At 37.5% G+C, this 41,893-nt stretch carries 35 protein-coding genes, 1 tRNA gene and 1 pseudogene; 18 read left to right on the top strand and 19 right to left on the bottom strand.

From position 1 onward, the window contains the following. Window positions 1-42 precede the first annotated feature (42 nt). Complete coding sequence (gene focA, locus PVK70_RS15940) at window positions 43-1,512, bottom strand: formate transporter FocA (RefSeq protein WP_130048998.1); 1,470 nt, start codon at window positions 1,510-1,512, stop codon at window positions 43-45. Window positions 1,513-1,706: 194 nt separating this feature from the next. Here focA and PVK70_RS15935 point away from each other — a divergent pair, with 194 nt between their 5' ends. The 3 genes from PVK70_RS15935 to PVK70_RS15925 all read left to right on the top strand — a co-directional run bounded on the left by PVK70_RS15935 (window position 1,707) and on the right by PVK70_RS15925 (window position 5,446). Beyond that, on the top strand, window positions 1,707-2,612 hold the full coding sequence (locus tag PVK70_RS15935; protein WP_130048999.1) for a LysR substrate-binding domain-containing protein: 906 nt from the start codon (window positions 1,707-1,709) through the stop codon (window positions 2,610-2,612). 92 nt (window positions 2,613-2,704) lie between these two features. Further along, window positions 2,705-3,385, top strand: a complete 681-nt coding sequence (locus PVK70_RS15930; protein ID WP_130049000.1) for a hypothetical protein — start codon at window positions 2,705-2,707, stop codon at window positions 3,383-3,385. A gap of 195 nt (window positions 3,386-3,580) precedes the next feature. After that, the gene (locus PVK70_RS15925) at window positions 3,581-5,446 is read left to right on the top strand and encodes a methyl-accepting chemotaxis protein (protein WP_130049001.1); all 1,866 of its coding nucleotides are present in this window, start codon (window positions 3,581-3,583) and stop codon (window positions 5,444-5,446) included. A 90-nt stretch (window positions 5,447-5,536) separates the two neighbouring features. Here PVK70_RS15925 and PVK70_RS15920 read toward each other — a convergent pair whose 3' ends face one another. The 4 genes from PVK70_RS15920 to PVK70_RS15905 are packed head-to-tail and all read right to left on the bottom strand — an operon-like array spanning window position 5,537 to window position 8,782. Beyond that, window positions 5,537-6,409, bottom strand: coding sequence for an amino acid ABC transporter permease (locus tag PVK70_RS15920; protein WP_130049002.1), 873 nt, complete (start codon window positions 6,407-6,409; stop codon window positions 5,537-5,539). A gap of 5 nt (window positions 6,410-6,414) precedes the next feature. Continuing rightward, a complete protein-coding gene (locus tag PVK70_RS15915) occupies window positions 6,415-7,224 on the bottom strand; it encodes a transporter substrate-binding domain-containing protein (RefSeq protein WP_130049003.1) in 810 nt (269 codons plus the stop codon). A gap of 15 nt (window positions 7,225-7,239) precedes the next feature. Then, window positions 7,240-8,034 (bottom strand): amino acid ABC transporter permease, encoded by a 795-nt coding sequence (locus PVK70_RS15910; protein WP_130049004.1) that lies wholly within the window; start codon window positions 8,032-8,034, stop codon window positions 7,240-7,242. A gap of 1 nt (window position 8,035) precedes the next feature. Further along, window positions 8,036-8,782 (bottom strand): amino acid ABC transporter ATP-binding protein, encoded by a 747-nt coding sequence (locus PVK70_RS15905; protein WP_130049005.1) that lies wholly within the window; start codon window positions 8,780-8,782, stop codon window positions 8,036-8,038. 252 nt (window positions 8,783-9,034) lie between these two features. Here PVK70_RS15905 and aroG point away from each other — a divergent pair, with 252 nt between their 5' ends. Continuing rightward, window positions 9,035-10,087 (top strand): 3-deoxy-7-phosphoheptulonate synthase AroG, encoded by a 1,053-nt coding sequence (gene aroG, locus PVK70_RS15900; RefSeq protein WP_130049006.1) that lies wholly within the window; start codon window positions 9,035-9,037, stop codon window positions 10,085-10,087. A gap of 65 nt (window positions 10,088-10,152) precedes the next feature. Here the strand turns inward: aroG and PVK70_RS15895 are convergent. Further along, a pseudogene (locus tag PVK70_RS15895) lies at window positions 10,153-11,786 on the bottom strand (ATP-dependent endonuclease). Window positions 11,787-11,991: 205 nt separating this feature from the next. Here PVK70_RS15895 and PVK70_RS15890 point away from each other — a divergent pair. Next, a complete protein-coding gene (locus PVK70_RS15890) occupies window positions 11,992-13,731 on the top strand; it encodes a bifunctional metallophosphatase/5'-nucleotidase (RefSeq protein ID WP_130060014.1) in 1,740 nt (579 codons plus the stop codon). A gap of 658 nt (window positions 13,732-14,389) precedes the next feature. Further along, window positions 14,390-14,581, top strand: coding sequence for a hypothetical protein (locus tag PVK70_RS15885; RefSeq protein ID WP_130046353.1), 192 nt, complete (start codon window positions 14,390-14,392; stop codon window positions 14,579-14,581). Between the two features lie 64 nt (window positions 14,582-14,645). On the opposite strand, the gene PVK70_RS15880 is transcribed toward PVK70_RS15885, so the two are convergent. The 5 genes from PVK70_RS15880 to deoD form a co-directional block, all read right to left on the bottom strand. Further along, on the bottom strand, window positions 14,646-16,229 hold the full coding sequence (locus PVK70_RS15880) for a GGDEF domain-containing protein (protein WP_130049008.1): 1,584 nt from the start codon (window positions 16,227-16,229) through the stop codon (window positions 14,646-14,648). Then, complete coding sequence (locus PVK70_RS15875; protein ID WP_130049009.1) at window positions 16,229-17,692, bottom strand: ATP-dependent transcriptional regulator; 1,464 nt, start codon at window positions 17,690-17,692, stop codon at window positions 16,229-16,231. The genes PVK70_RS15880 and PVK70_RS15875 overlap by 1 nt, the downstream gene beginning before the upstream one ends. Before the next feature lie 109 nt (window positions 17,693-17,801). After that, a complete protein-coding gene (locus PVK70_RS15870; protein WP_130046356.1) occupies window positions 17,802-18,779 on the bottom strand; it encodes a sugar-binding transcriptional regulator in 978 nt (325 codons plus the stop codon). A gap of 10 nt (window positions 18,780-18,789) precedes the next feature. After that, the gene (locus PVK70_RS15865; protein ID WP_130049010.1) at window positions 18,790-20,259 is read right to left on the bottom strand and encodes an IS1 family transposase; all 1,470 of its coding nucleotides are present in this window, start codon (window positions 20,257-20,259) and stop codon (window positions 18,790-18,792) included. Between the two features lie 51 nt (window positions 20,260-20,310). Beyond that, complete coding sequence (gene deoD, locus PVK70_RS15860) at window positions 20,311-21,021, bottom strand: purine-nucleoside phosphorylase (RefSeq protein WP_130049011.1); 711 nt, start codon at window positions 21,019-21,021, stop codon at window positions 20,311-20,313. A 335-nt stretch (window positions 21,022-21,356) separates the two neighbouring features. Between deoD and PVK70_RS15855 the strand changes: the two genes are divergently transcribed. Continuing rightward, window positions 21,357-22,019, top strand: coding sequence for a potassium channel family protein (locus PVK70_RS15855; protein ID WP_130046359.1), 663 nt, complete (start codon window positions 21,357-21,359; stop codon window positions 22,017-22,019). Then, entirely contained in the window at window positions 22,016-23,380 is a 1,365-nt protein-coding gene (locus PVK70_RS15850; RefSeq protein WP_130049012.1) for a TrkH family potassium uptake protein, read from the top strand. Before PVK70_RS15855 ends, PVK70_RS15850 begins: the two co-directional genes overlap by 4 nt. A 143-nt stretch (window positions 23,381-23,523) precedes the next feature. Here the strand turns inward: PVK70_RS15850 and PVK70_RS15845 are convergent, their stop codons facing one another. Genes PVK70_RS15845 through PVK70_RS15835 form a run of 3 tightly spaced genes read right to left on the bottom strand, consistent with a single transcriptional unit; the run spans window position 23,524 to window position 25,751 of the window. Then, window positions 23,524-24,600: a mechanosensitive ion channel family protein gene (locus tag PVK70_RS15845; RefSeq protein WP_130049013.1), complete on the bottom strand. Its 1,077-nt coding sequence runs from the start codon at window positions 24,598-24,600 to the stop codon at window positions 23,524-23,526. A gap of 17 nt (window positions 24,601-24,617) precedes the next feature. Further along, the gene (locus PVK70_RS15840) at window positions 24,618-25,268 is read right to left on the bottom strand and encodes a cytochrome b/b6 domain-containing protein (protein ID WP_130049014.1); all 651 of its coding nucleotides are present in this window, start codon (window positions 25,266-25,268) and stop codon (window positions 24,618-24,620) included. Window positions 25,269-25,295: 27 nt separating this feature from the next. Next, a complete protein-coding gene (locus PVK70_RS15835) occupies window positions 25,296-25,751 on the bottom strand; it encodes a c-type cytochrome (RefSeq protein WP_130049015.1) in 456 nt (151 codons plus the stop codon). 208 nt (window positions 25,752-25,959) lie between these two features. Between PVK70_RS15835 and PVK70_RS15830 the strand changes: the two genes are divergently transcribed. Both PVK70_RS15830 and PVK70_RS15825 read left to right on the top strand, forming a co-directional pair. Beyond that, complete coding sequence (locus tag PVK70_RS15830) at window positions 25,960-26,487, top strand: NUDIX hydrolase (RefSeq protein WP_130049016.1); 528 nt, start codon at window positions 25,960-25,962, stop codon at window positions 26,485-26,487. Then, window positions 26,477-26,695: a DUF3820 family protein gene (locus PVK70_RS15825; protein WP_130049017.1), complete on the top strand. Its 219-nt coding sequence runs from the start codon at window positions 26,477-26,479 to the stop codon at window positions 26,693-26,695. The genes PVK70_RS15830 and PVK70_RS15825 overlap by 11 nt, the downstream gene beginning before the upstream one ends. Before the next feature lie 55 nt (window positions 26,696-26,750). On the opposite strand, the gene PVK70_RS15820 is transcribed toward PVK70_RS15825, so the two are convergent. Continuing rightward, a complete protein-coding gene (locus PVK70_RS15820) occupies window positions 26,751-27,074 on the bottom strand; it encodes a hypothetical protein (RefSeq protein ID WP_130049018.1) in 324 nt (107 codons plus the stop codon). A gap of 248 nt (window positions 27,075-27,322) precedes the next feature. Here PVK70_RS15820 and PVK70_RS15815 point away from each other — a divergent pair, with 248 nt between their 5' ends. After that, window positions 27,323-28,231, top strand: coding sequence for an aldo/keto reductase (locus tag PVK70_RS15815; protein WP_130049019.1), 909 nt, complete (start codon window positions 27,323-27,325; stop codon window positions 28,229-28,231). An 80-nt stretch (window positions 28,232-28,311) separates the two neighbouring features. Here PVK70_RS15815 and pyrC read toward each other — a convergent pair whose 3' ends face one another. Then, window positions 28,312-29,340: a dihydroorotase gene (gene pyrC, locus PVK70_RS15810; RefSeq protein WP_130049020.1), complete on the bottom strand. Its 1,029-nt coding sequence runs from the start codon at window positions 29,338-29,340 to the stop codon at window positions 28,312-28,314. A 194-nt stretch (window positions 29,341-29,534) separates the two neighbouring features. Here pyrC and PVK70_RS15805 point away from each other — a divergent pair, with 194 nt between their 5' ends. The 5 genes from PVK70_RS15805 to PVK70_RS15785 all read left to right on the top strand — a co-directional run bounded on the left by PVK70_RS15805 (window position 29,535) and on the right by PVK70_RS15785 (window position 37,375). Next, on the top strand, window positions 29,535-29,735 hold the full coding sequence (locus PVK70_RS15805; RefSeq protein WP_130049021.1) for a ribosome alternative rescue factor ArfA: 201 nt from the start codon (window positions 29,535-29,537) through the stop codon (window positions 29,733-29,735). A gap of 140 nt (window positions 29,736-29,875) precedes the next feature. Continuing rightward, window positions 29,876-29,950, top strand: a tRNA-Gly gene (locus PVK70_RS15800). A 243-nt stretch (window positions 29,951-30,193) separates the two neighbouring features. After that, the gene (locus tag PVK70_RS15795; protein ID WP_130049022.1) at window positions 30,194-32,527 is read left to right on the top strand and encodes a Lon protease family protein; all 2,334 of its coding nucleotides are present in this window, start codon (window positions 30,194-30,196) and stop codon (window positions 32,525-32,527) included. Between the two features lie 186 nt (window positions 32,528-32,713). After that, window positions 32,714-33,943, top strand: a complete 1,230-nt coding sequence (locus tag PVK70_RS15790) for a hypothetical protein (protein WP_130049023.1) — start codon at window positions 32,714-32,716, stop codon at window positions 33,941-33,943. Window positions 33,944-34,384: 441 nt separating this feature from the next. Next, window positions 34,385-37,375 (top strand): YncE family protein, encoded by a 2,991-nt coding sequence (locus PVK70_RS15785; protein WP_274441650.1) that lies wholly within the window; start codon window positions 34,385-34,387, stop codon window positions 37,373-37,375. 75 nt (window positions 37,376-37,450) lie between these two features. Here the strand turns inward: PVK70_RS15785 and PVK70_RS15780 are convergent, their stop codons facing one another. From PVK70_RS15780 to PVK70_RS15770, 3 genes are all read right to left on the bottom strand, one after another. Beyond that, window positions 37,451-37,792 (bottom strand): DOPA 4,5-dioxygenase family protein, encoded by a 342-nt coding sequence (locus tag PVK70_RS15780; RefSeq protein ID WP_130049025.1) that lies wholly within the window; start codon window positions 37,790-37,792, stop codon window positions 37,451-37,453. 82 nt (window positions 37,793-37,874) lie between these two features. After that, window positions 37,875-38,906, bottom strand: a complete 1,032-nt coding sequence (tdh, locus tag PVK70_RS15775; protein WP_130046474.1) for an L-threonine 3-dehydrogenase — start codon at window positions 38,904-38,906, stop codon at window positions 37,875-37,877. Then, window positions 38,906-40,102 (bottom strand): glycine C-acetyltransferase, encoded by a 1,197-nt coding sequence (locus tag PVK70_RS15770; protein ID WP_130049026.1) that lies wholly within the window; start codon window positions 40,100-40,102, stop codon window positions 38,906-38,908. The genes tdh and PVK70_RS15770 overlap by 1 nt, the downstream gene beginning before the upstream one ends. Window positions 40,103-40,192: 90 nt before the next feature. Here PVK70_RS15770 and PVK70_RS15765 point away from each other — a divergent pair, with 90 nt between their 5' ends. Together PVK70_RS15765 and PVK70_RS15760 are read left to right on the top strand one after the other, a co-directional pair. Then, window positions 40,193-41,116 carry a LysR family transcriptional regulator gene (locus PVK70_RS15765; protein ID WP_130049027.1) on the top strand — a complete coding sequence of 308 codons (924 nt, stop codon included), beginning with the start codon at window positions 40,193-40,195 and terminating at the stop codon, window positions 41,114-41,116. Beyond that, window positions 41,116-41,493 carry an ATP-binding protein gene (locus PVK70_RS15760; protein ID WP_130049028.1) on the top strand — a complete coding sequence of 126 codons (378 nt, stop codon included), beginning with the start codon at window positions 41,116-41,118 and terminating at the stop codon, window positions 41,491-41,493. The genes PVK70_RS15765 and PVK70_RS15760 overlap by 1 nt, the downstream gene beginning before the upstream one ends. Window positions 41,494-41,893: the final 400 nt, after the last annotated feature.

Genomic DNA, 41,893 nt, shown 5'->3' with positions numbered 1-41,893 from the left:
TTTTTTTAGCCATAAAGCGTTGTTATATTTTTTATTGTGCTTCTAAGCAACAACGGCTTCAATTTCTTCTTCATGAGATTTTACTACTTCCATTCGTTCACCGTAGATTGAACGTAATTGAGCAATAACATGACCACGAGTGACAATACCAACGAATTTATTATCGTCAATAACAGGCAAGATACGAGGTTTAGCGATGCGCATATCACGAGCACGGTCATTAACTGATAAAGTGCTGTAGCTTGTTACATATCCCATATCTGTTGTTGGGTATAATGTTGCTTTATCAATTGCGTAAAATTCAGCTAATTGAAGTAGAGTATCTTTAGGTGAAATACTAGTGATATCCGTCTTCATTAAATCAGCAACAGTGCGCCCTTGTTCTGGTAAGTAATCTTCACACCATAATTCTACTAATACATCGTGTTCAGAAAAGAAACCAACAACTTCATTATGACTGTTAATAACGATTGCACCAGAAAGATGACGATCTAATAGGTTGTCTAATGCAATTTCAACAGGCATTTCAGGGCGAAGTACGTAAGCGTTAATATCCATAAATTGATTTACTGTTTTGTTCGCGTTCATATTAGTGATTTCCTTTGTGTCTGAATCGGTAAAAAGTGGAGTAATTTGTGAATCAGGTACAGCATTAAGTTGTGGACGACTAAAAATGGCCCAATAACCTAGGCCAACTAAGCCAGCACCGCCGACAATATTTCCAAGAGTTACCGGAATTAAATTGGCAGTAATAAAGTTAATAATATTTAAATCAGCGTATTGCTCAGGTGACGCACCAACGGACAACCAAAACTCAGGTGGAGCTAATTGTTGAATCGCAATACCTAATGGAACCATGAACATATTGGCAACACAGTGCTCAAAACCACTACTAACAAACATCGCAACAGGCAAAATAACCATGACAGCTTTAGTTAACATGTTCGTTGAGCAAAACGTCATCCAAACGGCTAAACAGACCAACAAATTACATAAAATACCTAAAGCAAAAGCTTCTAATGGTTGGTGATGTAACTTATGTTGAGCAATGTTTAGGGCGTTTAATCCCCATTGACCACCATCGTTTTGATACATTCCCGCAGAAACAACTAAAGCAAGCAGTAAGGTTGCACCGATAAAATTACCGATGTAAACCTTTCCCCATATTCCTAACATTTTTCCAAAGCTAATTTGTTTGTTTGCAACCGCAATGGCTGAAAGTACAGAGCTGGTAAAAAGCTCTCCGCCACCAATGACAACCAGTATTAATCCCAAGCTAAATGCTAAACCGCCAGCAAATCGACTAATTCCCCAGCCCGTTTGTGAGTTCCCTGTTGTGACTGTGATATAGAAAATGAAAGCAATACCGATAAATACACCAGCCATAATTGCTAAGCCAATCACCATGCTGGTTGGCTTCTTTGATTTAGCAAGGGCGTAATAAGCCGCTTGGTCCATCATTTCACTGGGATTAAATTGTCCAGAAGTATTTGGACTGAGGTTAGTGCTCATTTGTCCTCCTTAAGTTATTGTGATTATTAATAAGCTCAAACGTTGTGTTCGTTCCTGTTCTGCTTGAGCCCATTTAGATTATGAGTAAATGCACGGAAGGTAAAATTGATTGTTTTTAAGTTCTATATCAGTTTTCTTGATGGGGATGAAGTGGTATGATTGTTTTAAAATAAATTCTTATAAAAGAGATAGTTATGCGTTACTCATTAAAGCAGTTGGCCGTTTTTGATGCGGTAGCAACAACAGGAAGTGTTAGCCAGGCTGCTGAAATGTTGTCGTTAACTCAATCGGCAACCAGTATGTCCTTGTCGCAATTAGAAAAAATGCTAGGTCGCTCGTTATTTGAACGTAACGGTAAGCGAATGGCGTTAACCCATTGGGGTGTATGGCTTCGACCTAAAGCGAAAAAACTGATCCATGACGCACAACAGATAGAATTAGGCTTTTATGATCAGCATTTAATCAGTGGTGAACTGTCTCTAGGGGCGAGTCAAACGGCAGCGGAACATTTGGTTCCAAACCTTATCAGTAATATTGATAATGATTTCCCAGAAATACGTATCTCTTTAGGGGTAAAAAATACCTCAGGGATCATTAATGGCGTGTTAGATTACAAATATGAACTGGGTATTATAGAAGGTCGCTGTGATGATAATCGAATTCATCAGGAAGTATTCTGTAAAGACCATTTGATTATTGTTGCTGCGGCACATCATCCTTTTGCAAAGCACGAAACCGTGAGTCTAGCCCAGTTAGAGCAAGCGAAATGGGTATTACGTGAGCATGGTGCAGGGACACGAACTATTTTTGATAGTGCCATCCACGATAAAATTCCTGACTTAGATGTTTGGCGTGAGTATGAACATGTACCTGTATTGCGAACATTAGTTGCAAATGGTCAATATTTGAGCTGTTTACCTTATTTAGATGTTATTAAGTATATTGAGCGTGGTGAGTTGGTAGCCTTGAATGTACCTGAATTAAACATGGAGCGTACACTCTCATTTATTTGGCGTGCTAGTATGGATCAGAACCCTATTAGTAGCTGTATTCGCCGTGAAGGGATCCGAATGATTAAAGACCACCATATAATTCGATAGGTATCTAATAAATCAACTTCTTACTTTGTCTGTTATTTGCTATTCTCATGTAGATAACCATGATTTATACACACATTTAGGGATAAAAAGAGATGCCAGCTTTATCAGTTTTATTGATGGACAGCTTCAATTACTTCAAAAAGCATTTTATTGCTTTCTGTATTCTTGTTCTACCATTTGCACTCATTACAAATGGGATCGCATTGAGTTTTAACGAAGAAGATGGTTCAGGCCAATTTTTACTTTATATGCTGTTTATTCTGACGATCTATCCTTTCTATAAAGGGGCGATACTTTACTATATCGCTTACTCTTTTGATGGTCGTCGTGTCCCATTTAGTCAGTTGTATCAGATCCCTGCCAAAACGTGGTTTTCGTTTGTATTGATGAATATCATTTTAGGGCTTGCTATTTTAACTGGTTTTATTGCGCTTATTTTACCTGGTCTTTACTTAATGGCTCGTTTCTCGTTTACAGAAATTTATTGTGTGCTGTATAAAGAGAAAACAATGGATGCGATTAAACTAGGTTGGCATGATACAAAAGACAATTATTGGATCCTCTTTAAAGGCTTGGTAATTATTTTTGGTTTTACAACGGGTTTAATGTGGACGCTAGAATATGGCTTAGGCCTATTAGGTTTACAGTCACCAGTGCTGTCGTTCGTGTTTTCGATAGCAGAAGTTGTGTTGTCTATGATGAATACTATCTTCATTTTTAGAGTATTCACGGTAAATACAAACAGATTGGAAGAGATTCAACAAATTAATTAGAAGTGCATTCTAATTTTTATAACTCATTGAATTTAATTAATAAGCAGCCACTAGATAAAGTGGCTGCTTTTTTTTGTCTTTTTATAAATGAGACAGCTGTTGCAAAAATGTTATTGTTGGGTTTGTTAATAAGTTTAAACCATTAGATTATGTGAACTATAAAAAGCGTGGATTGTTAGAGATAGGGAAGTATCTATGAAGTTTCGACACAAAATTATTCTGGCCTTTTCAGTTATTATGACTGTCACGTTGGCTTTATTAAGTACAGTGCAATACCTTAATATGAAAAAAGAGGTTGAGTATGAAGTTCAATCCAGTATTCATGAAATTGTTGATGGGGTTCGAACTACCGTTAACTCTGAATTAGCTGGGAAAACATTACTGGCAGAATATGTAACAGCAATCGCTGAAAGTAACTTAAACTCAAATGTGCTTGAGATGGTACTGAGTCAGCCTCAAGTTAAGAGTGCTTTTGTTCTGGCCGGAATTGGCTTTGAAGATGGGCATAATTTTATTAGTAATGATCCAACGTGGGACCCTCAGGACTATGATGCAAGGACTCGTGGGTGGTATAAATCTGCAAAACAAAATAATGGAACAATAATCACTGAACCCTATGAAGATGCACTTACCGGTGAGATTTTAATTTCAATTGGTACGGCTGTGAAAGAAAATGGTCAGTTTATTGGTTCAATATTTTTTGATTTAAGCTTGAGTAGTCTTGCAGAATTAGTAAACCAAGTCGAGCTGTTCGATGCTGGTTATTTGTTTATTGTAGACAATGCGGGGACGGTAATTGCTCATCCGGATAGCCAATTCAACGGTAAATCAATGACCTCATTTTTACCAAATATTCAATTAAATTCAAAGTTACAAACGACAGAGATTAACGGGGTCGCTCACGATATATCATTTAGCCCTATTAATGGCCATCCTTGGTCGATTGGTGTGGTTTTAAATGAAGAGAAAGTATTTCAGCAGATTAATGAATTAAAGAATGACTCACTAATTTATTCTGTAATCGCTGTTATTGTCGCGATTACATTAATGCTTATCTTTATTACTCGTCTTATACGTCCAGTTCAAACATTAAATCATGCCATTCACAATGTTGCTTCTGGTGAAGCAGATTTAAGCCAACGTTTAGATACTAATATAGATCCTGAATTTTCACCATTGGCAGAAGGGTTTAACCAATTTATTTCTAATCTACAGGCTCAAGTGACTGAAACAAAAGAATTAAGTCATAAACTCACTGAAGGTACACAACGAATTTCCTCTGGTGCAACTGAATCAGTAAATGCAATGAATACCCAAATGATGGAACTTGAACAACTTGCAACTGCAATGAATGAAATGGCAGCGACATCGGTTGATGTTGCAGGTAATGTCCAAAATGCCGCTGAATATGCTAAACAAGCTGATGATGCGACTGAGCATGGAATGATGGTGTTGAATCAAACATCAGAAGAAATAACAGATTTATCAGAAAATATTAATCAAGCGGTAAGCGAGGTTGAGAAGTTAGAGCAAGCAACGGACAGTATTGGCTCTATTCTAAGAGTCATTAATGATATTGCAGAGCAAACTAATCTATTAGCCTTGAATGCGGCAATAGAATCAGCACGAGCAGGTGAAGCTGGTCGCGGTTTTGCCGTTGTTGCTGATGAAGTGAGAACGTTAGCACAGCGTACTCAGCAATCCACGACTGAAATTGCAACCATGATTGATCAACTTCAATCTGGGGCATCAAAAGTATCGGCTTCAATGTCGAGTAGCCAACAAAGAGCAGAATTAACCGTAGAGAAAGCGAAACAAACAGCGGATGCATTAGCTCAGATCAGAGAAACTATTCAACAAATTAACGACATGAACATTCATATTGCCTCAGCTGCAGAGGAGCAAAGCCATGTAGCGGAAGAAATTAATGGCAAAACAGTAAATATTAAAGACTTGTCGATATTGGTTCATGAAGCGGCGCAAGGTGCAGGCGTAGCAATAGCTGATCAAGTGGCATTAGTTGAAAGCCAAGAAAAAATCATGAATAGATTTACGGTATAAAAATTTATATAGTTTATTACTATTATCAGAAAAATTGATACCAAAGCTCAGGGATGACTCTGAGCTTTTTTATTTGTCTGTTGGTTTCTACTAAACAGCTGTGTTATCGCGTTCCCAATAAGCAAATAGACGTGATAATGTAAAACAAAGAATAAAGTAGCAAAAAGCGACCACTATCCATATTTCAAAAATCATACCGCTTGAATTCGCAATTTCAGTTCCAACAAACGTTAACTCTTGAATTGATATTAATGAAATGATCGATGAATCTTTCACTAACGAAATGCATTGACCAGCAAGAGGAGGGGTGATCACTTTAAATACTTGAGGTGCAATAATATAGCGGTAGCGATGCCAAGTGGATAAGCCTAAACTTTTGGCTGCTTCATGTTGACCGCGTGGGATTGTATCTAAACCAGAGCGCACAACTTCACCAATATAAGCGGCAGAAATCATTCCGATACAAAGTACGCCTGAAGCTAAATTTTCCCATAAATTGGCAGAGCCAAATAGAAACGATTGAAGCGCGTTAATGTTCCCATTGTGATCCCTAAGCAAAGATTCTAATCCAAGTAATGGCACTAATTGATTTGCAATAAAGAAATAGAAAATGAAAATGAATACTAATGGCGGAATATTACGAATTAGCTGAATGTAACTGTTTGATAAAGATCTAATGATAGCAAGGGATGATCGGCGTCCTAAACCCAGTAGGACACCAAATAGTAAAGCAAAGAGCATTCCCCAAAATGTGAGGCGTAGTGTTGAGAATACACCATCGAAGAAATAGGGCAATGAGCCATCAGGCTTACGCGTAAACAGCAAATCAAAAGTGCGAGACCACTGCCAATGATAAGCGAGTGTGCCGCTTTCTTTTGTAAATAACCAAAATACAACGCTAGCAATAATGGCCAGTAATATCCAATCTAAACGATTTAGTTTTAAAGAAATGCTTTGCTGCATGGTAATCAGTTCGCTGTTTGTGTTTGCCAATCTAGACTGGTAAACCAGTAATCGTAACGCTCTTGTAGCCAACCATCAGCTGTTCGTGCTTCAATCCACGCATCAAAATAGGCTTTTTTATCCTCTTCACCAAGACGAACAGCAAACGCTTCATTACCTTGCGATAAACGTTCTTTAAAAGGTAAATATAAGATATCAGCGTATTTGATAGAATCAAATTCAGGCTTTGGTGTGGAAGCCGCTACCGCATGAGCATTGCCATTTAATACTTCTTGGAAAGCTTGTGCTTCATCATCAAATTGAAGCACTTTTGCTTTAGGGAAGTTTTCTTTAATTGCCGCAACCGTAATTGAGCCACGACGTGCTGCAAATTTAACACGACGAGAATTAAACTGTTCACGCGTAAAGCCGTCAGTTAGCTGTTTGTTCGCTGCAACTTGAACGCCAGAGTGCGAGTAAGGAACAGTAAATAAAACACTTTTTGAACGCTCGTCAGTAATGGTTAAGCCACCAATGATGACATCGAATTTCCCTGAAATAAGAGAGGGGATGATCCCATCCCAAGCGGTTGGAATAAATTCAATTTTTAAGCCTGAGTCTTTTGCTAAACGTTTTGCAACATCGACTTCAAAGCCAATAAGTTCGCCCTGTTTATTTCGCATAGCCCAAGGCACAAAAGTACTTAAACCAACTTTAAGAGTTCCTCTTTCTTGAATTTTATCAAGATTAGGTGTGCTGTCTGATGACGATGCTGAAAATACTGAGCTACTAAATAATAAGCTTAGGCTGAGTAATAATGTGAATAGTTGCTTCATGCGAGTGGTTCTCCATTAATATGCATTGTGCATGCGGTGTTCTAACCAAGCAGATAGCCCAGAAAGTGTTAATGTAATAATGAGATAGATAGCGGCGACAGTAAACCAAATTTCAAAAGGCATTGCCGTATCGGAGACGATATTTCGTCCTTCAGTTGTTAAGTCAAAAATAGCCATCACACTGACTATAGAAGAGTTTTTGACTAAAGAAACTAATTCATTCGTTAATGAAGGCAATGTTTTTCTTACTACTTGGGGTAATATGACATGGCGATAGCTATTGAATGAAGATAGCCCTAACGTTTTACAGGCTTCAAATTGTCCTTTTGGTAAATTGATTAACCCTGAACGTAAAATCTCAGCAGTATAGGCTCCTTGGAATAGAGCCAAAGCAAGTACAGCGGTTGTGAATCTATCTAAATCTAGAAATGGCCCAAAAACAAAATAGAGTAGGTAGATTTGCACAAGTAAAGGCGTATTACGTATTAGTTCGATATATAAGGTGGCGATACTTCGACCTACGATTGAATTCGAAAGGCGTAATAAAGCGGTTATTAATGCGATGACTAAAGTGGCAATGGCGCTAATGGCTGAAATGTGCAAAGTGACGAGTAGGCCTTCAATAAGCTCTGCTGGGAACCATTCGCCATCTTCATAAAAAAACAGAAAATCAGGTACGCGATCCCATTGCCATTGGTAGTTCATGGCTTGAGCACCGCTATTTAAAATCCAGTAAAGTGCGGCAGCTAATAAACTGATTTGCAATAAAGCAGAGAGCACTGGTGAAAAAATGTTTTTTAAACGAAGCATATTAGTAACTTAAGATTTGGTTTAAAAATTGTTGAGTACGTTGGTGTTGTGGGTTGTCAAAGAACTGCTCAGGCTCAGCAATTTCAAGGATTTCGCCTTCATCCATAAATACCACACGGTCTGCTACTTTCTTAGCAAAGCCCATTTCATGCGTGACACAGACCATAGTCATTCCCTCTTTAGCCAGATTTGACATAACGTCTAATACTTCGCTGATCATTTCAGGATCAAGTGCAGATGTCGGTTCATCAAACAGAAGGATTTGAGGCTCCATACACAGAGATCGAGCGATCGCGACTCGTTGTTGTTGTCCACCAGAAAGCTGAGAAGGGTATTTATCTGCTTGTTCTGCAATATTCACACGTTCTAAATAGATTAAAGCACGCTCAATGGCCGCTTTCTTTGATAATTTTAATGTTTTAATTGGTGCCAACGTTAGGTTTTCTAATACCGTTAAGTGAGGGAATAGATTAAAGTGTTGGAATACCATACCCACTTGGCCATTCATTAGTTGTTTTGATGAGAGCGGTTGCTCAAAGAGTGACAGAGTACCACGTTGAATGGATTCTAAGGCATTGATACAACGAATAAGAGTGGATTTTCCTGAGCCAGAAGGACCACAGATAACGACCTTTTCCCCTTCACTGATAGAAAGGGTAATCTTTTTTAATGCATGAAATTGTCCGTAGTACTTATCTACGGTCTTAAATTCAATGATATTGGCTTTATTTGTATTTTTATTAGTCACAATTCATCCTAGCATTTGAGAACTAAACTTACTGTAACATATTCATAAAGCTAAAGAAGTGATTCTTAATGGAGTGATTGATTTTTAATCAAAACATGAAGTTATACCTGTTAAATGTTAAAAATTAGCTGAGAGCAAATTTATATTAAATTAACCATTGCACAACAGTTAAAGACACGTTACGTTAACAGTATGGAGAATAAAGATGCAGTATATAAACAATAAACTGCATAAATAAATGGAAGAGAAGCAATGTATCAAACTGATGATGTACGAATTAATAAAGTAAAAGAACTATTACCACCTGTAGCTATTTTAGAAAAATTCCCTGCGACTGAGATTGCGGCGAAAACCGTATTTCAATCTCGCGAAGCTATACATAATATTTTACAAGGTGATGATGATCGTCTTCTTGTTATTATTGGCCCGTGTTCAATTCATGATACTGAAGCGGCTTTAGAGTACGGTGCAAAACTTAAAACATTACGTGATGAGTTAGGTGATTGTCTTGAAGTTGTTATGCGTGTCTATTTTGAAAAACCACGTACAACAGTCGGGTGGAAAGGGTTAATCAATGACCCGTACATGGATGATTCATTTAAGTTAAATGATGGTCTTCGTATGGGACGTAAGTTGCTGCTTGACCTTACTGATATGGGTTTACCAACTGCTGGTGAATTCTTAGATATGATCACTCCACAATACATGGGTGACTTAATCAGTTGGGGTGCTATCGGAGCACGAACTACTGAGTCACAAGTTCACCGTGAACTATCTTCAGGTCTTTCTTGTCCTGTTGGTTTTAAGAATGGTACTGATGGCAACATTAAAATTGCCACTGATGCAATCCGCTCTGCGGGTTCTTCTCACCATTTCTTATCAGTAACTAAATATGGTCACTCTGCAATTATTGAAACGGCCGGTAACCCTGATTGCCATATCATCCTTCGTGGTGGTAAAGAGCCAAACTACAGCGCGGCTCATGTTAAGCCAGTGAAAGAGCAACTAGCCGCTTCAGGTTTACCTGAAAAAGTGATGATCGACTTTAGTCATGCGAACAGTTCAAAAGACTTTAAGCGTCAGATGGTTGTTGCTGATGACGTTTGTGGTCAAATTTCTGGTGGTGAAGACGCAGTATTTGGTGTCATGATTGAAAGTCATCTTGTTGAAGGGCGTCAAGATTTAGTTTGCGGTAAAGCAGAAACTTATGGCCAATCAATTACTGATGCATGTATTGGTTGGGATGATACAGAAACTGTACTTCGTCAATTAGCGGATGCGGTTACTGCTCGCCGAAATAAGTAAGTTATTTAGAATAATGAAACGCCAGCCATTTTCATGACTGGCGTTTTTTTAGTACAAAAAATGGGTCACCCTTGACCTTTTGCCATGGTTACCGTTCTTTTTAAAGTCCAACGTAATAACAATGGAATGATATCAACACCTTGTTCTTCGCTATATTGGACAATCGCTAAGGCTAAATCAGGTTTCGCATATTTTTTTAATGCTTTAATAATGATTTTTTTCGGAGGGATCGGCTGATCCTTTGAAATATTAGAAAGTTCTCTAAATAAATCCTCAAAACCATTGTAATAAAGATAATGTTCGATGTCTTTACGCGGTAATTCAGTGAGTCGATGTCGTTCATGCTCATTACCTAATTGATTTTTAACTGCAAACGCATACTTCTTACCAGCAGCATCACTATCGGTTACAACGTGCCATTCAATATGAAGTGCTTTTGCAACTTTAATTAATGACTTTAATCCTGATTGTGCAAATTCAATGATCTGTACCCCTTCGGCAGCTAAGTTATATCCTAGAAGGCGAGCCATCTCATTAAATAACCATACCTCGGTTTCCCCCTCAACCAGTAACCAGCAACGCGCAAATAAGGCATTAGAACGTTGAAAGCGAATATGAAACGTAATGCGTCGTAAATCATCACGAGATAAGCTGGTTGGAGAGATAGAATAGCTTGATGTCGAGTCTGATTCTCTGACTAATCTACGTATAGAGCATAGAGGAACGGCACTCAATAATTCACTGCTATTTGTGGTCAATATCTTTTGCATGGGAATATGATTAAGCAAGGACCAAGCTTGAATTAACTGTGTTGGGTGTAACCGTCCTTCTGGATCTTCGATGATCATGAGAGGGCGAGCTGATTTTTTTAGTGTGTTAGGCCCTTTAGCTCTTAGATAAGTATTTAACAGCCCAAGTAGAAGGAGCTTAGTTTGTTTATTTTTGTTTTGATTAATAAACTGGGTTAGTGAAACACCTTCTGTTTTTTGACCAAAAAAGAGATCATCATGAATTTTGTGTTGCTCGTTTCTTTTATGTCCTTTAAATGCAAAGTAATGTTCCACTAAAGACTGCATAGAATGCAAGGCGCTTTTAATTTCGCCCTATTTACTTGGCCTGGAGCGGTGATAAGTCGACGACAGGTATTATTTATTCGTCGTTCAATTCGGTCATTAGAAAGGGTATCAAGCGTATCGTCTGGTTGTAAGCGACGAGAATCTCGAATACGAATGACGGGATGAAGGCGTATTAACTCAGTCACTAGACTTTCAATTTTATGATAACGTAAAACATTGCCTTCATTATCGAGAAACGAACTTGATGAGCTAATCTTTCCCTCATTATTCGTTGCGCTAATGCGATAATAAATTCGTTGAGCATGGTCATTGTGGTTAGATTGCCATAAACTAGACAACTTTCTGTAACGACCTGCTTTATGTTCGTTGTTTTCAGTGGTTTTCCAGCTAATAATAATTTGAATATGCTGGTCTTGGGTGTAAGAGATGGAATGATCTTGATGGAAATCTTTTAACGTAAACTGATGAAGCTCTCCAGACACAGGCAAGGCGATAGATAGGGCATCAAGTAACGATGACTTTCCCCATGTATTTTCGCCAATCAAGGTCGTCAATTGTTCAAAAGAAAGAGATAAGCGTTTGATGCCTCTAAATCCTGAAACTTCGATTCGTTCTAAGAGCATAGCACTTCCTTATCAGAGACTTATATAAATAACTATATAGCAACTGAATCGATGAAAGCACAATGGCAGTCACATTTATCAATTATACTGATAGATGAGTGACCAAGTATTGAAATATTACCAATTAACGCATTGTTTATAAAAATGGTTTACCGTGAACTGATTGCTTAAATTGAAATACGGTTCTAGACAGGATATGAAATCAATGAAAAATCAAAAGAATCATGTTTTAAGAGTGATGCATATTAATGATACACACTCTTATTTTGATGAATCAGTGATCGCATTACACAGTGATGTTGGTGAGAAATATTATATTAAATGTGGTGGATTTGCGCGAATATCTCACCAAGTCTCACTCCTTACCGAGGAAGCAAAAGCAAAAGGGGGAAATACCGTTTTTTTCCATGCTGGCGATTGTTTTCAAGGGACCTTATATTTCTCTTTATATAAGGGAAAGGCCAATGCAGATTTACTAAATCAACTCCCTTTAGATGGTATGGTTCTTGGTAATCATGAGTTTGATTTAGGTAATGAATTAGTCAGTGACTTTATTGCCAATACCCATTTTCCTATTCTTATGGGTAATTGGGATTTAAGCCAGGAAGATCAAACTAAGGGCCATCAATTAAAACAACAAGAACGAATATTAGATTTTAATCCAACACTCGGTATTGCAAACTACTTGATTAAAAAAGTAGGAAATTTGGATGTCGCAGTATTTGGTTTAACCATAGATAAAATGGACGTATTAGCAAGCCCAGATCCTGATACGCCATTTATGAATGCTATTAAAACAGCACAGAACACCGTTGACTACTTAGCCGTTCAAGGCATAACTAATGTCATCATTGTTAGTCACCTTGGTTATGAGGGGGATAAACAACTAGCAAAAGCGGTCAATGGTATTGATTTGATCATTGGAGGGCATAGTCACGTGTTGCAAGGTGATTTTTCAAATGTTGGTTTAGAGGCTCGTGATAACTACGGTGAGCTTGTTAATGACACACATATTGTTCAGGCTGGATGCCACGCACTTGCACTTGGCTATTGTGATTTAAAATACTCTGAAGATGGTGAGTTATTGAGTTTTAATGGCCGTAATATTTTACTTTTGGATAAGATGGCTTACAAAGACAAAGCATGTACCCAAAAAATGGATGAGCCTCATTTATTAAAGACATTAGCTTTGATTAATTCGTTTGAGCTAGCAGAAGTCTGTGAAAAAGATCTTAAGATAGAAGCATTACTAATAGAGAAATATCGCGGTGAAGTCGACAGGCTTTCTCAAAAAGTGGTCGGTCACTGTATGGAAGACTTATCACACCGTCGGATCCCTGATGATAAAGGCCAAAGTGATATTGCTCCATGGGTTGTAGAGTCTTTTTATTCAAAGGCTCATCAATTGGATAATCGGGTTCAATTCGCAATGCATAATGCAGGCGGAGTGCGTTCTGGCTTAAATCAAGGTGATATCACCTATTCTGATATTGCCGGAAAAGTTTTGCCTTTTGCCATACCTATTGTCATCTATAGTATCAAAGGGCGGCATCTTAAAGCGGCAATTGAAGGAGCTATAGACAATGCTACGGATAACGGGATTATTGGCAGCGGTTCAGGTAGTTTTCCTTATGTATCACAGATGCGTTATTGTTATGAAGCAAGTAAGCCAAGTGGCCAACGTATTACTGAGTTCAGCATTTATCACCAAGATATTGGCTGGGCACCTATCCTTGATGAACAGGTATATTTCGGAACATCAACCGCTTATACCATCAAAGGTAAAGAAGGTTATGCACCTTTACTCAATAAAGAACGTGAGTGTGTAACAACGACCTTTTCAATGGCCGATTGTTTTATCGATTATTTATCACATTACCCTAATTTGGCGAAACCAACAGCTTGTTTGAACCAGTATCACAAAAATAAACGAGTGCTTGTTTAATTGGCATGAGCTTTGCTATTAATCCAAATGAGATGAGTAAATTTGAATTAATTGAATAGGTTTTTGTATGGATGGTGATTTATCCGATAAACTTTTGGTCGTAGCGTGGTTTTCTGCCTGGGCCGTTATTGCCTACTTTGTCCAATTCTCTGGATAATAATAAGGCCCTCTAACTTAAGAGGGCCTTATTATACCAATCTACATAAGTATTTGAACATTCTTGCTTGTTAAAATCGATTATATCAGCGTTATACCTTTTTATTGCAAAAATTAGGTGTAATTAGATCCACTAGTTACTGTAATTTATGCCTTGCTATAATCGATTTTTCCTACGCAATTATCTGAACAACTACTTATCCAGAATGGTATTACATTAGGTTAATAGAGCTAATGTAGCTGAGATTTGTTTTAGTTAACAATTTCGAAACATATAAAATAATATATTCATCTCTAACCGCTTAATCTTCTTATTTAGTGAATGAACATTCATGTTTATTGTGCATTATGATTTTATATGCATTTATTTTGCTTGCCTTTAAATGTAATTTTTACATTAGAAAAACTAATATTAGTTTAGAGGAAAAGTCATTTTTTGAGCAGTGAAATTAGTCTTAAAATCAACTCATCTAATCGAAAATAACTTTTAAGTGAGGCAATCATGGCACAAGCAGCAATGAACGTTAATACCATCGCTACTTCTTCTTTGGATAAGAAGGCCTACTCAGTAAATATCAAAGGATTGATTGCTCATTTTGTTGATGTCTTATTTGGCAAAGGCCAAACAACATCGACACATTACACTGCAGAATTATCGGAACACTTACAAAAAGATCTTGGTCTATATCGTTAAGTATTTCATTAATAAATAAAGCCAGCATGAATGTTGGCTTTTTAGTTTTTGGTTAATATTCTTTTTAGTAAATACAAACTCTATTTTTTCCTGAGCGCTTAGCTTGGTATAATGCTTTGTCAGCTCGTAGGAAGGTTGTATTTATATCTTCATTATGCTGGCATACCGTCATACCTATGCTTACAGTAACAAGCCTGTCTTGCAAGGTCTCGTGCCAATCAAAATTAGAAATGCTTAAGCGGCAGCGATCCGCTATTTCTTTACCATATTGTTGATCATTTGAAGCAACAATGATGATAAATTCTTCACCACCGTATCGTAAGGCATAATTATTAGAGCCTGATGATTCTTCAATGATTCGTGCAACCAACTTAAGTACAACGTCACCAGTAAGGTGAGAGTATTCATCATTAATAGATTTAAAATTATCGATATCAATGACAAGAAGTTGATAGGTTGCTAATTTAGGCTTAATCTCGTTAGCAAAGGTTGATTTATACCAGCGATGATTAAATAGTTTAGTTAAACTGTCGTGGAATACATCTTTTTGTAATTTAGCAACTGTATCTTTTTGTTCATCTGATACTTTTTTGAGCTTTATATTTTCAGATTCAGATATATTTAAGCGCAGTTGCAGCTCTAAGCGAGTTAAGCGACGTAAAGCATGCCCGCCAAGTTCATTGATAGGGAAGTGTTTAACTATAGCAACAGTAAGCTGATGTGCTTCTTTTTCGCATTCAAGCGCTGCTGAAAAGTTATGACAACTTGCAAGTGCATCACTTTTTACATCCAATAATTGACGGATATAATAACCTTGCGAATATTTTTTAGTTCGCTTTAACTGATGAGTGATTAGAACATCGGCTAACTCTCCACGTTGTAATTGAATAAGGCAATAGGATGCCTCAATAGAAAAGAGTTTGTTCAACCATGGAAACGAATCTAGGTTAATATTTTCTTTACGAAATACAATTAATGCATCTAATGCTGTTTGAGGTTTATTTTGTAATCGAAGTAATTTAGCTGAATACAATTGCACCTGCATCATTAGTTGGAGATCGTCAGATACATACTTAATAACATGACATTCATTTAATAACTGCTTTGCTTTTGATAATCTATTTAGGTCTAATAAACAAGCTACAATATATAGCCGATAACGTAATGAAAGGTTATTACTTTGTATAGTTTTACTTAAAGATTCTATTTTTTGATAGTAACGTAATGCTTTTAAATGGTCGCCATATATAGAGCATAAATTACCTATCCCTAAAATCGATTGAATATAAAATTCATTATCTCCAAAATCAACAGCAAGTTTAGAAAGAGAATATAAGCTCTCTAAAGCAGATTGGTATTCTCCAATATCAGTATATCTATAACTGAGAGAAGAGTAGATTTGTAATATTAGGTCAATATTATCGGGTAGAGATAAAAGTAATAAAGCCCGCTGTAAATGCTGTATGCTTTTTTGTGTTTGATTGAATTCAACTTCAAATTCAGAGCACATCAGTAGAGCATATGCTTTTTCAGTATTAGACTCGGCAAATTCATCAACAACATAGTGCCAGAGCATTAATGACTGCTGAGAGTTAAGTGCCATTAAGTCTATTCCTTTGGATGAAATACGAGTTAATAGATTATCCACTATACGATCTCCATTTGCATTTGGGATAATGTTGCGTGATGATTTAATTCATGCAAACTAAAATGTGTAACTGATGGTATAGAAACATTCAGTGAGTAACGGGACCAAGGGTAAGTTGAAAGTAATGTTGATATTGAATGCGCGATCTCTTGAGACTTATTTTTATTTTCGTTGATAAGAATAGCTATCTCAGTGTCATTTAAACGAGTAATACTATCGCCGTGTTTGCAATAATGGTGGCCTAATAACATAAGGTTATTAATTTTATCTTCAGAAGGGTCAGTTATCATAATTAAATGATATTCATCAGATAATACATTTGTGAGTATTGATTTAAGGTGAGCATACCATTTTTCTCGTGGTAATAAATAGGTAAGCGATGACATTGAGTTGAATTTTAACTGCATTTCGATGCGCTGAATTAAGTTCTTTGCTCGAATATCCAACCGCTCCTTTGAAGTGCTAGTTTTATCACGGCCTAAAGAGCTTGACTGTTCTTGAATTAATGCAATTTCATATTGACGATAGCGTTTGTAAGAATATAGAGCGAGCTCAAAATTTTGAGTCAGTTCAGCGATCCTAGATTGTTCAAGGCAAATTTGAGAGCGCAGTTCCCCTTTGTCAAACTGCTGGGCGATGACTTCCGCGTCAGTTAATAACTGATAAGCTAAGGTGAAATGAGATTGAGCTGAAGCGATCCGAGCTAAACTAATGGCAGAGTGAGCTTTCATCCATATAAGATCATGCTGAATCGCAAGTTGATTGGCTAAACTACAATATTTCTGTGCCGAATCAAGATCGTCTAGACCGAGAAAAGCAAGGCCTCGAAAGTCGTAGATTTCAGCTTTCCAAGTTAAATTAGAATTATCTGTTAGCAACTTCTCTGCTTTGAATAAAATCGGCAGCATTGCTTGGTAATCGCATAATAAGTAACTATCCCAAGCTTGTAGGATATAAGCTTTGGCTTCTAAATGAGGCATACGATAATAATTGGCACGCTGCGCAGCAACATTGTGGGTGGAATTTGCTTGTTCAAGGCAGTTTGTCATACGCCAAGTATTACCAAGGCCGATTAATGCTTCGATCTCAATTTCATGATTGCCAATAAGAGAAGATTGCTCTAATGCTTTTATCCAGTATTGTTGTGCAGAGAAAAGTTTTGCTTGTCCCCACGAATGTAAGGCTAAAGTATGCAAAATTAATGGAAGTAAATTATCATTTTCAAGTTCTTGCTGAAGCTGCAAGACTTCTTTTGCAGACTTAAAGCCGGCTTGATAATCCATTAAATGCCAATGAGCGATAGAAATAATTAATTTCGAGTATGCTGCTCCATATTTAAAATGAATTTTTTCTGAGAGTTCTAGTTGGTACTTGGCTTCTTTCAGTGTATTTGAGGTATCGTCTCCGACGATTAATTCTAGTGCTTTTAGGTTAGAAATGATCTTATTTTTAGACTCTTTCACAGCTATCCTTCCTTATTCATTCTCCCAATATATCCACTAATCTATTGAAGTCACGAACTATTTTCTGGATATGCGATCCAGTTAAAAAGGAAGGAAAGAGGTTTTTTTCTTATTCATTTTCAGCAAGGTTTAATAATGCCATCGCGCAGCTAACGCTGGTAGCAAGAACATCAATAACACCTGTTCTTAACGCTCCCATAATAGAGAGTGCTTTACGGCTTTCACTGGCCATGGCAATAACATTCGATATTTGACGGAGATCTTCCATTTCAAGTCCAATTACACGACCACGCATTAACGTATCTGCGTTTGTACCATCTAACTTAAAGAAATCAAAACCACCAATATCACCGACAATACCATCGTTTAATCGTGCTTCCACAAACTCTTTAGGAGTGAAAAAACCTAGTTTAACCATATGGCTATTTTCATCCATATCACCAATGCCTACTAAAGCAAACTCGGCTTTACGGGCTTGGTTTAAGGTCTCTTTGATGGTGGTATGCTCCATAAAGGCTGAGCGAAGGTTTGGATCATTCACATAAGCAGGCGCATAAAGAGTCTCACTGCTGCCGCCGTATTTTTTCGCTAAACGACGGCAAATATGGTCAGCATTAATAATATCACCGCTGCGATGAGTGCCGCCAATAGCAGAAACGAATCGAGCATTACGATGAGAGACAATACCTGCGTGATCAGCAACTGCAGCTACATTTTGGCCTTGACCAACAGCGACCGCCATATCATCTTGTAAGTTATTGTTTAAATATGAACTGACTAAAGCTGCCACTTGTTTACGTTGTTCATTAGTATTAGGTTGATCTAATGAAATAAGGGCACGTTTTAGATTGAATTTCTCAACTAATTTTTGTTCTAGTTGTGCACTGTAGACAGGGTGAAATTTTACCGTAATTTCAACGATGCCTTCTTCTCGTGCTTTTCTTAGCATCCGTCCTACTTTTGCGCGAGATAAACCAAATTTTTTCGATATTTCTTCTTGAGTTGCACCTTCTTGATAATAAAGAATCGCAATTTCAGTTAGCATATCTGTGTTTTCAGTTTGATCTTGTGAAGGCAATAAGGTCATGCAAGTGTTCCTAACTTAATAATTCAGCAAGAGTGATTGGTTTAGATATCAACCCAAGCTTTTGTGCTGGCGTAGTGCCAAGTTTATCCTGATGACAGAGATTATGCCACGCTCTGAAAATATCGAGTAGTGGAAGAAGGCTAGCAGGACGTAATTTACGTCTTGGTTCATTCACTAGCGAAGTAAACTGAGTATAAAAACGCTCTTGATATTCCGCAGCAGAGCTAGCCGATGCGCGTTTTAGCCAATAGACTTCATTATTTTCAGCCCCATTTAAGTGGCAAATACCTTTATGTAAACCATTAAATTCAGTAAAAGCCCAGCGATCTCTCCACCAACCAACTAGATGGATATCAATTTTTTCGCCACTCTGTTCTAGTGGGAATTGAGCGTCTTGGGTTACATATAATAAATCAATGCTGTTTTCAGTAATTCGCTTTAAAAATACTGACATTGCAGCCGAACGCAACATTGGTTCCTGAGGCATATATATTTCAATAGATTCACAATGAGCAAAGGCTTGTTGGATCTCTAAAAAATGAGCATAGGAGGTATACGGAGGTCTAATTAATGCCCCTTTAGATGGATAATTTAGAGACACGTAGTTTCCCAGAGGGTCTTCTACATTTGCTCTTGCTAGTATTTCTTGATACTTCGCATCAACACGCTTAAAAATAGATTGCTCCATCACTGAGCTTTGAGAGTTAGCTTCTCCAATAAAAGCGGTTGGTAAAAATTGTGCATTATCCTGAAAAGGGTCATGGTCAGATTGTGTTCCAGGTGTATCACATTCTGAGTAATTAATATGTTGTGCAATAACATAACCTGAATTCATTTCAGCACTGGCATACCAAAATACGCCATTGTTACTTATTGGTTGTAATGAGGTCGCGTTCGAAGCGAGTTGAATTTCGGTTCTGTCGTGCTGTAATCGAGCATCAAACAGAGACATATGACGACGGCAGCGATTCGCTATTTGATTAATATGATCGTAAAAGGTTTTAGGGTTTATATCCAATCGACGGCAAATTTCACGTACGGAATATCCAGTAAATAAAAAACCTAAAATCTTTTGCTGAATAGGGCTTTTTTGGTTTTCTCCTGACCATTTATCCACAAAGGTAGATGCACAGGCTTTACAGCGGTAGCGTTGACGATCGCCACTGTAGCCAAAGGCGTGATAAAGCTCTCGATGCGTTAGTACATCAAGACCAAAATGATCGCAATTTGAATTATTACAGGAAGGCAAAGAGTGTGATTGAACGGTATGCTGACGAGCCAGTTCATTCAATACTTCATTATTATTGATTAAGGGAGGAAAAGCGCCACATTTCCGACAAACTAATGCCGGTCGCTTAGGGTTAGTACGTTGAACTAAATAATGTTGTTCATCGCTATCACCAAAATTGTCACACGCCAATGTTTTACAAAAATTGAGTTGTAACCCTTTAGCAGCCAACGGCAGTTTTTCGGTCGGCACTAGACACCCCTTATAGATAGAGAGCGCCAGAGTTTATCTGGCGCAGCATAATTACAGTTTGATTGCTGTTTCTAGCGCAACGGTCATCATGTCATTGAATGATTTTTGACGGTCTTCAGAACTTAGTTTCTCACCACGCTTGATGTGATCAGAAACGGTTAGGATAGTCAGTGCTTTAGCGCCTAAGTCAGCGGCTACACCATAAATGCCAGCTGCTTCCATATCAACACCTAAAATGCCTAATTTTTCCATTTTGTCGAATAGATCAGCTTCTGGTGAGTAGAAAAGATCAGCAGAAAAAACATTACCTACTTTAACAGGAACATTTAATTCACGAGCTTGGCCTACCGCTGTTTCTAAAAGGCCAAAGTCAGCGATTGCTGCGAAATCGTGATTGTTAAAGCGGATACGGTTTACTTTAGAATCAGTTGATGCACCCATACCTATAACAACGTCCATTAACTTAACGTCATCATGTACTGCGCCACAGCTACCAACACGAATTACGTTTTTCACGCCAAATTCTGCGATAAGTTCATGAACATAGATACAACATGATGGAATACCCATACCGTGACCCATTACCGATACTTTTTTACCTTTGTATGTACCTGTGTAACCAAACATATTACGTACATCACATACTTGCTTTACGTCTTCTAAGAAGTTTTCAGCAATGAATTTTGCACGAAGTGGGTCACCAGGCATAAGAACAGTTTCTGCGAAATCACCAGCTTGAGCATTAATGTGTGGGGTAGCCATAATAAGGTCTCCGGTTTGAAAAATTAAAAATAAAATCGGTGTAACTAAATTTGTTGAATTATCTTTCTCGATATGTGGCTATTTTATGCCTATATTTTATAGTGTCATGAGATTGAGGTCACATTTTCTTATAGAATCTTGATTAATTTTCGTGTTGATAACTAAATTTGTTGAAAGTGAAGGAGCAATCGCAACCTTTTGTTAGTCTTAGCTTTAATACATGGATTAAGTTTTTTTATTTCTGTGCCTCAATTAGATTGAACTTGATGATGGGTAGGAGGATGATGCAGAAAAGCGCATTTTTTGTATCGTAATAATGTGAGTGAGTAAATTAGATGAAAGCAGAGAATAAACAATATGCAGTGATTGGTTTAGGCCGTTTTGGATTAACTGTGTGTGAAGAATTACACCAATATGGCTCTCAAGTATTAGCGATTGATATCAATGAAGAGCGAGTAAAAAAAGCAACCGATTTTGTGTCTACGGCCGTTGTAGCAAATTGTGCTAATGAAGAAACCATTGCAGAATTAAAGCTTGATGAATACGACATGGTAATGGTTGCGATTGGTTCTGATATTAACGCAAGTATTTTAACGACCTTGGTACTCAAAGAAGCAGGGGTTAAAACGGTTTGGGTAAAAGCGAATGATAAATTTCATGCAAAGATACTCACTAAAATTGGTGCCGATCATATTATTCTTCCTGAGCGCGATATGGGGATCCGAGTAGCAAGAAAAATGTTAGACCGTCGTGTATTTGAGTTCCATCAATTAGGCAGTGGCTTAGCAATGACAGAGATTGTCATTGGAGGGCAGAACATGGGTAAAACTTTAGGTCAGCTTGATTTTTGTCAAATGTCAGACGTGAAGATTTTAGCGCTTAAGCGTGGTCCTGAGATTGAAAGTGCTCCAGAACACAGCAAAATATTAGAGATCGGTGATATTTTAATTATCGTAGGTCCTGAAGATAAATTAGCAAAAAAAATTAGAAGCTTATGAGTTATATACCTAAGCGAGGCTTATATCCGATAAAGAATAACCAAAAAGCGAAAGAGTGGTCTGAACCGAGGATTATACTTTTTTCGTTTTTGGCTATTTTATTACCCTCGGCTATATTACTGACGTTACCTGTTTTTTCTGTTTCAGGTTTAAGTTTTGTTGACGCTTTATTTACGGCGACATCGGCAATCAGTGTAACTGGACTAGGTGTGGTTGATACAGGTACACACTTTACTATCAGTGGTAAGATCCTACTTATGTTTCTGATGCAGATTGGCGGTCTAGGGCAAATGACACTATCAGCCGTTCTATTGTATGTCTTTGGTTTACGTTTGAGCTTACGTCAACAAGCATTAGCTAAAGAAGCATTAGGCCAAGAGAAAAAAGTAAATTTACGTAAGTTGATAAAAAGTATTATTTGTTTTGCATTAATTGCTGAGCTTATAGGCATGATAATCCTCTCTTTTCGCTGGGTGCCTGATCTTGGCTTAGCTAAAGGACTGTTTTATGCAGCATTTCACTCTATTTCAGCATTTAATAATGCAGGATTTTCTTTATTCTCGGACAGTTTAATGGGGTATGTTGGTGATCCTCTTGTTATATTTACGCTGTCATGTTTGTTTATTGGAGGAGGGCTTGGCTTTACCGTTATTGTTGATTTAGTTAAAAACAGTTCAAAAGGGTTTAGTCGTCTACAACTGCATACAAAAATAATGATCATTGCAACACCAACCTTATTATTGGTAGGTACTCTATTTTTCTATGTGCTTGAATATAACAACCCGAGTACGCTAGCGTCATTATCTGCAGGTGATAAATGGCTCGCGGCTTTTTTTCAATCCGCTAGTGCGCGTACTGCGGGCTTTAACAGTGTGGATTTAACGCATTTCACTCAACCAGCGTTGTTTATCATGATTATACTCATGCTTATTGGTGCTGGCTCAACATCTACGGGTGGTGGTTTAAAAGTATCGACAATTACGGTAGCGACTGTTGCTACATGGACTTTTTTACGTCAGAAAAAGCACGTTGTGATGTTTAAAAGAACCGTTGGCTGGCCAATCGTAACGAAATCATTGGCTATTATTGTGGTTAGTGGCTCGTTATTATCCATTGCAATGTTTACTTTAATGCTCACTGAGCAAGCTGGTTTTGATAAGGTTATGTTTGAAGTGATTTCAGCTTTTGCCACGGTAGGCTTAACTGCGGGTTTAACGGCTGAGTTATCAGAAACAGGAAAATGCATTATGGTTATCGTAATGGTCATTGGTCGAATTGGACCATTAACCTTAGCCTACATGTTAGCAAGACCAGAAAAATCTTGCGTTAAATACCCTGAAGATACGGTGTTAACTGGTTGATTTCGTAAGTTTAAAGTATAGAAAAGGGCATCAACGAAAGTTGATGCCCTTTTTATTTATATGGCTTTTTATGTAATACCAATTCAAATAAGAATGATTAGGTACTTACTTTGATGGGTATCATTACCTTAATTTGTATGTAATTACTCATTAATTGGCAGTTGTTCTATTTTTACCGTTTGTGTAGGGAATGCAATTTCAGCATCGTACTTAGCAATAATATCTCCAATCTTAATCAATACATCTTGTTTTACTTCGTGATACTCAATCCAATTAACTGTTTTCGTAAAGGTGTAAACTAATAGATCAAGTGAAGAGGAACCAAAGCCATTAAAGTTAACGATTAATGTTTGATTAGAATCGATATCATTATGTTCTTGTAGCATTGTTTTTATATCACTAACAATAAACCCAATATTATTAATGTCATCGTAGCGAATACCAATGTCTTCTTTGATACGACGATTAAGCATTCTTGATGGGTTTTCAACAACAATATTACTAAATACGGAGTTAGGTACATAAAGAGGGCGTTTATCAAAGGTCCTGATCACTGTCATACGCCACCCAATGCGCTCGACGGTTCCTTCTAGAGAACGATCAGGTGAGCGTATCCAATCTCCAACTTTAAAAGGACGATCAAAGTAGATCATCATTCCGCCAAAGAAATTAGACAATAAATCTTTTGCTGCTAAACCGACAACTAAGCCACCAACGCCACCAAAAGTTAAAAGGCCCGAGAGACTTAATCCCATTCCCTGCATTAATGAAAGTAGACCTAATGAAATGAATATAAGGCGACTGACCTTACCCAAGGCAAGAACCGTAGTTTCATCGTGTTTAGGATTGGTTAGGACTTCTTTTTCTATAAGCGTGGTTAGTCTGAGGGCAGACCAAATAAAACTCCAAACAAGAATGAATACTTGCAACTCCGGTAACCAAGTCGTACTAAAGTGAGTATGGGTTGTCAGTAGTATTTTTAGTGAGGCTGTCGCTGGCCATAACCAAATAACAAGAGTTATAGGGGATGAAATTGCAGTGATAACAGCATCATCCCAAGGAAGTTGAGTTTTTGTTGCCATGTGGTGTAGGCGTTGAATAATAATGCGCCAAGATAACCAAAGAAAAGCACTGAATAAAGAGATCACGATTATATTTTGTGCCCAATCGTGTTCTTTAAATTCTAATAGGGTGTTCCACCAATCAAGGAAGCGAGTCATTGATAGTTCTCTTTTATTTAAAAAAGATAGCTTATCACTTCGTTAGCCCAAAGGAAGTAGATCAATACTGATATTATTGTAAAAATCCCCCATGCAATAGCCACATTTTTCATTTTTGGGCTATTTCCTACCACGTTAGCAATCCCTGTGAGCATGGGAGTAATTAAATTTACCCCTTTTACGCGATAAAATAATACGGCAATGATATGTAAACCAATAAAACCAAGAAGAACATTAAATATTTGATGATGTATTGAGGTTAATAGACTGCTGGTATCGTAACTTACTAAAGACGCTAACGGCCCTTCTGACAAAATATCATCATTACTAAATAAACCTGTTGTTAATTGAAGTACCAGTAAAAAGAAAAGACCTAACACCATGTAACCACCAGCGGGGTTGTGTCCTACAGCCTGTGATACTTTTCCAGATTTTATCGCTGTAAGGTAGTTGATGGCTTTTTTGGGCGAAGTTACAAAGTGAGTAAATCTAGCGGTATCACTGCCAATAATACCCCATAAGATCCTTGTGCTTAATAATGCCATTAATAGGTAAGCAAGAGTAAAATGCCATTCCATTAATCCTTCTTCCGCAGTATACCAAAGTGAGCCAAGTAAAATTACTTGGCTCCAATGATAAACTCGGATAAAGCTATCCCAGATTTTCATGTATATCCTTTAATTACTCAATACTACTTATTTTGCTTTGTAATCAGAATGACAAGCTTTACAGTTTTTAACCGCTTTACCAAATGCTTTACGGATGGCTGCTTTGTCGCCTTTATCAGCAATGCTTGCTAGAGAGGCTGTGTCTTCTTGAAACTGTGCTAGACGAGCTTCAAAATCAGGAAAGTTGGTCCATACTTTAGGCAGTGCGTTGGTTTTACCTTTATCTGAGCCTTCTACATAAAAAGCATCAAGCGGCATAAGAGAAAGTTCAGACAGTTGATTTGCACGTTTAGCAAAAATAGCATCGCTCCACTCTGTTTTTCCTTTGACCATTTCGCCCATTTCACTAACGTTACCAGCAATCATGGTAAATGCGGCTTGGCGGTATTTAATCGCTTTATCTGCTTCGTTAAAAGTGTGAGCTAAAACAGACGTTGAAGCCAAAAGAGTTGAAGCGATAACCAATGTTTTCAGTGTTTTCATAATTGAAACTTCCTTGATTTGTAATTATTTTAAACCACTATTATATGAAAGGATGAACAAAAGAAGTAGTTGGTTATCACAACATTTACACATTCTTTACACTTTCATTGAAAAATGAAGTTAATCGTTAAGATTATTTGATAGCTGCAACAAAAAGCAAAATGCGTATAATAGCCATGTTATTTTTTAAGTAGGCTTGTCAGTTTTTATGCGAATTTTAAATATTACAACGCATCCAGATCTAGAACATTTAGATAATCAGAAAATTCTTCAACGTAACGCGACTCGTGCCATTGTATTAAAAGGGGAGGATATTCTTCTTTTATATACTGAGCGTTATCATGATTACTCGCTACCTGGTGGTGGTATTGATGACGGGGAAGATGTCATTGCGGGTTTGGTTCGAGAAATAGAGGAAGAAACGGGTGCCAAAAATATTTCAAACATTGAACCCTTTGGTATTTATGAAGAGTTTCGTCCTTGGTATAAGCACGAATGTAATGTTTTACATATGATTTCATATTGTTATACCTGCGATGCGGATAAAGAGCTTGGTGAGACGAACTATGAAAGCTACGAAATCCGAAATGGCATGAAACCCGTTTGGATTAATATCCATGAAGCGATTGCACATAATGAAGATATTATTATGAACAGTGATAAGAAAGGGATGAGCATTGAGCGTGAAACTTTCTTATTGCATTTAATTGTCAAAGAGCGCTTACATGTTCAATAAAGAGCAGATCTTAAAACTAACTCAAGTGAAAATGCCTTTTGGTAAGTATGCGGGCCGTGTGCTTATTGACTTGCCTGAAGAATATCTTTTGTGGTTTGAGCGCAAAGATGGTTTTCCTAACGGAGAGTTAGGTGAGCTAATGGCATTGTGTTTAGCGATGAAAATAGAAGGGCTAGATGAGGTCATTCGACCATTAAAATACCAATAATCGCGGCATTAATGAAAACAAAGCATGAGGGTTAAATTCATGCTTTGTTTATTTGTTATTTGAATTGAGATTCACCAGTTTTAGCGCGTTGAAAATCTTCTTGTAATCCATTTGATGTTTCGTTTTGTAAATAGTTTAGTGCAGCGCAAAAACTACTTGTCTCACCGTATACTTCACGTGCACGATCAATATGACGCTCTGCAGTACGTCTTACCTGAGGGCTATTTTGAGAGTTACTGTATTGTACTTGTTTATCAAATACTTCTTTAACGTATTTTTGCTGGCAAATATCTTCATTTTCAGGGGTTGCTACAATATTAGCAACAGAACTAAATGAAATGAATGTAAGTAATAAGGCGTAGAATTGGCGCTTTATCATACTGGCATAAACCTTACTTTAATAATGTTTATCGATTCTACTTTTACAGTATGTGGAGTGCAATACTGGAGAGGAAATAAATTACCTTTAATTAGGATGCCGTCCTGTAAGGGGGATCAATTGATAAGGCTGCTAATATAACGGCAGTATCTAATACTATTATTCACTCATTATGTTGAATTTAAGACCTCCATCACTGTAACTCCGTGGGTTGCCTTTTACTATAAAAAAAGACTATGGAGAATACGATGATTAATAAAACAACAATAGCACCACAAGGTCCAGAATTCTCTGAACTTGTTCAGGGTTACTGGCGACTTGGTGATTGGGGTATGACGCCACAACAACGGTTAACTTTCTTAAAGCAACACATTGATTTGGGTATTACAACCGTTGATCACGCCGATATCTATGGCGGTTACCAATGTGAACATTTGTTTGGAGAAGCTTTATCTTTAGAACCTTCTGTACGTGATCAAATAGAGATTATCACTAAGTGTGATATTAACTTATGTACTTCAGATTTTCCAAATAGAAAAATTAATCATTACGATACCTCAAAAGAACATATTGTTAACTCAGTAAATAATTCACTTTCTCGCCTTAATATTTCTGAAATTGATGTACTCTTGATCCACCGTTTAGATGCATTAATGGATGCAGATGAAGTAGCTGATACGTTTAATCAACTCCAGAAAGAGGGTAAGGTTAAACATTTTGGTGTGTCTAACTTCACGCCAAGCCATTTTGATTTATTGCAATCACGCCTGGATAAACCATTAGTGACTAATCAAGTTGAAATCAACCCGCTTAATTTTGAAGTGGCGCATGATGGTACGCTTGATCAATTACAGATGAACCGTATTAAGCCTATGGCATGGTCATGTTTGGCGGGAGGAGAGCTTTTCTCTGGTCAGTCAGAGCAAGCGATTCGTGTCCGAAATGTACTTGAAGAGCTAAAAGAAGAAGTTGGAGCGAAAAGTATTGACCAAGTGATTTATGCTTGGGTGCGTAAGTTACCGTCAAAGCCCCTACCTATTATTGGTTCTGGTAAAATTGAACGTGTGCGAGCGGCTGTTGATGCAATGGGTATTAATTTAACTCGTGAACAATGGTATCGCGTATGGGTTGAGTCAAAAGGCCACGGTGTGCCATAGAAACAGCCTCTAGATTCAATTGGATACAAAAATGGGATGCCAATTAGCATCCCATTTTTATTTAATTAAATAGATTTTAATTATTTAACTAGCCATTCGATTGCTTCACCAGCGCGAATTGGCACAACAAAGTCATCACCAAACGTCATTGTTTCAGGTGCGATCCACGCTTCTTTTACAAGAGTAATCGAGTCAGTGTTGCGAGGAAGGTTGTAAAAATCAGGACCGTTGAAGCTTGCAAATGCCTCAAGGTTTTCTAATTTACCTTCGTTCTCAAATACTTCAGCATACAATTCAATTGAGGCATGCGCGGTATAAGAGCCAGCACAGCCGCACGCCGCTTCTTTTTTGTCTTTCGCGTGTGGTGCAGAGTCAGTACCAATAAAGAATTTAGGGTTACCGCTTGTTGCTGCTTCAACTAAAGCTTGCTGGTGCGTATTACGCTTCAAAATTGGTAAGCAGTAGAAGTGAGGCTTAATACCACCCACTAACATATGATTGCGGTTGAACAATAAATGGTGAGCTGTAATTGTTGCCGCTACGTTAGGGCCTGCATTTTTAACAAAGTCTGCCGCATCTTTTGTTGTGATGTGCTCAAGAACAATTTTTAGCTCAGGGAAATCATTAACGATAGGCGCAAGAACAGTATCAAGAAAGGTTTTTTCACGGTCAAAAATATCAACGTCGTGTGTTGTTACTTCTCCATGAATAAGTAAAAGCATACCTTCTTCTTGCATGGTTTTTAATACAGGGTAAACCTTGCTAACGTCACTTACCCCAGAATCTGAATTGGTTGTTGCGCCAGCTGGATAAAGTTTAGCGGCAACAATATGGCCCGTTGCTTTCGCTTTGCGGATCTCATCTGATGTGGTCTTTTCAGTTAAGTATAAAGACATAATTGGAGCAAAAGTATCAGATGGGTTTACTGCTTGAATGCGGTCACGGTAGCTAAGCGCTTGCTCAGTCGTTGTTACTGGTGGAACTAGGTTTGGCATAATTAATGCGCGGCCATTATAACGGCCAGAATCACGTACAGTGTCAGTTAATACATCACCATCACGTAAGTGTAAATGCCAATCATCAGGACGAGTAATTGTTAAAGTTGTCATTTGCTGCTCCCACCAGAAAAAGAAATAAGAGCCTAAGAATTATCGAGTTAATCGTTTGCTTAGGCGAAAGGATTCTAAAGCAAAATGAATAAAACAAATAGGATAAAGTAGAAATTAGTAACAAATTTGACTTAAAAGGTAAAAGAAAAGAGAATGTGCTCGGTATTTATACAGATAAAAGAGAACGAGACACTATGAAAAAGAATAGAAAAGAAGGGATGCCAGCTTCTGAACATGAGCATGGCAGAGGCACGATTAGAGATAATGCTTTAAAAGCCGTTGTTACAAGTCAATTATTTACAACAAGGGTAATGAAAGCCAAAAAAGGGAAGGGCAGCTTTGCTCGTAAAGAAAAATATAAAGGGTTTAAAGAGCCCTATTCAAAAGCAGCATAAGTTTTTGAATAGGTTTTTTGTGATCTAGCTTCGATTTTTATTGTTATTTGAACAAATATCCACCGTTTAACTTATTGAAATGAAAAAAGAACTTTACCTCAGCGCTCAGTGTGGCATTATCTATCTCGTTCCAACGATGTGCGTACATCGTATAATGGCTATTACCTCAGCCTTCCAAGCTGATGATGCGGGTTCGATTCCCGCTGTACGCTCCAATCTCTTTTTATCCTCCCCAAGAGATTGTTTCTGATTAAAAATTCCAATTTATTGAAAAGTAAGCGCTTAGTGGCGTGCTTTGTCGTATTTGGCGTTTTGTAATAGTGATAATTTCATCTCATTTTTAATCGCCTCGCTTGGTGAAAACCATAAATTTTTCAAATATTTAACTCTAGGTCACTTAATTGTTATTTTTTTCAATCTATACTGATGAGAACTATAACAAAATAAGAGGTCGCCTTATGTCAACTTTACCTCTCACGCATAAGCAAGTGTATCGTTCTGCAAGTCTTGATGAAAATACTTGTAAATCAACAAAATATATTACACCCATTGATGAAATTGTAGGGCAAGACAGAGCGCAACAAGCCGTTGAGTTTGCGATGTCTATTCCCGATCGGGGCTATAATATTTACGCTGTCGGTCAAAATGGCCTTGGTAAACGCACCATGGTATTACGCTATCTTAAACGTCATAACCCAGCAGGTAATGGAGTATATGATTGGTGTTATGTTACTAATTTTGATGATACTCGAACCCCTAAAGTACTAAAATTACCGATTGGAACTGGGTTAAGCTTTAAAAAAGAAATTGAAAAGATAACCTTAAAATTGGTAAAAGCGATCCCATTAGCTTTTGATAATGAGCTTTATTACACCAGAACCGGAACATTAAAGAATCAATTGGTTGATAAACAAGAATCTTTGCTTGGTACATTAACTAAAGAAGCAAAAAGTAAAGGGATTAGCCTTGTAGTGACTACACAAGGTGATTATCAATTTATCGCAATGAACGGTGAGGAACTTCATACAGAAGAAACGTTTGATGCGTTAGATAGGCAAGAGCAGCGTCAGCTTGAGTCTATTATTGATGAGTTAGAAATTAAATTACGGAGCCTTGTTCGTCAGTTGACTGAGTGGGAAGACAAATATTCCGATAAGATTGAAAAGCTCAATGAAGATGTTGTTTCTCAAGTATTAACGGTTAACTTTGAAGCAATTAAAAGTAAATATAATGAATCAAAAATCATTGCCCAACATCTTAAAGAGATGGAAAAAGACATATTAGAAAATTTTGATGTGTTCCTTCAAGAAGGCAAAGAAGATGCTGAGTTAGCGTATGCATCGCTAGAGAAAAAATTACCAAGAAGATATCAGATTAATTTACTTGTTAGCCAAAAAGATGAACAGTTTCCACTCATTGTAGAAGAGAGCCCGAGTTATCATAATTTATTTGGCTATATCGAAAATGCAACATTTAAAGGAACGGTCTTTACCGATTATTCTTTAATTCGAGCTGGGAGTCTCCATAAAGCAAATGGGGGTGTATTGCTTATGGATGCAGTGAAAGTGCTTGAGAGACCGTATGTTTGGGATGGGTTAAAACGGGCGTTACGCTCTCAAAACTTAAACCTGAGTTCTCTTGAAAAAGAAGTGACACTTTCTGGTACGGTTTCTTTAGAACCAGAGCCTATTCCGCTCAATGTAAAAATAATTTTATTTGGTGATTATCAAACTTACCAATTACTTCAGCATTATGATTCAGAATTTAGTGAACTGTTTAAAGTGACTGCGGACTTTGAAGACGATATGCCAAGAACTGAGGCTTCGGAGTTTCATTATGCTCAGTTTATTTCAAGTATTGTTCATGATGGAAAAATGCTGCAATGTGATAAAAAGGCAATAGAACGAATTATAGAATACAGTTCTCGTCAAGCTGGGGATCAGAATCGACTTTCTCTACATTCTGCTGATATTTCTAATTTATTAAAAGAAACCAACTATATAGCGAAGACAGCTAATTCAAATATGATCCGTTTAAAGCATGTAGAACAAGCATTAGCGAATAAAGAACATCGAGTGAATCGAGTACAAGACGGGGTAATGCAAAGCTTTATTAATGGTGCAACTTTAATGGAAACGGATGGAGGAGTTGTTGGGCAGGTCAATGCATTATCTGTATTATCGACATCAAATCATCAATTCGGTATGCCAAATAGAATCACGGCAACAACCTCTTTTGGTAAAGGTGAAGTTTTTGATATTGAAAGAAAAGTAGAGCTTGGTGGAAGTATTCACTCAAAAGGAGTGTTTATTCTTAGTGCTTACTTATCTTCATTATTTGGCAATGAAAAAAGAATCCCATTAAAAACCTGCCTTGCATTTGAGCAGTCTTATGGTGGTGTTGATGGTGACAGCGCATCAATGGCTGAGTTTTGTTCTATTATCTCAGCTTTTTCTGAAAAACCAATTCGTCAAGATATTGCAATTACAGGCTCTATGAATCAGTTTGGTGAAGCACAGCCAATTGGTGGAGTGAATGAAAAAATTGAGGGTTTTTATCAAGTCTGCAAAATCAAAGGATTACAGCCTAATCAAGGTGTGATTATTCCTCAATCTAATATTCAAAACTTAATGTTAAACAGTGAAGTGACTCAAGCGATAGAAAAAGGAACTTTTACAATTTGGGCTGTAAAGCACGTAAGTGAATCGATTGAATTACTGATGGGGTCTCCTATTGAATTAGAAAGTGGTGAGGGGATATATAACGTAATACGTTCTAAGCTAACTTCTTAAATATAATAAAGGGGGAAAGGCATAAGATCATTTTTATGCCTTTTTTTATATTGTTATAAGTGAATTGAATTAGTAATTAAAACGGTGATATAATAAAAAACAGATAACAATGTAATAAAAAGCGCTTTCTTCAAGTCTTTTTATTTAGTGTGATTTGTTTATTCCAATGTGTTCAGAGGCTTTACTATGTACCATCCCTTATCTCCCCGACTGGATTACAGTACTTTTCTTGTCGTACGTGGCAAAAAGACATATATCGAAGAAAATTTGTTATTAAGAGTTAAGCCAGTAGATATAGCGGGGACTGAATATTGGATCCCTATTGGAATAAATTGGAATGATGGGCAATCAACTAAACGTCGTCGCATGGAATTTGCACAAGTTCGATTCGCTCGTAAAGGACAACCTTATTATAGTAAAGCTTATTATGCTGATTTTGATAATGAAGAAGATGACGTAGATGCACGTTCAGAGGCGATTATTGAAGCGGCGTGGTCAATTGCTGAACTTGTTGAGCAAGATGAATATGAAACAGCAGACGCGGCTCGTAAGGTAAAAACGTTTACTGCTAAATCTGCATTTAAAGGTCTACATCCAAATATTCAATTAAAATTGTCAATGGTTAATGGTACTCCTTACGTTAATAGCCATTTTGAACGACATGAAAGCAAATCATGCTACCGCTCACATAATTTTTCTCGCAGTTTATATAACGTTAATTTTGATGATCTTGGTGCATTCCTTGCGGAATTAAATGCAATAGGTGAGGTATTAGATACTTACTTAAAAACAAAAGATGCAGATATTAAAAGCTTTATACCAAGTAAAACATTAACAACAACACCATTATCTAAATTTGAAATGCGTGAAATTTGCGATCAATTAATTCAGAAAGCAATGGATGGCTGCCAAGCTGAATTTAAAGATACCTGGTTTGAATTCAAAAGAAAACCAAAGCAAATACTCATGATTGAAGCAGAAGATAAGTCTAATTTTGTGGTAAAGAAAGAATTTGTGAAAACTGGTTCTACCATTCATTTGCACAAATTTATAGCTTGTACTCATCCTACGCATGTATTACGAAAAGTTGCGTTAATGAAAGCTAATTATAATTGGGCAAATTATAAAAATGAGCGTAAAGCTGAATCGGCAAAGGGCAAGTATTTCAACACTGCACATCCTTCATCTGGCGTTATTGGTGTCGTCGTTAAAGTAGCAGAAGATGAAACGATCTATAAAGGTATTATTGGACAAACACCGCGAAGCAGCTATAAATTTAAAATTTTTTCAACGAAAACAATGAGTGATAAAAGCGCGTTTATTGCAGCAAAACAAGCCTATCTTGAAGCAATGGGAGAGACCGCATGGTCTGAGTATAAATTGGCAAAGGAATTTTCAATTTATAAAGCAAAATAAACCCGAATTTAACTTCGAAGTACGACACTACCTAGTATCACGCAGCTATTGCTACTTTTTAAATGTCAATGGCTGCTAGAATTCTAAACATTTTTCAGAGTGGTTATTATTGATTAAGTTAATTGCTGATCATCATCTGCCACGGCTTTCAATTTTGCCTCTTTCTTTATTACTACCTAAATATACCATCGTCGCTCTTATTCGCTCATTACTCATTGGTATTCTCGTATTTGTGTATGTTTTATGGTAACTAACTGATTCGTAATATTTAATGCAACCTAATCTCTATAAAATTTCTTCATGGTAACAATCAAAATAATTCATCACTCAAAGATCTATTTATTGAATGAAGATCACATACGCGAGCTAGTATATGTGCATTCGTTCCGTTAAAGTGCCGTCATATTCATTTGTGAAATGATTTATTTTATTGAGACTGTTATGAAAATTAAATATTTACCAGCTGTAATAGCATCACTATTATCAGTAAATTCTTATGCTACAAGTAATGATGTAGAGCAAACCGACTTTAAATCGACTTCTGAAGCGATACATCAAAATATCATAAATAAAATCGATGAATTACATGTTTATGCATCAGATGCAAATAATGTCATTATTGAAAATGGTAAGCGAAAAATTGAAGTGAATGGAGAGAAATACTACATCACTGATGACAACTATATTTTCTTTGACATGCCTAGACCTTTCCTTGATGAAACCGCATTCCGTAATGTGTTCGATTTCATTGATGACGACTGGGAATTAACATGGTATGAAGGCGGAATGGTTGTCGTTAATAAGCACTTTGGTAACTACGATTACGGCAACGGCTGCTTAATGGAATATTACCCAGATGGTACTGTTGATGCCAATGGTGCAACTCATGTAGCCCTTGAAACAACATCTTGTAAAGTGAATGATTTTGAAACCACTCAACAGTACTTTAGTAATGGCACATTTATTACTGCAGAACAATTAGGCGTTGAAACTCTTGCAATCACAGCCGTTGAGCGTTACCAAGATAAATTATTTGTAACACAAGATACAAACCCAGCGTTTGTTACTATTTTGGACATCAACACGAAAGAAATCATTGGCCGCATCGAAGGTATTGATACTCCTCGAGGCTATCAAGCATACAACCGTATTAACGAAATATCGATTACAGACGGTCGTTTATATGTTTCTTCTCTTTCGTCAAACCGTGTTGATATTTTTGACTTAGAAAATAACAACGAATTAGTTGTTTCTTTAGGTTCAGGTACAGGTTCGTGGTCTGGCACGAATGGGCTTATTCACGCTCAAGCCTCTGCGGCAACAACGGATTATGTCTTTGTAACCGATGCACAAACACGTATTTCTGTGTATCGTCAGAAAGACTTAACGCTTGATAATCCTAATTATGCTAAACGTGCCGGTTTCCTGACTTTTGAAGGTAAGTACAGTAATCGTAAAGTGCAAATGCACACGATTGGTGATCATCTTATTGTTTCTACAGCGGATCGCGGCTACTTTATTTATGATTTAACGAAAGTAGAGCAAGCGTTAGTCGATGGTGTTGAGTTAGCTGCTGAAAAAGTGGTGTCACTTAACGTACAAAAGATTGACTTAGATAACAATACACTAGTCGTTACCTATAGCAATCGCATTGAATGGCATGATGCAGAAGCATTTGTCCAAAATGAGTTTGAGTTTGGTGAACCACAAAAAACCATTAAAGCACTCGATGGCAAAGTAATTTCTAATTTGAAAGATATTCACTTCTCAAACAATGAGATGGTGACTGCTACTAGTGAGCGAATTTCAATTAATCATTTATTGAACAATGAAATCACGTTTATATCTGGTGATAGCATTGAACAAGATACAATTAAATTTGATCAACTGATGCCAACGTCAGTAACTCAGGTGCTGGGTAATGATGAAGCTCATGAGATATTAACAAATCGTGAATTGCGTTCTGTTAATATTAATTCATTAGTACAAACAAAATTATTAGATAACAACACAGTTCAAATTACTAACTATGCAGCTAAAGAACTTCGTGATATATCACCAGAGCTAAAACTTAATGGTGTAAATAAGTGGTTTAAGCTAGGAACAATTGACCGTTTACCTGCTTATGCCCAAGTAGTGCTTCCATTATCAGCATTTGGTCCAAATCACCAATTTAACAGCGCTAACAATGATGGTGTGTTTGACCTTTCTGATTTATTTGCTAGTAATATTGAAGTTAAGGATCTATTTGAACACCGCTTTAGCTCAAGCACTGATACTTTTGCGCAGAAATTGTCTCGCTTAAAGCCATCGTGGGAAATCCGTTTTGCTGGCACCGCCGATCATCAATGGCGTGACATGAATGGTCTGTATGCCCGTGAATGGTTGATTATCATGACCAACTTTGCTCACCTTGTCTCGTCTGATGAATTTAAACACGTGTGGTTTAACTTTGAAGATATCATGGGCTATAACATGCACTCGTACGCTGGTCAGGTAGATGAAGTGGGTGGCTATTTCACCGACGAAGATTATAAGTACTACTACCAAAGTATGTTAAAACGTCCATATGTGAATGTTGGTATCACTTCAATGGGTGGCGGTCTGGGTTCAGCAGCTATCACAGGGGTGGATACGTGGATGTTCTATAGCCACTACTACGGTCAGTGGGGTATCATTGCGCATGAATTTGGTCATGGATTTGATGGTAAATCATATAGTCACAATACCAGCTTTGCGAATGGTGGTAACGGATGGCAGCCACTGATGACCATGGTAGCGAACTACCACATTCGTAAAGGTGATATGCCTTACATGGATGACAACATTCATGGTTTCTACAAACCTGAAAATGATGCCTACCAATATGCGGATATCAGCCTAGGTAAGCGTAAGCACCGTAGTGAATCACACATGTATCCACTTGATGACTATTTTATGACGCTTTCTGATATGCCACAAGGCTGGTTTGCTCATTCAGAGCAATTCACACCAGAAGGTCTTAGTAATCAAGAGCGCATGATGTTGGCGAAAATGCCGATCCATGGTGATGATCCGTACCTGTGTCGCTTTGAGTATACGACAGAAACTGGCTCAACGACCTTGCATGGTTACGTTGAAGCAGTGGATGATGCACAATATCGCTGTACTGGTGGTGAGGAGATCTCTTATCGCTTACCAAATGGTGATAAAGTGAATGTCGCCTCTTCTATCAATGAATTTGAATGGTTATCTCTTTACTCTCCAGAACAAAAAGGTGAGCAAGTTGTAACAGATAACGGACAAGCTTTGTGTGCTATTAATAAAACTGATTTCTATGGTGTTGGTTTTGTGAATAGTGGAAGCCAATGTGCACAACAATCAGAAGTGTTTTGGTCAAATGGCAACCAGTGGAAATTCACATACGGTTGGATTGATTACAAATACCGTTAACATTACGGCTAGATTAACTGTTTGAACATAAAATGGCTTCAATAAAATATTGAGGCCATTTTTTTGCTCTTACCTTTATTTTTTTGTGAATATACTGATATCAAGATTAAGAGGTGTACCTAGCCAAACAGCTGATTGAGTGTGATCAAGATATTCATCATCTGTTAGTGGGTGGATAAGAATACTCAATTCGTTTTGATGTTGTGTTAAATACGCTAACACGTCATCATAATTCTCTTGTCTAAATGAAATCTGTCGACTCCATACCGGATGCGGTCCTACTGGTTTTTTATTAATACGTCCTAACTCATAGCCATACTTTTTGTGTAAGCTTTCGGTTAATGCGATGGCATAGTCAATATTACTTTCGTCAAAGTAAACATGGACATGATAACCATGGATATCTAATTGTGGCATGTGAAATAATTCTCTAAAAATGAAAATAAAAAAGGCCAAACCGAAGTTTAGCCTTATTATAGTTCATTTTAAATGAGAATGATTATTCCCAATCTAGAATAACTTTACCTGACATACCAGAGCGCATCATATCAAAGCCTGCTTGGAAGTCGTCAATTTTGTAGTGATGAGTAATGATTGGGGTTAGATCTAAACCTGATTGGATCAAGCTTGCCATCTTGTACCACGTTTCAAACATTTCTCGACCATAGATGCCTTTAATTACCAAGCCTTTAAAGATCACTTGGTTCCAATCTACCGCCATGTCTGATGGTGGAATACCTAATAGAGATATTTTACCGCCATGGTTCATGTTAGTTAGCATGCTGTTGAATGCCGATGGAACGCCAGACATTTCTAAACCAACATCAAAGCCTTCTGTCATGCCAAGATCTGACATTACATCTTCAAGCTTCTCGTTCATTACGTTTACTGCACGTGTTACGCCCATCTTTTTAGCAAGATCTAAGCGGTATTCGTTTACATCAGTAATTACAACGTGACGAGCACCAACGTGTTTAGCAACTGCAGCAGCCATGATGCCAATTGGACCAGCGCCTGTGATAAGAACGTCTTCACCTACTAAGTCAAATGATAGAGCAGTGTGAACCGCGTTACCAAATGGGTCAAAGATAGATGCTAGGTCATCAGAAATTCCAGCAGGGATCTTAAATGCATTGAATGCAGGAATCACTAAGAACTCAGAGAATGCACCAGTACGGTTAACACCTACACCTGTTGTATTACGGCACAAGTGCGTGCGACCGCCACGACAGTTACGGCAATGACCGCAAGTGATGTGACCTTCACCAGAAACACGGTCGCCAATGTTAAAACCACGGACTTCTTGGCCAATACCAACCACTTCACCTACGTATTCGTGACCTACAACCATAGGAACAGGAATGGTTTTTTGTGACCATTCATCCCAGTTGTAGATATGTACATCAGTACCACAAATTGCGGTTTTCTTAATGCGGATAAGAAGATCGTTATGACCCATTTCAGGTTTCTCAACCTCGGTCATCCAGATGCCTTCTTCAGGTTTTAGTTTTGAAAGTGCTTTAATTTTCATTATTTGATGATCTCCATGTCTTTACCCACTTGGATAAAGGCATCAATTGCGCGATCTAACTGCTCACGAGAATGAGCCGCTGACATTTGTGTACGAATACGAGCTTGACCTTTAGGCACTACTGGGAAAGAGAAAGCAACAACGTAAATGCCTTTTTCTAATGCACGCTCTGCGAACTCAACAGCGACTTTTGCGTCACCAAGCATGATTGGGATGATGGCGTGGTCAGCACCACCCATAGTGAAACCTGCGGCTTCCATGCGAGTACGGAAATGAGCAGAGTTTTCCCATAAGCTTGTACGTAAATCACTAGACTCAGCCAGTAAATCAAGAACTCGAATAGAAGCAGAAACAATCGCAGGAGCAACAGAGTTTGAGAATAGGTAAGGACGAGAGCGTTGACGTAACCAGTCAATCACTTCTTTTTTACCAGAAGTATAACCACCTGATGCGCCACCCATTGCTTTACCTAGCGTACCAGTAATGATATCGATGCGGTCAATAACGTCGTGATGCTCATGAGTACCAGCACCGTTTTCACCCATAAAGCCAACTGCGTGAGAGTCATCAACCATAACAAGTGCTTCGTACTTATCAGCTAAGTCACAGATAGCAGGAAGATTAGCAACTACGCCGTCCATTGAGAACACACCATCTGTAACGATAAGTGTATGACGCGCACCGGCTTCTTTTGCTGCGATTAATTGTTCTTCTAATTCAGCCATATTGTTATTTGCGTAACGGAAACGCATTGCTTTACAAAGGCGGACACCATCAATGATTGATGCGTGGTTTAAAGCATCAGAGATGATTGCATCTTCTGCGCCTAAAATCGTTTCAAATAAACCTGCATTAGCATCAAAACATGATGTGTAAAGAATGGTGTCTTCTTTACCTAAGAAAGTAGATAGTTTCTCTTCCAGTACTTTATGTGAGTCTTGAGTGCCGCAGATAAAACGAACTGATGCCATACCAAAGCCGTGCTCATCCATACCATTTTTTGCTGCTTCAATTAGAGCAGGGTGGTTAGCTAAACCTAAGTAATTGTTTGCACAGAAATTTAGAACTTCTTGACCAGTAGAAATAGAAACAGATGCTTTTTGAGCTGAAGTAATAATACGTTCTGATTTATATAGACCTTCGTTTTTTACTTCTTCAATTTGGTTTTGTATTTGTGTGTAGAATGCAGAAGACATTGTGTTCCCTTCTTTTAGTTATGATAAATAGATTCTAATTCAAATCAATTACGACTATTATCCCTAAAAATGGAAAAGCATTAGTGAATCATGGTCACAAATAAACTTATTACTTTATTACCAGACTTAGCAACATATATAGTAGTTGTTAATGAAGGTAGTTTTACTGCTGCTGCTAAGAAGTTAGGAGTAACTCCTTCTGCATTGAGTAAATTAATTACTCGATTAGAAAATGCGTTATCAGTTAAACTCTTTGAGCGTACAACCCGCAGTTTATTGATTACTGAATCGGGTAAAAAAATATATCAGCAATCCGTCATTATGGTGGAAGCTGCACAGCAAGCGATTGATATCTCTAGTTCTGAACATATCGTTCCATCTGGAAGTTTAACGGTGGCAGCACCAAAGGCATTTTTAACTATTGTGCTTCAACCGCTCGTTACGCCTTTTTTGACTAAGTACCCTAAAATCCAACTTAAGCTAAGAGCGTCAGATGGCGATATTGATATGATAGCTCAAGGCATTGATGTGGTTTTTCGTTTAACCGATAAACCAACAGAAGGTTTGATCATGAAAGAGATAGGAAAGGTCAATCTAAGCTTATGTGCTAGTCCCTCTTATATAGAAGAGAGAGGATTGCCACTCAACCCACATGATCTTACTCATCATGACTGTCTCTATTTAGGTGAAACGACAACAGATCATATTTGGGAATTTGTAAAAGCTGAAGAAAGCCATGTTATCGCTGTTACTGGGCGCTATGCTGTCAATCATTCACAAATGAGATTAAATGGCGTTAAAGATGGCTTTGGGATCGGTATTTTCCCTGATTTTGTGATTAAAGATGCATTGGAAAATAAAGATGTTGTCCCTGTACTTTCTGATTGGAAAATCAAAGGGAATTATCATGGCGTAATAGCCATGCAATATGCTCAGAATAAATATATGCCTTCGCGTTTAAAAGTGTTTACTGAATTTGTAAAAGAGAACTTAATGAAAGGGCAGACTAAATGATGGAGAAACTCGAGTTACGCTTACTAAGAGGCTTACCTGGAAGTGGTAAATCAACATTAGCGCAAACGTTGGGATTGGTGCATCTTGAAGCGGATCAGTTTTTTGTTAATGAAGAAGATTTATATTGTTTTGACGGTACTTTATTAAGTTCAGCTCATCAATGGTGTCAGTCGCAGTGTGAATTTAATTTATATCATGGAAAAAGCGTAGTGGTCGCGAATACTTTTGTGAAACAATGGGAAATGGATGCATATAGAAAGATAGCTAAGAAGTATAATGCCGAATTACATATAGAAGTGTGTAAAGGACAATTTAAAAGTATTCATAATGTCCCTGAGAGTGTAATAAAGAGAATGAGGAAAGAGTGGGAACAATAAAAGTGGTCTTAAGTGAGGTTCTTGCTTGTTTTTTAATCATTCGATTTTTTATGTTTAAAAAGGCCTTGCAACTCGTTATTAAAAGTCTATAATCCGCTCCCGTTGTCACAATAAACCATTTCTAATAATGGTTATGTACAGCAAGAAGTGAAACATTGACGCGAACGGAGTCTTCAAAAGTTGCTTGCAGCTTACTTTTAGTAATTTAGATGACACTTCACGCAAAGCAAAGTGAAAACTTAGCTTTGAGCTCTTTAATAATTAGACCTTAGCAATCTGTGTGGGCACTTATGGATTGATAGTCAAAATAGCATTATCCATTTATGGGTAAGCAACTATCAATGAACTGAGTGGCTACACAAATTTATTTATGTAACAAATCAGTATTAATTATTGAGTC

It is taken from the genome of Aliivibrio sp. A6 (assembly GCF_028765505.1).
Lineage (GTDB): Bacteria > Pseudomonadota > Gammaproteobacteria > Enterobacterales > Vibrionaceae > Aliivibrio > Aliivibrio finisterrensis_A.
Note: the sequence above shows the minus strand (reverse complement) of the source record. Positions and strands in the feature narration are given on the sequence as shown.

Bases quoted from the DNA above. Each gene is read 5' to 3' on its own strand.
- PVK70_RS15920 (WP_130049002.1), bottom strand. From the start codon at position 6,409: ATGCAGCAAAGCATTTCTTTAAAACTAAATCGTTTAGATTGGATATTA.
- aroG (WP_130049006.1), top strand. From the start codon at position 9,035: ATGTATCAAACTGATGATGTACGAATTAATAAAGTAAAAGAACTATTA.
- PVK70_RS15825 (WP_130049017.1), top strand. From the start codon at position 26,477: ATGTTCAATAAAGAGCAGATCTTAAAACTAACTCAAGTGAAAATGCCT.
- PVK70_RS15870 (WP_130046356.1), bottom strand. From the start codon at position 18,779: ATGACCTTATTGCCTTCACAAGATCAAACTGAAAACACAGATATGCTA.
- PVK70_RS15815 (WP_130049019.1), top strand. From the start codon at position 27,323: ATGATTAATAAAACAACAATAGCACCACAAGGTCCAGAATTCTCTGAA.
- PVK70_RS15845 (WP_130049013.1), bottom strand. From the start codon at position 24,600: ATGACTCGCTTCCTTGATTGGTGGAACACCCTATTAGAATTTAAAGAA.
- pyrC (WP_130049020.1), bottom strand. From the start codon at position 29,340: ATGACAACTTTAACAATTACTCGTCCTGATGATTGGCATTTACACTTA.
- PVK70_RS15910 (WP_130049004.1), bottom strand. From the start codon at position 8,034: ATGCTTCGTTTAAAAAACATTTTTTCACCAGTGCTCTCTGCTTTATTG.
- PVK70_RS15835 (WP_130049015.1), bottom strand. From the start codon at position 25,751: ATGAAAACACTGAAAACATTGGTTATCGCTTCAACTCTTTTGGCTTCA.
- PVK70_RS15765 (WP_130049027.1), top strand. From the start codon at position 40,193: ATGGTCACAAATAAACTTATTACTTTATTACCAGACTTAGCAACATAT.
- PVK70_RS15850 (WP_130049012.1), top strand. From the start codon at position 22,016: ATGAGTTATATACCTAAGCGAGGCTTATATCCGATAAAGAATAACCAA.
- PVK70_RS15805 (WP_130049021.1), top strand. From the start codon at position 29,535: ATGAAAAAGAATAGAAAAGAAGGGATGCCAGCTTCTGAACATGAGCAT.
- tdh (WP_130046474.1), bottom strand. From the start codon at position 38,906: ATGAAAATTAAAGCACTTTCAAAACTAAAACCTGAAGAAGGCATCTGG.
- PVK70_RS15820 (WP_130049018.1), bottom strand. From the start codon at position 27,074: ATGATAAAGCGCCAATTCTACGCCTTATTACTTACATTCATTTCATTT.
- PVK70_RS15855 (WP_130046359.1), top strand. From the start codon at position 21,357: ATGAAAGCAGAGAATAAACAATATGCAGTGATTGGTTTAGGCCGTTTT.
- PVK70_RS15795 (WP_130049022.1), top strand. From the start codon at position 30,194: ATGTCAACTTTACCTCTCACGCATAAGCAAGTGTATCGTTCTGCAAGT.
- deoD (WP_130049011.1), bottom strand. From the start codon at position 21,021: ATGGCTACCCCACACATTAATGCTCAAGCTGGTGATTTCGCAGAAACT.
- PVK70_RS15770 (WP_130049026.1), bottom strand. From the start codon at position 40,102: ATGTCTTCTGCATTCTACACACAAATACAAAACCAAATTGAAGAAGTA.
- PVK70_RS15760 (WP_130049028.1), top strand. From the start codon at position 41,116: ATGGAGAAACTCGAGTTACGCTTACTAAGAGGCTTACCTGGAAGTGGT.
- PVK70_RS15935 (WP_130048999.1), top strand. From the start codon at position 1,707: ATGCGTTACTCATTAAAGCAGTTGGCCGTTTTTGATGCGGTAGCAACA.
- PVK70_RS15890 (WP_130060014.1), top strand. From the start codon at position 11,992: ATGAAAAATCAAAAGAATCATGTTTTAAGAGTGATGCATATTAATGAT.
- PVK70_RS15830 (WP_130049016.1), top strand. From the start codon at position 25,960: ATGCGAATTTTAAATATTACAACGCATCCAGATCTAGAACATTTAGAT.
- focA (WP_130048998.1), bottom strand. From the start codon at position 1,512: ATGAGCACTAACCTCAGTCCAAATACTTCTGGACAATTTAATCCCAGT.
- PVK70_RS15930 (WP_130049000.1), top strand. From the start codon at position 2,705: ATGCCAGCTTTATCAGTTTTATTGATGGACAGCTTCAATTACTTCAAA.
- PVK70_RS15785 (WP_274441650.1), top strand. From the start codon at position 34,385: ATGAAAATTAAATATTTACCAGCTGTAATAGCATCACTATTATCAGTA.
- PVK70_RS15915 (WP_130049003.1), bottom strand. From the start codon at position 7,224: ATGAAGCAACTATTCACATTATTACTCAGCCTAAGCTTATTATTTAGT.
- PVK70_RS15780 (WP_130049025.1), bottom strand. From the start codon at position 37,792: ATGCCACAATTAGATATCCATGGTTATCATGTCCATGTTTACTTTGAC.
- PVK70_RS15790 (WP_130049023.1), top strand. From the start codon at position 32,714: ATGTACCATCCCTTATCTCCCCGACTGGATTACAGTACTTTTCTTGTC.
- PVK70_RS15925 (WP_130049001.1), top strand. From the start codon at position 3,581: ATGAAGTTTCGACACAAAATTATTCTGGCCTTTTCAGTTATTATGACT.
- PVK70_RS15885 (WP_130046353.1), top strand. From the start codon at position 14,390: ATGGCACAAGCAGCAATGAACGTTAATACCATCGCTACTTCTTCTTTG.
- PVK70_RS15840 (WP_130049014.1), bottom strand. From the start codon at position 25,268: ATGAAAATCTGGGATAGCTTTATCCGAGTTTATCATTGGAGCCAAGTA.